Here is a 48,966-nt window from a genome sequence, read left to right as displayed (position 1 = left end):
GCCGGGTTTTGGTCGTCGTGGGGATCGAGGCCCCGGCATCGTGCAGCAATTCGTATCTGGGGTAATGGGTCCTGGCTTGCGCCAGGACGACGGTGGGGATGGTTCGCGATTCAACGTCCCAAACACGCGATGTCATCACCCGCGAAAGCGAAAGCGGGTGATCCATATTCCAGAGGCAGTCGTTATCGGGCGCTCGCGTTGCTGCGATCATTTGCGCCGTCGGGCAAATTGGTAATTGGCATTGGAGCAACCAGGAGCGCAGACTTGTCAGGCTGGCCAAGCGTGCCGTACGTTGCATGAGCAACCTGAAGTCGAAATACCAAAGGACCCGCCGCCGTGATCGCGACGCAGCCCGGGGCTGTTACCAGCGAGCTGTTTCAAATCGCCTCTGATGTCCCGGAGCATCGCCGCGATGCTGTGCTCGACGACATCAGTAGCATCATCGATACGAACTGGCTGACCGAAGGACGATTCTGGTCGCGCCAGCACTCACCGTTCAAGGCCGACCACGGCATCGTCTTGCTTCATCAAGGCGATGCATGCGTGGCCTACATGATCATCCAGCGTCTGGCGCTGGCCGGCACGCCGGTGATCTATCTGTCAGGCACCGCAGTCCGGGACACCTATCGTGGCGGCGGCTTCTTCAAGCGGATGTTCGAGACCGCGATGACGGCGGAGTTCGGCGGCCCGGCGGCGCCGGCAGAATTCTGCCTGTGCTGGCGGACGCGAAATCCCATCATCTACGTTCTGGGCCGCGCGCAATGCCGCAGCGTCGTGCCGGCCATTCCGGCTGAGACGCATGGGGGCGATCTCGATGAACTCTGTCTCAGCCTGGCTGCCATCCTGTATCCGCGCCAGGCCATCGAGAAGGCGACGATGGCGATGCGAGGCGCCTATGGCCAGCTTCGCTATCGCGATGAGCCGACGACCCAGACTTCGCCGGACGTCGACCGATGGTTCGCGCAGACCATTCCGGACAGTGCAGACGCGGTGTTCTGCGCCGGATGGGCTGGCAATCGCTGGTCGCGGCGTTGAGCGACGAGGGGCGCGTTGAGCGCAATTGCGCACCTGAGGGCAGTCCGAAGGACTGAGCCCGGAATCCATAGAGCCGCGTAACTCGTGGATGAATGGATTCCGGGTTCTCGCTTCGCGAGCCCCGGAATGACGGAGGAGGCTGCGGCTTGCGCCGTCGGGCAAATCAGTGGCAGGGGGCCGCCGAGCGCGCGCGACAGAGACTTCCGCTATTAAGAAATCCCTCAAACCGTTGGCCTGCAACTCATTGGGATTACCTCCAGCAGGAGCCGACCAGGTGCTTCCACAGCAACCCATTTCGGGACCGATTTGATGGTCAGCTTGGTCTCGGGGCGCACACTATCTCGGTCGCCAAGGCGCCGCAGAGAAGCGCGATCTTTCAATAGGGTACTTGTGGGACTTCCGATCCGTTGTAAGGTGGAGCATGCGGCACTCGCATGGCTGTTGCCCAAAAAGGGCAGGCATCACCATAACAGGAGCGAACCAACGCGCCGGTTTTTGGGATCGAGACCGACATGGCTGGCGGCGGATCGTTCGATACGTTCCCCAAATTGCTGCTGCGAAATGCCGCGCAGTTTGGCACGCGGCCAGCGTTTCGGCACAAGGATCTCGGTATCTGGCAGAACTGGACCTGGGCTCAAGTTGCCGAGATCGTGCGAGCTTACGCCGCCGGCCTGGATCGCCTTGGCCTGCGGCAAGGCGACACGATCGCTGTTGTTGGCTCAAATCGGCCGAAGCTTTACTGGACCATGATGGCAGCGCAGATGCTGCGCGCCATTCCCGTTCCGGTCTACTCGGATGCCGTGGCGGATGAGCTTGCCTTCGTCCTCGCTCACGCCGAGGCGAAGCTCGTCGCAGCGCAGGACCAGGAGCAGGTCGACAAGGTCTTGTCGGTGTCCGACCGACTGCCGCAACTCAACAAGATTGTCTACGACGAGCCGCGCGGCCTCGACGGCTACGACCGCAGTGGATTGATCGCAATCGGCGATATCATCGAGGACGGTCGCGCCGCGCTTGCGGCCGACGTGGCTCTTGGTGAACGGATTGATGAATACGTTCGAGCGGGGAACGGTTCGGACATTGCGGTCATCCTCTACACCTCGGGAACGACTGGAGCGCCGAAGGGTGTCATGCTGTCGGCGCGCGGCTGCATCGATGCTGCAACCGACACCACACGATTCGACAAGCTGACCGACAAGGACGTGGTGCTCGCCTATCTGCCGCTGGCCTGGGCGGGCGATCATTACGTCAGCTATGTGCAGGGCCTCGTGGCTGGATTCTGCATGGCGTGTCCCGAGAGCAGCGACACAATCGAGCAGGATCGGCATGAGATAGGACCAACCTTCTACCTGGCCCCGCCACGCGGTTTCGAAGCCATGCTGACGCGGTTGATGGTCCGCATGGAGGACGCCGCGCCGCTCAAGCGGCGATTGTTCAACTACTTTCTGGACGTCGCACGCCGGTATGGCGAGCAAGTCTTGACCGGACGTCCGGTACCGCTGTCGGGCCGGTTGCTCTATGCGCTCGGACGCTGGCTGGTCTACGAGCCTCTCAAGAACGTCCTCGGCTTGTCTCTGGTGCGGGTCGCCTACACTGGAGGCGAAGCCATCGGTCCGGATCTGTTCGCGTTATACCGCTCGATTGGATTGAATCTGAAACAACTCTACGGCCAGACCGAAGCGTTCCTTTATGTAACGTGCCAGCCTGATGGCGAGATCTACTCGGACACGGTTGGCCCGGCGGCGCCCAACGTTGACATCCGCATTGCGGAATCGGGCGAAGTGCAGTTCCGCTCGCCCGGCATGTTCCTCGGATATTTCAAGGATCAGGCAAAGACCGCGGAAGCCATGACGTCCGACGGATACGTCAGGACCGGCGATGCGGGCTTTTTTGACGAGAAGACCGGGCATCTGAAGATCATCGATCGTGCGAAGGACGTCGGTCGGCTGGTTGACGGCACGATGTTTGCCCCGAAGTACCTTGAGAACAAGCTGAAGTTCTATCCCAATATCAAGGAAGCGATCACGCTCGGTGATTCCCGGGAGTTCGTTTGCGCGATGCTCAACATCGACCCGGTCGCCGTCGCGAATTGGGCGGAACGCAACAACGTCGCCTACGGATCCTATCAGGAGCTTGCCGGGCATCCGCTGGTCTACGACATGGTCGCGAAGGACGTCGCCGCGGTGAACCGCTCGCTGGCCGGGGAAAAGGCGCTTGCAGGCGCCCAGATCCGCCGCTTTCTCATTCTGCACAAGGAGCTCGACGCGGATGATGGCGAACTGACCCGCACGCAGAAGGTACGCCGCCGCTTCATTGCCGAGCGCTATGCGCCGTTGGTTACGGCACTCTACAACGGGGCGCATGACGCCGACATTTCCACCGAAGTCACCTTCGAGGATGGCCGGAAGGGCACGACCGCGGCACGGGTCAGGATTTGCGACATGCAAGCCATTGGTTCGGGGGAATCTCTGGGGAGAGCCGCATGAGAGCGCCGGACACCAACGACATCTTGCTTGAGGTCGAGCGCGTGGTGCTCTCCTTCGGAGGTGTCAAGGCGCTGAGGGACGTTTCGTTCAACATCAGAAAAGGCGAAATCCGGGCCATCATCGGCCCCAACGGTGCCGGCAAGACTTCGATGCTGAACGTCATCAACGGTTTCTATCGCCCCAATCACGGCGCCATCACCTTCAAAGGGCGCACCCGGGCCAAGATGCAGCCCTTCGAGGCGGCACGGGGCGGCATCGCGCGCACCTTTCAGAATGTCGCCCTGTTCAAGGGCATGAGCGCGCTCGACAACATCATGGCAGGCCGTACCTTGAAGGTGCGCCGGGGCCTGTTGTGGCAGGTGCTGCGTTTGGGCCCAGCTCTGGCGGAGGAGGTCGAGCATCGGCGCAAGGTCGAGGAGATCATCGACTTCCTCGAGATAGAGACAATCCGCAAGGTGCCGGTCGGGCGTTTGCCGTATGGTTTGCAGAAGCGTGTCGAACTTGGTCGCGCTCTGGCGATGGAGCCCGACCTTCTTCTCCTCGACGAGCCGATGGCCGGCATGAACCTCGAGGAGAAGGAGGACATGTCGCGGTTCATCATAGATGTGAACAATCATTACGGCACGACCATCGCCCTGATCGAGCACGATATGGCCGTGGTCATGGATCTCTCGGATCGCGTGGCGGTACTTGATCACGGCGTAAAGATCGCCGACGGCACGCCTGACGAGGTGAAGCGAAGCCAGGTTGTCATCGACGCCTATCTCGGCGTTGCACACTGAGGAGGCTTCGTGATCGCATTCGGTCAGTTTCTCGAGGTCCTGATCGGCGGATTGATGTCCGGCGTGCTCTATTCGCTGGTCGCGCTCGGCTTCGTGCTGATCTTCAAGGCATCCGGCGTGTTCAATTATGCGCAGGGAGCGATGGTATTGCTCGCAGGGCTGGCGCTGGTTCGTGCCCTCGACCTCCTGGTCGCCAATGGTTTTCCGCTTTGGGTCGCGGTCGTGCTCGCCATCGGTTTTGCCGCCGTGATCATGGCGGCAACGGCCTGGCTCATCGAGCGGTTCGTGATCGGACCTCTCGTCAACCAGGACGCCCTCACGCTGTTCATGTCTACGATCGGCGTGACGTTCGTCATCGAGGGCGTGGCGGAGATGATCTTCGGATCGGATGTCTACCCGTTGCGGCTGTTCCCGACCGACGCCTGGTTTTTGTTTGAAGGGCTCTTTCCGGGCGGGATTCTGGTCAACAAGCTGGACGTCTGGGGCGCGTTGATTGCTGGCATCCTGGTCGGCGGCCTCGCGATCTTCTTTCAGCGCACCAAGACCGGTCGTGCGCTCAGGGCCGTGGCCGACGACCATCTTGCGGCGCACTCGGTCGGGATTCCAATCAGTTGGATTTGGTTCGTGGTCTGGCTCGTTGCCGGTCTCGTTGCGTTGGTCGCGGCGACGGTGTGGGGTACCAAGCTTGGCGTGCAGTTCTCCATCACCTTCCTTGCGCTGAAGGCCCTGCCGGTTTTGATCATCGGAGGCCTCACCTCCATTCCGGGAGCCATCGTCGGCGGGCTCATCGTGGGGGCGGGTGAGAAGATTGCCGAGGTGTATCTGGGGCCATCCATCGGCGGCGGTATCGAATACTGGTTTGCCTACGTGCTGGCGTTGGCGGTGCTGCTTGTGCGGCCACAGGGGCTGTTCGGCGAGCGGATCATCGAACGCATCTGAGGCAAGGAGGTCGGTGTGCTCTATCGCGAAGCTGGCCAGTTCAAGACGACCTACGCGGAAGACATGGCGATCTTCCCGATCCGTCAGGATCGTATTGCGCTCGCCATCTTGGTCGGGATTGCCTTCATTGGCGTGCCGCTGTTGGCCACCTTCCATGTCTGGCCGTTCGGCAGCGACTATCTGCTGTGGGCCATCTTGCTGCCCTTCCTCATCCTGGCGCTCGCCGCCATCGGCACCAACATTCTCGTCGGCTATTGCGGCCAGATCTCGCTCGGCAGCGGCGCATTCATGGCCATCGGCGCTTATTCGGCCTACAAGCTGGCGACCGGCGTCCACATCCCGCTGGCCTCGCTCGGCTTCGCGATCGCGATCCCACCATTGCCCGTACTGGCGTCCATTCTGCTCGGCGGGCTCATGTCGGCGGGTGTTGGAATCCTGTTCGGTATTCCCAGTCTGCGCATCAAGGGCCTCTATCTGGCAGTTGCGACGCTTGCCGCGCAGTTCTTCTTCGATTGGGCGTTCCTGCGGCTCCCGTGGTTCACCAACTATGCGCCGTCAGGATCGGTGAATGCGCCGGAACTGGATTTCTTCGGCGTGGTCGTTCGTACGCCGGTCGAGCGCTACCTGCTGTGCCTGCTCTTTGTGACCGTGCTTGCGGTGTTGGCGAAGAATCTCGTTCGCGGCAATCTCGGCAGGCAGTGGATGGCGATCCGCGACATGGATATCGCCGCCGAACTGATCGGCATCCGGCCGCTCTACGCGAAGCTGACGGCTTTCGCGGTCTCTTCGTTCATCATCGGAGTGGCGGGCGCACTCTGGGGGTTCGTCTACCTCGGTTCATGGGAGCCGCTTGCATTCTCGATCGAACGCTCGCTGGATCTTCTGTTCATGGTCATCATCGGCGGGCTCGGATCGATCATGGGTTCGTTCATCGGGGCGGCCTTCATCCTCATCGTGCCGATCCTGCTGAATGTGCTTCCAACCGAACTCGGCCTGCCGCTGTCCACGCAAACGATCACTCACCTCCAGTTCATCATCTTCGGATCGTTGATCTGTTATCTTCTCATCAAGGAACCCCATGGCTTCGCCAGGCTGATATCGATCGGTAAGGAGAAGCTCAGACTTTGGCCGTTTCCCTATTGAAGGAGCGATCGTGCCTCGATCGCAACGCGGAGGGCGGCCGTTGACAACCGAGAGGAAGGAAAAACCCCGCGGGATTTTAAGGAGGAGGTTATCAACATGGCAGGTATTGCACGCAATGTACTGATACTGGCGGCCGCCCTGTCGGGCGCGGCGTTCAGCGCACCGGCCGCAGCGCAAAACGAGCAGTTCGTTCCAATTCTGTCCTACCGGACCGGACCGTACGCTGTGAACGGCGCCCCCTACGCGAACGGCGTTGTGGACTACTATAACCTGATCAATGAGCGTGACGGCGGCATCAACGGCGTCAAGATTCTGTTCGAAGAGTGCGAGACGGCTTACGCGACCGACAAGGGCGTCGAGTGTTACGAGCGCCTCAAGAGCAAGGGGCCGACCGGGGCGGCGTTTATCAACCCGCTGTCGACCGGCATCACCTTCGCACTGACCGAAAAGACCGCGACCGACAAGATCCCGATCATCACGATGGGCTACGGCCGCGCCGATTCCAAGAACGGTGCGGTGTTCGCGTACAACTTCCCGTTGCTCGGCACTTACTGGTCCGCGGCCGATATCGCGATCCAGCACATCGCCAAGGAACTCGGCGGGTTCGACAAGTTGAAAGGCCGGAAGATTTCGCTGCTGTACCACGACAGCCCCTATGGCAAGGAGCCGATCCCGATGCTGCAGGTGTTGGCGCAGAAGTACGGCTTTGAGTTCACCCCGATCCCGGTCACGCACCCCGGTGTCGAGCAGAAGTCGCAATGGCTGGCGATCCGCCAGCAGCGGCCGGACTATGTCCTGGTCTGGGGCTGGGGCGTCATGAACAGCACTGCGATCAAGGAAGCAGCGGCTGTTGCCTATCCGCGCGACAAGTTGGTCGGTGTTTGGTGGTCGGGCGCAGAGCCGGATGTGACGCCGGCAGGTGATCAAGCCGCCGGCTACAAGTCACTGATGCTTCAGCATGGCGCCGGCAAGTTTCCCGTGCATGCCGACCTGGAGAAATACATCTACGCGAAGGGCAAAGGTTCAACCGAGCCTGGCAAGATCGGCGAAGTTCTCTACAACCGCGGCTTGGCGAATGCCATGCTCGGCGTGGAGGCGATCCGCAAGGCGCAGGAAAAATTCGGCAAGAAGCCGCTGACGGGCGAGCAGGTCCGTTGGGGGCTTGAGAACCTCATCCTCACCGATGCACGTATCAAGGAACTCGGCTTCGAGGGGATGTTGAAGCCGGTGAGCATTTCCTGCTCCGACCACGAGGGCGCCCGCTACGGGCGCGTCCAGCAGTGGGATGGCAAGGGTTGGAAAATCATCTCGGACTGGTACACGGCCGACGAATCTCTCATCGAGCCGCTCGTCGCGGATGTGTCCGCGAAGTATGCCGCGGAGAAGAAGATCAAGCCGCGCGACTGCGCGAAGGAAACCTGAGCATGCATGAGCGATCCGGGATGCAGGTTTGCCTGCTCCCGGATCCCGCAAGGTGCAACCATTTGGAGGTCCGCGCGTGTCAACTGCCAAGGTCGCCATGACGACGGAAGCGGCGCTGGTTCTGTCGGTCAACAATATCGAGGTTGTCTATGATCACGTCATCCTCGTGTTGAAGGGCGTATCGCTGGAGGTGCCGCGGGGCGGCATTGTTGCGCTTCTCGGCGCCAATGGCGCCGGCAAGACCACGACGCTGAAGGCGGTCTCCAATCTGCTGCACGCGGAGCGCGGCGAGGTCACCAAGGGCTCGATCCTGTTCGATGGCGTCGAGGTGAAGTCCTTGTCGCCAAATGATCTGGTGCGGCGCGGCTGCATTCAGGTGATGGAGGGGCGTCGTGCCTTCGCTCATCTTACGGTCGAGGAGAATATCCTGACCGGAGCCTTCACGCGCAGGGACGGCAAGTCAGCCATCGCGCAGGATCTCGAACGGGTCTACGCCTATTTCCCGCGCCTCCGCGAACGGCGCGGTTCCACCGCCGGTTATACGTCGGGCGGCGAACAGCAAATGTGCGTGATCGGCCGCGCGCTGATGTCGCGCCCGAAGATGATCCTGCTCGATGAACCTTCGATGGGCCTCGCGCCGCAGATCGTGGAGGAGATCTTCGAAATCGTGAGGGGCCTCAACATCAAGGAAGGCGTCTCATTCCTTCTCGCCGAACAGAACACCAACATGGCGCTCAGATATGCCAGCCACGGCTACATCCTCGAAAATGGCCGCGTCGTGATGGACGGCGAAGCGCCTGCGCTCGCCGCAAACGCCGACGTCAAGGAATTCTATCTTGGCGTCGCCGGCGATAAGCGAAAATCATATCGCGATGTGAAGCACTACAAGCGGCGCAAGCGTTGGCTGGCTTAGCGGATGAGGGCGTTTGCCTGCTTTCTCGGCAACCTGTGCCGTCGGGCAACTCAATGATTGGCGATCCGTCCGGCCTCGATCGCCGGGGCGCTATGGCCCGGATCAATCTGCGGTTCGTCCGCGCGAATGCGCGAGGGCCATCCGTACCGTGAGGCCAGCAGCGTGAGCTTTTCTCTGACGAGGTAATGCGCGGGAGCTTCGAGGAAACGCCAGACGAACCACGCCAGTGCGACCATGCATGCCACGACAAACGCAGTCGAGAACGCGTCCGGCGTTGGCGTGATCAGGAGCAGGATCACGTAGCCGAGCTGCAGATGCAGCAGGTAGAGCGGGTAGGTGATGCCACCCACGGCCCTGACCAGGCTGTCCGGCAGCGGCACCGACTTGATGCGGGTGGCGGCGAACACGATGCCGAGCGAGACGATGCAGATCGCGGTGACGACGCGCGGATCGAAGCTGCCATGGGTGTGGACGCCGAGCCGCTCCAGCTTGTGGACGGCCTGGAACGTCGCCGTTCCCATCGCCAGCGTCAGCAGGCTGTAGAGCCTCATGTCGCGCCGTCCGCGATAGTGCTCATAGATCAGGAGCCCGACGGCAAAGAAGCCGCTGTCGTCGGCCATGAACAGCTTCTCGAACAGGGGAACATCGAGCGTCAGTTCGTTGGCGAAGGTGATCGCGATCCACGCCACGATGATGGTGTCGATCCGCCGCGGGAAGATGCCCCAGGCCAGCAGCAGCGCGACCCAGGCGTAGAACACGACCTCGATCACCAGCGACCAGTAGGCGTCATCCATGTAGGGCTGGCCGAGCATCGGCGCTGCGATGAAAAGGTTGGCGAGCCACTGTCCGCACGTCACCTGAAACCAAGCATGGCCGAGCAGCAGCGTCGCAAGGAAGGTCAACGTCATGCAGATGACGAAGGTCGGATAGATCCGGCTGAAGCGGGCGATCGCGAAACCGACCGGCGTGCGGCCTTCCGTCGAATAGGCGATGACGAAGCCGGAGATCGCGAAGAACACGGGGACGCCGAGGAAGCCATACTGGGCGACCGGGGCGAGATACGGCAACGCCACCATTTGTGCGCCATGCGATGCGGTGCCCCAGAAGCCGTAATGATACAGGATCACGGCCCCGACCGCGGCGAGCCGCAGCAGGTCCAGCACGGGAACACGGCTCGGATCCGCATGTTTAGGAACATTTGGCATATGCCGGTATTTTGGCCGCCAGCCGTGAAGGCGTCCTTAATCCGGCCGGCGAAACGGCGGTTGGCCGTTCACGTTTGCAGGAGACCGGTGGCGACGCCGGCGGCCGCGCTGAGCACGACCACCACGAGCGGCGGTGCCCGCCAGGCCGTGAGCAGGACGAAGCCCGCCAGCGCGATGCCAAAATCGAGCGGACGCTGCACGCTGCTGGTCCACACCGGATTGTAGAGCGCGGCACCGAGGATGCCGACCACCGACGCATTGACGCCGCGCATCATCGCCTGCGTCGCCGGCCGCTTGCGGAATTGATCCCAGAACGGCAGCGCTGCGAGCAGGACGAGAATTCCCGGCACGAAGATGCCGACGAGGCCAACGACCGCGCCCGGCGCGCCGCCGATCATGGCGCCGAGATAGGCGGCGAAGGTGAACAGCGGGCCCGGCACGGCCTGCGCGGCGCCATAGCCGGTGAGGAACGCATCGTCGCCGATCCAGCCCGGCGTCACCACCGCTTCGCGCAGCAGCGGCAGCACGACATGGCCGCCACCGAACACCAGCGCACCGGAGCGGTAGAACGCCTCGAACAGGCCGAGGCCGGGCCATGCGCGGGCGAGGAGCGGCAGCCCGACCAGCAGGGCGAGGAAGAGGATCAGCGCGGCGACGCCAGCGCGGCGCGACACCGGCATGGCGATCTGCGTGACGCCGTTGGCCATTTGCGCCCGGCAGAACCAGAGCCCGGCGAGGGCGCCGAGCACGATGGCGCCGATCTGCGCGATCGACGACGGACTGGCGAGGATGATGAGCGCCGCCACCGTCGCGATCGACGCGCGCTCGCGGTCGGGGCAGAGCGAGCGCGCCATGCCCCAGACCGCCTGCGCCACGATCGCCACCGCGACCAGCTTGAGGCCGTGCACCAGCCCTGCGCCGGCCGGGCCGCTCAATCCGCTGGCGCCAAAGGCGAACAGCACGAGCGCGATCGCCGACGGCAGCGTGAACCCGGTCCAGGCCGCCAGCGCGCCCAGATAGCCAGCGCGCATCAGGCCGAGCGAAAAGCCGACCTGGCTGCTGGCGGGGCCGGGCAGGAATTGGCAGAGCGCGACCAGATCCGCATAGGCCTGCTCGTCCAGCCAGCGCCGGCGGATGACGAACTCGTCGCGGAAATAGCCGATATGGGCAATCGGGCCGCCGAAACAGCTGACGCCGAGCTTGAGGAAGATGAGCAGTACCTCCAGCGGCGAATGCGACGCGCTCGCGATGGAGGGCGGTGTGTTGGGCTGCCGGACCTCGGTGTCGTTCACGCGTCGTCAATTCCCTGATTGGCGTCGGACGAAGATATCGCGATTTGGTGACGCTTGCGCGTGCCGCTCAGCCGATCCAACCGAGCAGCCGGAACCAGACCAAACGGCGCTAGCATGACAAACGAGATCGCGCCACGACGAGCCGCCGGGCTGGTCGGCACCGCCATGCCGGCGGCGACCACGATCGGCGCGGCCTGATACGACAGCAGCGAAGTCGCGGCTCTAGTCGAAGCGCCGATGGCAGACGGCTTCGATACGGTTGCCGTCCGGGTCGCGCAGGAAAGCTCCGTAGTAGTGTCGATGGTACTCGGGCCGAAGGCCCGGCGCGCCTTCGTCCGATCCTCCTGCCGCCAGCCCGGCTTGCCAAAATGCGTCGACCTGCTCCCGGAGTTGCGCCTTGAAGCACCAATGCCGGCCGTGTGCTGCTTCCGGCACCGGTCCAGGGCGTATCAGCAGATAGGTCAGGTCGGGATGATATGCGTCGCAGCGCTCGCCGTAGCTGATCCACGTATCACCGCTGCTCATCTTGGTGACGCCGAGAGCTGCCATCACCGCGTCGTAGAAGGGCTCGGCGGCGCGTATGTTGGAGACGGTGATGGAGACGTGATCCAACATGAACGATCTCCCCTGACGGCGCCGAAACGGCGCGCCTGTCTATCACATGCGGGTCCGCGCCGTATCGGGCGCATCACTCGTAGCGCATGTTCTTCGACGGCCGGCGCGCCGCAGGCATCGCCAGTACGACGAGACACAGCGCGATCATCGCCAATCCCATAAATTCGAATGCAAATGCGTCCACGGGCCGTTCTCCCCCATCAGAAGCAGTTAGACTTGTTGGGGGAGCGTTGACGCGCTGTTAAGCCTTATGGTTACCGCCGCGAGCCTCCCGGCATGGTGGAGGGTGAGTTAACGCTCACGACGGGCATCGCGGGAACCGCGCACGCTAGGCCACGAGCTTCGGCAGCGCGGCGGCGAGCGCATCGACCGCAAGCCGAACTTTCAGCGGCAGGCGCGGCGTCGGCAGCCACAGCGCATGGCAGTCATAGGGCAGTTCGCCCTCGGTGCCGAGAACGCGGACCAGCGCGCCGCGCTCGAGGCGCTCGCGTACCAGCCAGGAGGGCAGCCACGCCAGCCCCATGCCGCGCGCGGCGGCGTCGGCGATCGCTTCGAGATCATCGAGCTTGAGCCGCCCCGCCGGCCAGACCTCGCGCGGCGGCGCACCGTCGCGCGGGAACAGCCATGGGCGCGCGCGGCCCAAGCGGCGATAGACGATCGCCTGGTGCTGGTCGAGCTCGTCGAGCGTGCGCGGCTTGCCGTGCGCCTTCAGATATGCGCGCGAACCGCACACCACCATGCGCTGGCGCGCGATGCGCCGCGTGATCACGCTCGCCTGCTCGGCGAGCTCGCCGGTCCTGATCGCAAGGTCGTAGCCGCCTTCCATCAGGTCGCGACCGGATCGCCGAACGAGAGATCGAGCTCCAGCGCCGGATATTTCTGCGCCAGCTTGAGCAGCAGCGGCGCCACGCAGTGCCGGCCCAGCAGCGCCGGCATGGTCACCTTGAGCCGGCCGCGCGGTTCGGACAACGCGTCGGCCGCGATGGCGTCGGCGGCGTCCGCCTCGGCCAACACTGCGCGGCAGCGTTCGTAATAGGCCTGTCCGAACTCGGTCAGGCTCTGACGCCGAGTGGTGCGGTGGATCAGGCGGACGCCGAGCCGCTGTTCGAGGAAGCTGACATGCTTGCCGACCATCGGGCCCGACATCTCGAGCGCGTCGGCGGCGGCCGCGAACGAGCCGAGATCGACTGCCCTGAGAAACACGGCCATGCTGGTCAGGCGGTCCATCATTCGAAACTCCCAGTTTTGACTGTTCAGTCTGCGGGCTGATTTATCCGCTGAATTGGCCTTGGCATAGCTCCATTCAATTCAACTGTTTTGGAGTGTTGCCGATGACTCGTGTCGTTCGCTTTCATCAAATTGGTGGTCCCGAGGTGCTGCGGATCGAGGAGGTTGCGATTGCGCCACCTGCGCGCGGCGAGGTCCGGATCCGGATCAAGGCGCTCGGACTGAACCGTGCCGAGGCCCTGATGCGCAGCGGGACCTATATCGAGACGCCGGCGCTGCCGTCCGGCCTCGGCCTCGAAGCCGCCGGCCTTGTCGAGGCGATCGGCGATGGCGTCGTCGATTTCGCGCCAGGGGATGCGGTCAGCATCGTGCCGCCGATCTCGATGGCGCGATGGCCGGCGTACGCCGAGCTCGCGGCATTCCCGGCCGAGCTGGTCGTCAGGCATCCGCCGGCGCTTGCGTTCGAGACGGCGGCCGCGCTGTGGATGCAATATCTCACGGCGTATGGCGCCCTGATCGACATTGCGAAGCTTGGCCGGGGGGAGTTCGCCGTCATCACGGCAGCATCGAGCAGCGTCGGGCTCACCGCGATCCAGATCGCCAATCGCATCGGCGCGATCCCGATCGCGGTCACGCGCAGCTCAGCCAAGGTGCAGGCGCTGCGCGACGCCGGTGCCGCGCATGTGATCGCGTCCGCGGAGGAGGACCTGCAATCAAGGCTGGAGCAGATCGCGGGGCCGGACGGCGTCCGCGTGGTGCTCGATCCCGTGGGCGGCCCCGTCTTCGCGCCGCTGACAGCAGCGATGGCGCATGGCGGCATCCTGATCGAGTATGGCGGGCTCAGCCCCGAGCCGACGCCGTTTCCGCTGTTCACGGTGCTGAGCAAGAGCCTGATCCTGCGCGGCTACCGCGTGCACGAGATTGTCCAGGATCCTGCGCGGCTCGCCGCGGCGAAGGCGTTCATCCTCGACGGGCTGGCGGACGGCGCGCTGAAGCCGATCATCGCGCGGACGTTTCCGTTCGAAGAGATCGTCGAAGCGCACCGGTATCTGGAATCGAACGTGCAGTTCGGGAAGATCGTCGTGACGGTGTGAGGGATCGTAGGATGGGTAGAGCGAAGCGAAACCCATCGTCCCGCCACGTGGATACAATTGATGGGTTTCGCTGCGCTCTACCCATCCTACGAAACTCCTCGCAATGACGCCGGTGCCTCACGTCCCGCAGAACGTCTGCGTCACCATCTGCTCGGGCAGCGGCGGGTCGGCGTAGGCGGCGAACTGCGGCTGATCCTCGAACGGCTTTGCCAACACCGTCAGCAACTCCTCGAATGGCGCGTAATCGTCGTTGTTGACGGCCGCCTGGATCACCGCCTCGATGCGGTGGTTGCGCGGGATGAACGCCGGATTGACGGCACCCATCGCCGCCTTGCGCTCGGCAGGCGTCTGCGGTTCCAGCGCGAGGCGGGTGCGCCAGCGGGCCGCCCATTCGTCGAACGCGGCGGCGTCGGTGAACTGCGCGCGGACGTCGGCGGCGTTATCGGCCGCGGCGTCGCCGAGATGACGGAAGGTCAGGGTGAAGTCGGCCGTGTTCTTGGCCATCGTGTCGAGCAGGTCCTGGATCAGCGCCTCGTCGCCGTCGCGCGCGGTGAACAGGCCGACCTTGGCGCGCAGCCCGGCCTGATAGGCCGCGGTGAACTTTTCCGGGAATTCGCCGAGGATCGTCTGCGCCTGCTCGATCGCCTTCTCCTGCTCGCTGTCGAACAGCGGCAGCAGGCACTCGGCGAGCCGGGTCAGATTCCACAGCGCGATGCGCGGCTGGTTGGCGTAGGCGTAGCGGCCCATCTCGTCGATCGAGGAGAACACCTGCGCCGGGTTGTAGGCGTCGAGGAAGGCGCAGGGACCGTAGTCGATCGTCTCGCCCGAGATCGAGGTGTTGTCGGTGTTCATCACGCCGTGGATGAAGCCGACCAGGAGCCAGCGCGCGACCAGCGACGCCTGCCGCGCGACGACACCGGCGAGCAGGGCGTGATAGGGCTGCGCCGCATCCCTCAGCTCGGGATAGTGCCTGGCAATGACGTGGTCGGCGAGGGCGCGCACGCCGTCGGTGTCGCCGCGGGCGGCGAAGAACTGGAAGGTGCCGACGCGGATGTGGCTCGCGGCAACGCGGGTCAGCACCGCGCCCGGCAGCGCGGTCTCGCGCATCACCGGCTCGCCGGTGACGACCGCGGCCAGCGACCGGGTGGTCGGGATGCCCAGCGCGAACATCGCCTCGCTGACGATGTATTCGCGCAGCACCGGGCCGAGCGCAGCGCGGCCGTCGCCACGGCGGGAGAACGGGGTGGGGCCAGATCCCTTGAGCTGGATGTCGCGGCGGACGCCGTCCTTGTCGATGACCTCACCGAGCAGGATGGCGCGGCCGTCGCCGAGCTGGGGAACAAAGTGCCCGAACTGGTGGCCGGCATAGGCCATGGCGATCGGGTCGGCGCCGTCAGGCAGCCGCTTGCCGGCGAGGATTTCGGCGCCTTCCGGCGTCGACAACAGGTCCGGATCCAGCCCGAGCTGGACCGCGAGCGGCCGGTTCAGCTTGATCAGCCGGGGGGCGGCCACCGGGGTCGGCGCGACGCGGGCGAAAAAGTTCGCCGGCAGCGCCGAATAGGTGTTCTGGAACGGGAAATGGATGGTCATATCGGGAAGATAGGCCCGCGGGCCGAATAGGCAAACGATTGGCGGCCTCGGTGCGGAAAATCTGCGGTTTGGCCCGAAAAGGCGGCGTTCCATTGGTTGCCGCACCCGGCCTCGTCGGGTAAACCCTCCGCAACTTCGGACAGGGCATTTTGGCCCTGTCGCGATTCGACCCTCCGACATCAGTTTTTGGAACGAAAATGCATCGCTACCGGTCACACACATGCGGCGCGCTCCGTGAGAGCGATATCGACCAGACGGTCCGGCTCTCAGGCTGGGTCCACCGGGTCCGCGACCATGGCGGCGTGCTGTTCGTCGATCTGCGCGACCATTACGGCATCACCCAGTGCGTGGCCGATCCGGATTCGCCGGCCTTCGCCGAGGTCGAGAAGTTCCGTTCGGAATGGGTGGTGCGGATCGACGGCAAGGTCCGCCGCCGCCCCGCCGGCACCGACAATCCCGAACTGCCGACCGGCATGGTCGAGATCTACATCAAGGAGATCGAGGTGCTTGGCCCGGCGGCCGAGTTGCCGCTGCCTGTGTTCGGCGAGCAGGAATATCCCGAGGACATCAGGCTGAAGTACCGCTTCCTCGACCTGCGTCGCGAGAAGCTGCACCAGAACATCATGACCCGCGGCGCGGTGGTCGATTCCATGCGCAAGCGGATGAAGGAGCAGGGCTTCTTCGAATTCCAGACCCCGATCCTGACGGCGTCCTCGCCGGAAGGCGCGCGCGACTTCCTCGTGCCGTCGCGCATCCACCCCGGCAAGTTCTACGCGCTGCCGCAGGCGCCGCAGCAGTACAAGCAGCTGTTGATGATGTCGGGCTTCGACCGCTACTTCCAGATCGCGCCGTGCTTCCGCGACGAGGACCCACGCGCCGACCGCCTGCCTGGCGAGTTCTATCAGCTCGACGTCGAGATGAGTTTTGTGACCCAGGACGACGTGTTCGCGGCGATGGAGCCGGTGATCACGGGCGTGTTCGAGGACTTTGCCAAGGGCAAGCCGGTGACCAAGAACTGGCCGCGGATTCCGTTTGCCGAAGCCGTGCGCAAATACGGCTCCGACAAGCCCGACCTGCGCAACAAGATCGTGATGCAGGAAGTCTCCGAGCACTTCCGCGGCTCCGGTTTCAAGGTGTTCGCGCGGATGCTAGAAGACCCGAAGAACCAGGTCTGGGCGATCCCCGGCACCGGCGGCGGCAGCCGCGCGTTCTGCGATCGCATGAACTCCTGGGCGCAGGGGGAGGGCCAGCCCGGCCTCGGCTACATCATGTGGCGCGAGGGCGGCGAGGGCGCAGGTCCGCTTGCGAACAACATCGGTCCGGAGCGGACGGCTGCGATCCGCGACCAGCTCGGCCTCAAGGAAGGCGATGCCGCGTTCTTCGTCGCCGGCGATCCGGAAAAATTCTGGAAGTTCGCGGGCCTTGCGCGCACCAAGCTCGGCGAGGAGCTGAACCAGATCGACAAGGATCGGTTCGAGCTCGCCTGGATCGTCGACTTCCCGATGTACGAGTATGACGAGGAGAACAAGAAGGTCGACTTCTCGCACAACCCGTTCTCGATGCCGCAGGGCGGGCTTGACGCGCTGAAGTCGCAGGACCCGTTGACGATCAAGGCGTTCCAGTACGACATCGCCTGCAACGGCTACGAGATCGCCTCCGGCGGCATCCGCAACCACAAGCCGGAAGCGATGGTGAAGGCGTTCGAGATCGCCGGCTATGGCGAGCAGGAGGTCATCGACCGCTTCGGTGGCATGTACCGCGCGTTCCAGTATGGCGCTCCGCCGCATGGCGGCATGGCGGCCGGCCTCGACCGCATCGTGATGCTGCTCTGCGGCACCAACAATCTGCGCGAGATCTCGCTGTTCCCGATGAACCAACAGGCCATGGATTTGCTGATGGGCGCGCCGTCGGAAGCGACCCCGAAGCAGCTCAAGGAACTGCACATCCGCACCAACCTGCCGGCGAAGAGCTAGGCGGGTCGTCACCTCGCCCCGCAAGCGGTTACTTGGGGGCGAGGCGCGGTACTTGCGCAATTTCGGAATATTAGAAATATATCCCTGATTTGCCCGACCTGTCAAGCTGCCTGGCCGAACGCCGGCAGCCGCCAGCTCCTTTGCATGGGGTTGTTTTTCGATATTTGGCAGCGCGGCCGCAAGCGGGCGACTTCTGTCGCTTAGCCCGGATGGAGCGAAGCGAAATCCGGGGCGGTCTCTCCAACGGCGACACTGTTTCCGGATTGCGCTTCGCTCCATCCGGGCTACGGGATTGAATGGAAGCTTACAGCCCCGTCGAGGCCTCGATCTTGAATTGCGCCAGAGCCGATTGCGGGTCGGTCTTGAGCAGTTGCATCAGCTGAAGCGCCGGCGCTTTGGCGCGCGGGGTCAGCTTGATGACCAGCGTCTGCCCGGGCGTCTCGATGAACTGGCTGATCGCGGTGACGAGGGCTGTCGCATTCGGATTGCCTCCGCCGGCCGCGTCGCCCTGTGCCCTGATGCTGTCGAGGATGGCTCTGCGCGCCTCGTCGCGGCCGACGTTCTGGGTGCGGGCGAACTGGGCGACCGCAAGGTCGATGACGCCGAGGTCGTGGACCACAAGCTCGATCGTGCCGGCCTCGATCTGCGCGGCTGCGCCCATCGCTTCCGCGGCGCTGACCGAAAATGCCTCGCGCGGCACGTTGCCGAGCGTGAGCTTCGCCGATGCATTGAGCAGGCCCGCCATGTCGAGCTTGGCCGGCTCGAGGGCGAACGACCGTGACGTCTCGGTCCAGGCAGCGCCGAGATCGGCATCGACGGCCATCCGGTCGATGCCGGCTGCGACCAGTGCCTGCTGCTGCGGATCCGCTGCATCCAACGGTGCAGCCATCTTGGCGACCAGCCGCAGTTTGCTCGGGATCGTTCCGACGAACTGACCCCAATCGAGGCTGAGGACGTCGATGTTGACCGGCTTGCCGGTGGCCTTGTAGGGCGCCGTGACACCCTTGATCTCGACGCCCTCGATCAGGGGAAACAGCGCCAGCGTCTGTTCGGCCGACGGCTTCTGGCCTGCGAACTGCGACGACAGCCGCAGGAAGCTCGCGACATCGAGCGCCTTCAGCGCGAAGCGTCCGACCTTGAAGGGGCCGTTCGGCGCATGGGCGTCAATTCCCTCGACCGCGAGCTCACCGATCTTGCCGCGTTCGAAGTTGAATCGCATTGAAGAGAGCTTTAGCTGCGTCTGCGGTGCCTGTGGCGCCTCCATCGAGAGCCCGTGCATCTCAGCATTTCCTATGCTGAAGCCCGAGTAGAGGCCGGCGATGTTATCCAGCAGTTCGCGCGCCTGAGCCGGAGATGGCGGCGGACTCCCCGGCGGCGGGATCATTGCCATCAACGACGGCAGCCGCATCCGTGACGGGTTGATCCTGACGTCATCGATCGTCACGCCGTCGATCCGCATATTCAGGCCGGGCGTGGCGTTGATGACGTAGGGACCGGCCGAAACATGTCCCTGAACTCGGTACTCGTGGTCGTCATTGGCCTTGGCGGGATCGAATATCGCCGCCATCGCGTCGACGTCGATATCGGTCGCGACAATATTCGAGAGCTCGCCGGTTGTCTTGAGTGGCTTGCCCCTGGGTTGGGAGTTGAATGTGAAGACGGCGCCGTCGGTCTTGCTGGAAGCGATCTTCCCGTCCTTGATGTTGTCGAGCACAACGTTCGAATAAGTGTATTCGCCGCTCATGCTGTCGGCACCGGACGCGACGGTCTTGACCGTTCCGGTCAGGCTGGGGGCCGTGATCGACGAGGCGCTGACGCCGGCCAGATAGGTGAGGCCGAACCCGTAGAGATCGAACAGCGATGCCGACTTCCGAAGTTGACGAACACCGGTCGGGCCGGTGAAATCCTTCACCGTGACCTGCGGCACCTTGTAGTTGAGCGTGACGGCCTGTTTGTCGCCCATCGTGGCATCGACCTCGACGTCGCGGGCCTCAAGGCTCGCGGCGGAAAAGCGCGAGGTGTCGGATCGGTCGACGCCGTAGGCCATCACGGTCGCCGCCTTCAGCCTGAACGGCGGCTGCGTGCCGGTTTCGACGGCGATATCCCCCATGGTCAGGGTGCGCTGCATCAGGTCGAATGAAATCCGGCCATGGCTCGCCGTGCCGCCTTCGGCGCGGACCTGGTCGAATACGGCCTCCACGGCGCTCGTGATCCGCCGCTGGGTATAGAGGTCGAAGCCGAAGAAGCCGCCGATCGCAATCACGACGACCGCGATCAGGCCGAGCAGAATTTTCTTCATTCGGTCAACTCCGGATCATCAAGGGAAAAAAATTGCCAAGCTGCGGCCGAACGGTGCAGCATCGGTGAACTGGGCCGTCCAGGCCTGTTGACGGGGGTATTATCGGATGTTGCATCCAAGCGGCCGGACATGCTTCACATCCAGCTCGATTTGCCGGACAACTGACTTTTGCCTGGATTAGCACAGAAACAAGAAATTTGGGCTGGAAACGCGGGGAGCACGTATGTCGTCATCGTCTGAAGAACTCCATAACGCCGCGCTCGCCTATCACCGGCTGCCGCGCCCGGGCAAGCTCGAGATCCAGGCCATCAAGCCGCTCGCAAACCAGCGCGACCTGGCGCTGGCCTATTCGCCGGGTGTCGCCGCGGCCTGCACCGAGATCGCCAAGAACCCGGCCGAGGCGGCGACGCTGACGGCCCGCGCCAATCTCGTCGCGGTGGTCTCGAACGGCACTGCGGTGCTCGGCCTCGGCAATATCGGCCCGCTGGCCTCCAAGCCCGTCATGGAAGGCAAGGCGGTGCTGTTCAAGAAGTTCGCCGGCATCGACGTGTTCGACATCGAGATCAAGGCCGACACGATCGAGCGCGTGGTCGAGACCGTCGCGGCGCTGGAGCCGACCTTCGGCGGCATCAATCTGGAAGACATCCGCGGACCGGAGTGCTTCGAGATCGAGGGCCAGCTCAAGGAGCGCATGAAGATCCCGGTGTTCCACGACGACCAGCATGGCACCGCCATCATCGTCGCCGCCGCGATCGTCAACGGGCTGCTGCTCAACGGCAAGCAACTGAGCGATGTGAAGATCGTCTGCTCCGGCGCCGGCGCCGCCGCAATCGCGACCCTCAATCTGCTGGTGTCGATGGGCGCGCAGCGCAAGAACATCTGGGTCTGCGACATCGACGGTGTGGTTTATGACGGCCGCAACACCACGATGGATCGCTGGAAGGCGGTCTATACCCAGAAGACCGACGCACGCGTGCTGGCCGACGTCATTCCGGGCGCGGACATCTTCATCGGACTGTCGGCGCCGGGCGTGCTCAAGCCCGAGATGGTCAAGCAGATGGGGGACAAGCCGCTGGTGATGGCGCTTGCCAACCCGGTGCCCGAGATCATGCCGGACGAGGCGCGGCTGGCGCGTCCCGATGCGATGATCTGCACCGGACGGTCGGACTTCCCGAACCAGGTCAACAACGTGCTGTGCTTCCCGTTCATCTTCCGCGGCGCGCTCGATGTCGGCGCCACCGCGATCAACGAGGCGATGAAGCACGCCGCAGTGGACGCGATCGCGCAGCTCGCGCGCGATCCGCCGTCGGATGCGGTGGCCCATGGGTTCGAGACCGGCGAGACTCAGGGCTTCGGCCCGGGCTCGCTGATCCCGAGCCCGTTCGATCCGCGCCTGATCCTGCGCATCGCGCCGGCCGTGGCCAGGGCCGCGATCGAGTCCGGCGTCGCGACCCGGCCGATCACCAATTTCGACGAATACGCGGCGAGCCTTGAACGTTTCGCGTTCCGCTCCGGCCTCACCATGAAGCCGGTGTTCGCCAAGGCGAAGACCCAGCCGGTGCGCGTGATCTACGCCGAAGGCGAGGATGAGCGGGTGCTGCGTGCCACCCAGGTGGTGCTGGAGGAGAAGCTGGCGCGGCCGATCCTGGTCGGCCGTCCGTCGGTGGTCGAGACCCGCATCAAGCGCTTCGGCCTGTCGATCAAGGCCGGCCGCGATTTCGACCTGGTCAATCCCGAGGACGATCCGCGCTACCGCTCCTATGTGCAGTCCTATATCGACGTCGCCGGCCGCCGCGGGGTGACGCCGGAGGCGGCGCGGACCGTGGTCCGCACCAACAACACCGTGATCGCGGCGCTGGCGGTGTCGCGCGGCGAGGCCGACGCGATGCTGTGCGGGGTCGAGGGCCGCTACATGAGCCATCTGCGCCATGTCCGCGAGATCATCGGCTTCCTGCCGGGGGTCAGCGACTACGCCGCGCTGGCGCTGATGATCACCTCGACCGGCGCCCATTTCATCGCCGACACCCAGGTGCGGCCGAATCCGAGCGCGGAGGAATTGGCGGAAGTGGCCTCGCTCGCGGCGATCCACGTCCAGCGCTTCGCCTTCAAGCCGAAGGTCGCGTTCGTGTCACATTCCGACTTCGGCAGCTATGATACGGACTCCTCGCGCAAGATGCGGCGGGCCACCCAGCTCCTGAAGGACAAGCATCCGGAGATCGAGGCCGACGGCGAAATGCAGGGCGACACCGCGCTGTCGGCCGCGGCGCGGCGCATGGTGCTGCCGCAATCGCGGCTGGAAGGCGAGGCCAACATCCTGATCATGCCGACCCTCGATGCCGCCAACATCGCCTATCAGATGATCAAATCGCTGGCCAACGCGTTGCCGGTCGGGCCGATCCTGATCGGTCCGGCGCGCCCGGCGCACATCCTCACCCCCGGCGTGACGGCGCGCGGTATCCTCAACATGACCGCCGTCGCCGCAGTCGAGGCCCAGGAGCGCGCCGGCCGCGCGCAGCCGACGCTGTTCGGCTGACGGGCGTTGTTTGAGCACGTTATGTTCGGAGAACCGCAGCGCGGTTTTCCGCATCGTACGCGAGCCCAGATGGATTCGATTTGATCGAAGCAGGCGGAGCGACCATAATCGCTGCGCCTGCTTCGTCCGATTTCTACCATCCAGTGAGGCCGACCCATGCCAGCGTTCATCACCTTCGGACGGATTCTGTTTGCCGTGCTGTTCCTCTATTCGGGAGCGAGCAAGTTGTTCGGCATCCAGGCCACCGCGGATGTGATCGCAGCGAAGCTGACGATCCCGGCCATCGCCGCACCGTATACCCAGCAGATCGAAACCGTCGTCGGCATGCCGTTCATGCAGCTGCTGGCGATTGTGGTCGGTGGCTTCGAGATACTCGCCGGGCTGATGATCGCGGTGAATGTGCTGGCGCGGTTCTTCGCGCTCCTTTTGATCATCTATGTGTGCGTCGTCACCTTCTACTTCCATGATTTCTGGAACCAGCCGGCGCCCGACAATCTCAGGACCCTGATCGACGCGCTGAAGAACCTGTCGCTGATCGGCGCGCTGTTCATCATCGCCGGCTACGGCCGCGGCCCGCGCCGCGACGACCCAGCGTATGGGGATGTGTAGAGCACAGCGGCGTAGGATGGGTAGAGCGTAGCGAAACCCATCATCGGCGCCGCGGGTATAGTCGATGGGTTTCGCTTCGCTCTACCCATCCTACTGACTTCGATCAATCGTCAACCCGTCCGCCGCCACGGCGTGACGCTAACGTCGTGCTCCGCGTCGATCAGTTGCGGCTGGCCGGCGTGAAGGCCGTGCGCTGACAGCACCTGCTGCGGGGTGCGGGCAGGGACGCCGGGAAAGCACGGCTCGCCGTCGGGGATGCGCACCTTCGGCGCGACCGAGAGCCAGAACGTGTCGTAGCGCTCCATGAACATCCCGAACACACCGGGACCGCCGATGATCGCGACCATGCCCGAGGTCACGCCGGCCTCGCGGCGCGCTGTCTCGAACGGGCAGCCGGCCGGATTCCACAGCAGCGCTTTCGGATTGGCTGGATCAGGCGCGATGGCCGCGACCTGGCTCGTGAGGATCAGGCGGCGCCGCTTCGGTGCGTTCGGCTGCTCTTCCTGGGAGTGGCGGCCGTGCACGACGAGATCGGCGCGGTCGAGGGCAGCGGTGAAGAACCGCTTGTCGCCCTCGATCTTGAGATCGTCAGGCATGACGTTCCGCGCGTTCGCCAACCGGCCATCGGCGGAGACGATGACGAAACCCTCGATACGCAATCCAGACACCGGGACTTGGCCGGCGCGCTTACTGATCGACCGTGGTGACGACGCTGTTGACCGGCCGCGAGCTCACGGTCGGCAGCTTGACGTCCTTGGCGAGCTCCTGCTCGTATTGCGGCAGCACGGTCGCCGGGAATTTGGCGCGCATCGCCACGACCTTGTAGCCGCCGGCCTTGAGCTGCGTCAGCAGCGTCGGCAGGGCTTCCGCGGTGTGCTTCTGGAAGTCGTGCATCAGGATGATGCCCTTGCCGAGCTTGGCGAGCTTCTTCATCACGGTGTCGATCACCTGCTGCGAGTTCTTCGACTTGAAGTCGAAGGAGTCGAGGTCGCAGGAGAAGATCGCGATGTTGCGGTTGCCGAGATAGGTGACCATCTCGGGCGGATGCTGCAGCGCCGGGAAGCGGAAGAACGGCGAGGGGGAGGTCTCGAGCGCCCACTTGACCGCGGCCAGGCCGCGCTCGATCTCGTCCTTCTTCTGGTCCTCGGTCAGCTTCTTGTTGTTCAGGTTCTCGTGCGACCAGGTGTGCGAGCCGACGGTGTGGCCGGCCGCATAGACCTGACGCAGGATCTCAGGGTGATAGGTGGCGTGCTTGCCGATCGGGAAGAAGATGCCCGTGGTGCATTCGTCCGCGAGCGCCTTCAGCACCGCCGGCGTGTTGCCCGGCCATGGACCGTCGTCGAAGGTCAGCACCACCTCGTGGTCGCGTAGGAAGTCGAGCTGCTTGAAATGCTCGAAGCCGAAGCCCGGACCGCCTGTGGTGTCGATCTCGACGGTGCGGGCAACGCCGAGCGCGTTCGGATTGGTGCAGGCGGCGCGCGCCGGCTGCGGCGGTTGCTTCGGCGGGACGGGAGCAGCGGCTGCGGCGGGCGCCGGTGCCGCGGCGGGAGGCGCCGGAGCTGCGGCCGCGGGAGCTGCCGCCGGCGCAGCGGTGGCGCCCTTGGCGGGCGACGTTTGCGACCAAGCTGCGCTCGACGCGAGCAACGATACGGTCCCTGCGAAAATCAGACCTGCCGCAATGCGCATGGTGTGTTCCCTGCTGATCGCGCTCCAGGTAGCGGCATCGCCGCGACCGGACCGCTTTCGCCCCCATCCGATCGTACCCTAGTCGCAGTCGCGACGCCAAGGCAATGAACGTGGCGCCCGCGTGTCCAAAATCCTCGTGGGATCAGTTAATTCCGGGGATTATTGTGGCTTCTCAGGCCGCCGCCAATGCCCGTGCGATCCCGGTCTTGATGCGGGTGTCGTCGGGCGTGACCGACTCAGGGAAGACATCCGCGATGTAGCCGTCGCGGCCGATCAGGTATTTGTGGAAATTCCAGCGCGGCAGGTCCTTCGGCCGCGCCTCCGCGGCCCAGCGGTAAAACGGATGCGCGTTCGCGCCGCGGACCACCGTTTTCGCCGCGATCGGGAAGGTGACGCCGTATTGATGCTGCGCGGTCTCGGCGATCTCGGTCGGGCCGCCGGGCTCCTGGCCGCCGAAATCATTGGAGGGCACGCCGATGATGACGAAGCCGCGGTCGTGGAACTCGGTCCACAATTGTTGCAGACCGGCATATTGCGGCGTGAAGCCACAGAGCGAAGCCGTGTTCACGATCATCAGGGGATGGCCGGCATAATCGGCAAGGCGGATGTCGCCGCCGTCGAGTGCAGGGAATGAGAAGGCGTAGGCGGTGATCCGGCTCATCGGCGGCTGCTCAGCATGCAGCGCACGGGAGCCTGCGGCCGCGGCGAAGGCCGCCACGATCAGTGTCCTGCGGTCCATCATGGTCTCGTCCCCGGAACAGATGCGGCTCGCATCATAATCCAGCGGGCAGAGCCAAGCTTTCAAGAAGGCGTTATGGTGGTAGCCCGGATGGAGCGCAGCGCAATCCGGGTCCTCATTCTCCGCGGACAGACTGTCCCGGATTTCGCGGAGCCTGCCATCGGGCGCGCGTTCGCGCGACCCGTTGGCTCCATCCGGGCTACGATCGCATCAGCGCAGCGGCAGGATGAAGTCGGTGCCTTCTCCGGTCTCGCCCTGGTTGACGCCGAGGTCGGAGACGATGATCGATCCGCCGGTGCCGAACGCTTCGTTGATCCGCGCCATCACGTCAGAGGGAATCGAGATGCGGTCGAGCGCTTCGGCCGGGCTGTTGGTCGCCGGCTGCGGCTTGACCTCGACCGGCGCTGCGGCCGCCACCTTGCGGCGATGCGAGGCGCGCTCCTCGACGTCGATACGGGCGGCGTTGCGGGTCGGCAGCGTTACCACCGACCAGCGCAGCAGGTTGGCATCTGATTTGTCGGCTTCCGCGGTGAACACATGGGTGCCGAGCGGCCGGTCGCCGGCCGCGATCGTCACCGGCACCTCGAACAGCGGCGCAAAGTTCTGCCGCACATAGAGCTTGGAATCCTTGCGGCTGATGAACACCGCGATCTGGCCGGCGCGCTTCGACACGTCGATCTTGGCGATGCCCGGCAACCGTGCCGGATCCTTGGCTACATCCTTGTTGGCGTCGGGCGCGTCGGCTGCGGTTGCTGCTTCGGCGGGCCTGTCGACGGCCTTCACGCCATCCGCCGCTTTGGCGGCGTCCTTGGCCGCATCGGCCATCGGCGCATCGGTCTTAGGCGCATCGGTCTTCGACACGTCGACCTTGGGCGCCTCGGCGACATCAGGCTTGGCGGCATCCGCCTTCGGTTCGTCGGCCTTGGCTTCGGCCTTCACCGGGTCGTTCGCGGAGACCTCCGGCTTCGGCGTGTCGGTGCTGCCGGTGGTGTCGCCGGCCGACTTGTCGTCGGAGGCGACGCTGCCGTTGCCGGCGGAATTGGTCTCGGCCGGCTTGTCGGCCGCGGCGATCCCGGGCTTTGTCGGCTGCGCCGGGTCCGTTGCAAGCTTCTCCGCGATGGGATCGCTCGCCGCGGAGGACGCGTCGGACATCGTCACCGATGCACGCGCGCCGCTGGCATCGGCGGTGTGGGTGTTGTCGCGCAGCGACGCGGCGGCGGCATGGCCGACGCTGGTGCGCAGATCGAGTCCGGTCTGCGGCTTGTCCGCGCCCTTGTCGCTCTTCACGCCGAGCGGCGCATCCATCTTCAGAATCTCGTCGGCCACCGGCTGCTGCGGAGCGATCTTCTGCGTCACCAGCAACGGATGCGAGAAATTCTCAGGAGAGATCGCGCCCGGGGTGACGAACACGCGGGCGCCCATCCGCGTCCAGTTGTACATCTTGACCGCAAACGACATCGGCATCCGGATGCAACCGTGGGAGGCCGGATAGCCGGGCAGCACACCGGCGTGCATGGCGATGCCCGACCAGGTGATGCGCTGCATGTACGGCATCGGCGCGCCGCTGTAGATGTTGGACTGATGGTACTTCTGCTTCTGGATGACGCTGAAGACGCCCATCGGGGTCGAGTGCCCCTTCATGCCGGTAGACACCGGGCTCTCGGCATAGAGGCCGTTGGCGTCGTAGATCCTGACACGCTGCTGGTCGATCGAGACCGAGATGATCAGGGGACCCTGCGGCTTGCTGCCGACCTCCTTCTCGATCGCCGGAGTCTTCTTGACGAGATTGCGCTTCGGCTTCGGCCGAACCGGCTGCGGCATCGGCTCGACATCGCCGTAATAAGCGGAGTCGCGGTTCCAGTAGAACAGCGCCGCGTCGGCCTGCGAGGAGGCGGCCACGGTGCCGGCTGCCGTCAGAATTGCAAACTGCCAGAACCGCCCATTCGCAGAATCAAAAATCGAAATCCGACGACCGCTCGCGCGCATATTCCGAATCCCAGTCCAAACTATCTGTTGGTTGTCGCAGACGCGGTACGCGTTCACCAGCGCAAGCGATCTAACCCTTCCGTGAGGGGCGAATTTTCGACGAAAGAGTAACAAAAAAGCCTCACAAGAGGTTAAAGCGCCGGGCGCGATCACCGAACTGTCAGCGCCTTCCTGCGCGGCGTTTGCGCACTACATAGGCGGGACCCACCCCGCGGAGACCTCAATGACATCGAGAACTGTGAGCTTCTGTGACGTGCGACGGCTGTCTCGATGGGGGTGCGCGGCGCTGCTGATGTTGCTCACCTCATTGGCGACCTTGGGGCAGGCAACGCCTGCGGCGGCAGCCGACGAGCCGGACCTGATCTTCCGCCGCTCGACGGTGTTCAAATGGGTGAGCCCCAACGACAAGCTCGCGACCTATGGCGTCGACGACCCCGAGGTCGAGGGCGTCGCCTGTCACTTCACGGTGCCAGAGAAGGGCGGCTTCAAGGGCTGGCTCGGCCTTGCCGAGGAAGTCTCTGATATCTCGCTGGCTTGCCGGCAGATCGGGCCGATCCGCTTCAAGAACAAGCTCGGCCAGGGCGACGACATGTTCCGGCAGCGCCGGTCGCTGTTCTTCAAGAAGATGCAGATCGTGCGCGGCTGCGACGCCAAGCGCAACGTGCTGGTCTACATGGTCTATTCGGACAAGCTGATCGAAGGCTCGCCGAAGAACTCGACGTCGTCGGTGCCGATCATGCCATGGGGCGCGGCCGATGCCACCGCGGTGCAGAAGTGCGGCGAGTTCATTCAGTAGCGGGAGCAGGGGCTTGGCCCCGGTGGTTGAAGCAGCGGGAGAGCTAGCGCTTGGTTTGCCCGAACTGCTTCGCGCCAACGTTGAAGCCCGGCTTGAGCTTCGAGTCGCGGCAGCCGACGAGGCGGACCAGCTTCTGCGGCGCGCACTCATTGTCGCCCATCACATAAGCGCCCTGCTGCGGCATCGCGGCCGTCATCTGTTGCTGCTGGCCGGATTTGCGGGCCGCGGATTCATTGCCAACACCGATGTTGCCATTGCCCACGACTGACATCCTTCGTTGGATTGGATCACAACAATCCGTTGGATCGGGAATCCCGACAACGTGCCACCGCGGAGTTGGTTGCACGGCGCACAGATGAGTCGCCGGAACCGTCGCCCGGTTCATGCCGCCCTTGCTGGACTGCTTCCTGTCTCAGCAGAGGAAAGTTAAGAAAGCGCGGTAGAGCGCTCAGTCTGCTTGCATATTCCAACCATCCACAGGTGCGCAGGTTGAGCGCGCGAAATCTTGAGCAGGATGGTTCCTGCACCGCAGCCGCTGAAAACATTGAGGTTTTCCGCTGAATGTTTCGTGGACCGCCCGCTGACGAAACAATTCTCGTCCCGACGAAACCATTTTCGGCTTGTTCCGCAGAACTCCCGAAACGGCAGATCGTTATCAAACCGTCAACACAACGGCGCCGGGCGCCGACCCGAAATGACGGAGACTGTCAGATGCGGACCATGAGCCTGATCCTCGCCTTCGCCTTCGTGATGGCTGGTTCGTCTATGGCTGGCACCCCGGACACCGGTTTGCCCGGCATCGGCACCTTCTCCTATAACGGCTCGCCGGTCGTCACCCCGGTCCCGATGGTGGTGGCGCAGGCCAACTGATCGCGACGCGAAAAACAGAAACGCCGGCAAAGGCTCCCCATGTTGCTCCGAATCTGTTCCGCCGCGATGCTCGCATCGCTCGCCTTGATCGGCCCTTTGGCGGGTTCCGCGCAGGCTCAATCCCAGCTTCCCCTCGAGTCGATGCAGATCCGGTCGCTGTACCGGGTGCCTGAGCCGCGCGACGAATTCGTGCGCCAGTGCGCGCCGCATATGCTCGGCCGCTGGGCCCATCCTGAGGCCGTGTGCGGTTGCCTGCACGATCATGCCGCTGCGACGGTGGACGATCCCGATCTCCGCCAGGCGCTGCTGCGCGGGATCAGCGAGACCGGCGTTCCGACCATCGAGACCGATTGGGTGCCGCCGTCCAAGCAGGGCGAGATCGGCCCGACCTTCACCAAGATCGCCAAGCCGACGCTGCAATGCATGTTCGAGCCGATCTCGAACTGAGCGGCGCGTCAAAGCGGTGATGAAGGATGCGCCTCGCGACAGCGGGGCGTTTATTTTTTGGCGAGGCGCGGCACGCAGCTGCGGGTGCGCACCACGCCGTTCTCGCTCAGCCTGGAACCAGTGACCTGCTTGATCTGCCCGGCGGGGCACGAGCCATCATCGACAAAGACGCGCTGACCGACCCTGAGGTCGACGATGTCACCCTCGCGCATGAAGGACTGCTCTGCGGCGGCGGAGTGAACCATCGCGCCAAGTGCTGCGATGCTGACCAGCGCGACCTGTCCCATGCGCAACATGGCGGCCTCCTTCACTTGTTCTGGATCTTGAGCCCGTCGGGGCCGACATTGATCTGCAGGCCTTCGGGTTGCTTCTTCGCCTGGTAAAGATTGTAACCGAGCATGCCCGCGATCACGACCAGCGCGCCGATCACGAGATACAGGACGTTGCGATTGGGCATCCGGTATCTCCTTAAGCGGACACTGACTCAACGACTCAACGCGCGCGACCTTAGTCAGGCGGATGCGATTCTCCTAGAGCGTGGTGACTTGGCGGATGCCTTGACGGATATCTTGCGCGTTGCGCGCAGCGCAGCCAGCGTTGTCTTCGCCAGTTGTTCCGCTGCCGTGACAAGTTGCGGAACCGGATGACCGGAAAATCCCAGCACGAAGCCGGGCAATGGCTGCGCGCGATGATAGGTTTCGGCGAGCAGCCAGCCACCGACGCCGGCCTTCGCCTTGGCCTGCGCGGCAATCAAAGGATCAGTCGCGGGATCGAGCCGCGCCACCAGATGCAGGCCCTGCGACGGCACGGGAACCGTGAGCTCGCCCTCGGATGCGCTCGTGAGTGTCGACGCCAGGACGTCGCGCGCTTCGCGATAGAGCTTTCGCGACTTGCGCAGATTGGCGGCGAAGGCACCGGAGTTCAGCATGTCGGCGACCGCACCTTCCATCAATGTGCCGGGAAAACGGTCGAGCGCGGCGCGTGCTTCAGTCACCGGACCGATCAAGGCCTCGGGCAGGGCGCAGTAACCGATCCGCAGGCCTGGAAACAGCGTCTTCGCAAATGTGCCCATGTAGATCACGCGGCGCAGATGATCGATGCCGGCGAGCGACAACAGCGGCGCGCCGTCGTAGCGGAACTCGCTGTCGTAATCGTCCTCGAACACGAACGCGCCGGCGTCCCTGGCCCAGTCGAGCAGCTCGAGCCGGCGCGGCATCGACATCTGCACGCCGAGCGGGAACTGATGCGACGGCGTGACGTAAGCAGCGCGCGCCTGCGATCCGGAAGCGCGCCCCTTGTCGATGCGCATGCCGGAAGCGTCGACCGGCACCGACACCGGCCGATAGCCGCAGTGCTCGATCGCACGCCGCGCCGCCGGATAGCCGGGGTCCTCGCACCAGACCTGGTCGCCTGGCTTGAGGATGGCCCCGAGCACGATGCGAAGCGCATGCAGCGTGCCCGAGGCCAGCATGATCTGGTCGGGGTCGCAGCGCAGCCCGCGCGCCGAGAGCAGATGGTCCGATATCGCGGCGCGGAGTTCGCTGCTGCCGCGGGGATCGCCGTAATGCAGATGCTCGGAGCCGAAGGCGCGCAGCCTGCGGCCGGCAAAGGCGCGGAAGCGCTGCAGCGCGCGGTCATCGATATGGGTACAGCCGAGCGACAGCGCATTGTGCTGCGGCGGCTCAATCTCGATCTTCGCGCGTCGCGGCGTGCCGGCCTGCGCCGGAATGCGCGCCGCGACGAACGTGCCGGAGCCGGTGGTTGCCACCGCAAAGCCGTCGGCGATCAGCCGCTCATAGGCCGTGGTGACGGCGTTGCGGCGGAAGCCGGTCTGCCTGGCGAGCGCGCGTGACGGCGGCAGCGGCTCGCCCGGCTTGACCAGGCCGCCGACGATGGTGTGGCACAGCGCCTGATAGAGCCGCTGCTGCGAGGCCGCGCCCGCCGTGACATGCGGGCCGGTGAGGTCGAGCGGCAGCTCCGGCTTGCGCGCCGCGGGCCTGCGGGAATTGGTCGGAATTTTTCGCATGGAATTGGCACTATCGCAGACCAAATGGGCCGCTACAACTCTGGACAGACTCCAGATTTGATGAGGCTCACCGTGACCGAAGGCGCATCCACTCCGTCCTACCCGCTATCGTCCCGCAACCGCGTCAAACGCCGCCATGACCGCGGCTTCTACGATCACGCCACCGTGCACAAGATCCTCGACGCCTCGATGATGTGCCACGTCTCCTACGTGATCGACGGCCAACCCTATTGCACGCCGACCTTCTTCTGGCGCGAGGGCACCAGGCTCTACTGGCACGGCTCGAGCGCGAGCCGGATGCTGGAGAACCAGTCGGAAGGGCAGCGGGTGTGCCTGACGGTCGCCCATCTCGACAGCCTGGTGCTGGCGCGCTGCGGCTTCAACCATTCGGCAGACTACCGCGCGGTGATGGCGTTCGGGGCGGCCTATCTCGTCACCGATCCCGCAGAGAAGGAGCGGGCGATCGTTGCGATGGTCGACCGCTTCTTTCCCGAGCGCACCGCGAGCCTGCGCGCCAGTAACAAGCAGGAGATCAAGGCGACCTCGTTCATCGCAATGGAGATCGAGGAGGCCTCGGCAAAGGTGCGCGCCAAGGGCGTCGCCGACGACGACGAGGATTACGAGTTGCCGATCTATGCCGAGCGTATTCCAGTGCGCACCGTGCTCGGCGCGCCCGAGCCGTGCCCACGGCTGCTCGACGGCGTAACGCGGCCTGCGACGCTCGATGGCTATTCGGAGGGCCGTCTGCTCGAAGATGCATTGCGGGATGCCTATTTTGCGCAATACCCCGCGGAGTGAAATCAGGTTACGCTGCGGCTCCCACCTTGTCTGATGTCCCCCATGGAGCTGCCGCATGACTGCCGAGACGCAACAACGAATCCTTGCCGCCGTTGACGAGGGATTCGATGCGCAGCTTGCGACGACGCAGGCCTTTGTCGCGATCCCCTCGACCCGCAGCGCCGAGGGGCCGTGCCAGGACATGATCGGCGATCTGCTGCGCGAGCGCGGCTACGAGGTCGACGACTGGCGCATCAATCTCGACGAGCTCAGGGATCTGCGCGGCTTCGGCCCGATCGAGCATGATTTCTCCAAGGCGCGCACCGTGGTCGGTACCTACCGCCCGGCCACCAATGCCGGCAAATCGCTGATCCTGCAGGGCCACTGCGACGTGGTGCCGACCGGCCCATTGGAGATGTGGGAGACGCCGCCGTTCTCGCCTGTGATCAAGGACGGCAGGATGTACGGCCGCGGCGCCTGCGACATGAAGTCCGGCACCATCGCCGCGCTCTATGCGCTGGATGCGATCAGGAAGGCCGGCCTGAAGCCGACGGCGCGGATCCACTTCCAGTCCGTGATCGAGGAGGAGAGCACCGGCGTCGGCGCACTCTCGACCTTGCAGCGCGGCTATCGCGCCGACGCCTGCTTCATCCCGGAGCCGACCAACGGCAAGATGATCCGCTCTCAGGTCGGCGTGATCTGGTTCCGACTGAAGGTACGCGGCTTCCCGGTGCACGTGTTCGAGGCCGGCGCCGGCTCGAACGCGATCATGGCGGCGTATCATCTGGTGCATGCGCTGGAGAAGCTCGAGATCACCTGGAACGAGCGCGCCAAGGCCGACCGTCATTTCAAGGATGTCAATCATCCGATCAACTTCAATCCCGGCATCATCAAGGGCGGCGACTGGGCCTCCAGCGTGCCGGCCTGGTGCGACGTCGACTGTCGCATCGCGGTGCTGCCGGGCTGGTCGATCGCCGAGTGCCAGAAGGAGATTCTGGCTTGCGTTGCGGCCGCGGCGCGCGACCATCGTTTCCTTTCCAACAATCCGCCGCAGGTGGAATGGTCGGGCTTCCTGTCGGAAGGCTACGAGCTGGTGAACTCCGAGGCGCCGGAGGCCGCGTTCGCCAAGGCACATCAGGCCGTTTATGGCGGCGCGGTGGAAGACCGCGCCTTCACCGCGCTGACCGACACGCGCTTCTACGGTTTGAACTACGACATCCCAAGCCTCTGCTTCGGCGCCAGCGGCGCGGCGATGCACGGCTTCAACGAATATGTCGATCTGGACTCGCTGCGGCAATCGACCAAGGCCATTGCGCTGTTCATCGCGGAATGGTGCGGGGTGGAGAAGGCGTAGCCTTTTTGCGTACGGGCTCGGCGCGCTGTCGCTCCGCTTGCCGGGGAGGGCTCTCGGGCGAGGGCAACCAGATGCTTTAAGTCTAAAACAAAGGCTGGGCGAACAGCCCCGCCGGTGGCAAAATGGCGTCCGATCGACGGCGAATCTTCGAGGAGCACGATGCGCGATTGGGATGATGCCTACGCCAATTCGGCCCACGTGCCGGGATCGGATGCGCTGCCGGCGCGGTGGGTGGAGCGGGCGGCGGCCTATCGCGCCAGACTCAAATCGTTCAAGCCGGACATCGCCTATGGATCGGGAGAGCGGCAGCGTCTCGACCTGATCCTGCCGGACGGCGACAGCAAGGGTCTCGTCGTCTTCGTACATGGCGGTTACTGGATGCGCTTCGACAAATCGTCATGGACCGACCTCGCGGAGGGCGCGCGAAGCCATGGCTGGACGGTGGCGCTGCCAAGTTACACGCTGGCGCCGGCCGCGCGCATCTCAGACATCACGGCCGAGATCGCGGTCGCGATTGCTTCGGCTGCAGCCGAGGTCTCCGGGCCTATTCGATTGGCCGGCCATTCCGCAGGCGGCCATCTCGTTACGCGCATGCTGTGCGACGACGGCCGTCTCGAACCTGAGGTCTACGACAGAATAGTGGCGACGCTGTCGATCAGCGGTCTGCATGACCTGCGACCGCTGCTGCAGACCGTACTGAACGAGACGCTCCGGATGAACATCGGCGAGGCAGCGCTCGAAAGCGCCGCCTTGCATCTGCCACGGGGCAAATCGCCGCTGACCACCTGGGTCGGCGGCAGCGAGCGACCCGAGTTCATCCGTCAGGCAGAGCTGATGGCCAACATCTGGACCGGATTCGACGTGCCCACGCACCTCGTCGTCGACCCCGGGCATAACCATTTTACAGTTATCGATGGGCTGAAGGATCCATCCTCGGCCATCACGAGGCGCCTTCTGGGCCTTGTTTGAGGCGGGGATCGATCGAGAGGATGTGTCATGAGCAGCAACGACTACGATCCCGCGGTCGAGGGCGCCGAGACCGATTTCGCTCGGAAAATGTCGTATAGCGACTATCTGCAACTCGATGCGCTGCTCGGCGCCCAGCATCCGATTTCGGACGCGCATGACGAGATGCTCTTCATCATCCAGCATCAGACCTCCGAACTGTGGATGCGGCTCGCCATCCACGAGCTCCGGGCCGCCCGTCACGCGATCGCCCGCGAAGACGTGTCGCCGGCGATGAAGATGCTCGCGCGCGTCTCCCGCATCTTCGAGCAGTTGAACAATGCCTGGGACGTGCTGCGTACCATGACGCCCAGCGAATATACCCATTTCCGCTCGCGGCTCGGACAATCCTCGGGCCTCCAGTCGTATCAATACCGGCTGATCGAGTATCTGCTCGGCAATCGCAATGGCGCGATGTTGAAACCGCACGCGCATGACCCCGAGGTGACGGCCTTGCTCAAGACCGAGCTTGCGACGCCGAGCCTTTATGACGAGGTGCTCCGGCTTGCCGACCGCAAGGGGCTGACCATGCCCGCGGCCGTGCTGTCACGCGACGTCCACGAGACCCATCACTTCGACGAGGGCGTGATGCAAGCCTGGCGCCGCGTCTACCAAGCTCCTGAAGCCAATTGGACGCTCTACGAGCTTGCCGAGAAGCTGGTCGACTTCGAGGACTATTTTCGCCGCTGGCGCTTCAATCACGTGACGACGGTGGAGCGCGTCATCGGCTTCAAGCGCGGCACCGGCGGTACCGGTGGGGTCAGCTATCTCAAGCGGATGCTCGAGGTCGAGCTGTTTCCCGAACTGTGGCGTGTCCGCACCGTCCTCTAGGCGAGGTGTCATGATCGAAGCGAAATCGCAACTGCGTGTCTACGACGACACCAAGGCGATGTTCCATCTGCCCGCGGATGTCATCTATCTTGACGGCAACTCGCTTGGTGCGCTGCCACTGGGCGTTGCCGAACGCGTTGCGCATGTCGTCACGGCCGAGTGGGGCGATGAGCTCATTCGCGCCTGGAACAGCGCCGGCTGGTACGTGCAGCCGCGCCGCGTGGGCGACCGCATCGCTCGCCTGATCGGCGCCGCGCCCGGCACGGTGATGGTTGGCGACACGCTGTCGCTCAAAGCCTATCAGGCGCTTGCGGCCGCGCTCGAGATGAACCTAGAGCGCAAGGTCGTTCTGTCCGATACGGGTAATTTCCCGACCGATCTCTATATGGCGGAAGGGCTGATCGCCACGCTCGGGCGTGGCCATCAATTGCGGCTGGCGGCCCCGGAGGAGGTCGAGGCATCGCTGTCGGACGACATTGCGGTGCTCTATTTGACGGAGGTCGACTATCGCACCGGCCGTCGCCACGACATGCGGAACCTGACCGCGAAGGCGCATGTGCTCGGCATCGTTACGGTCTGGGATCTCGCCCATTCGGCCGGCGCGCTGCCGGTCGATCTCGCCGGCGTCGGCGCCGATTTCGCCGCCGGCTGCACCTACAAATATCTCAACGCGGGGCCGGGCGCGCCGGCCTTCCTTTACGTCGCGCCGCGGCATGCTGATCAGGCGCGCGCCGCGTTGTCGGGCTGGATGGGGCACGCGAAGCCGTTCGCCTTCGATCTCGGTTATCAACCTGCTGGCGGCGTCGAGCGCATGCGCGTCGGCACACCGCCGGTGCTGGCGATGGCCGCGCTGGAGGCATCGCTCGACATCTGGGATCGTGTCGATATGGGCGAAGTCCGCGCGCGCTCACTCGCGCTCGGCGACTTGTTGATAGCTGAGATCGCGCGACGCTGTCCGTCGCTGAGGCTGGTAACGCCACGGGCGCATGCGCAGCGCGGGTCGCAAGTGTCCTTCGCCTTCGCCGGCGGATATGCCGCCATGCAGGCGCTGATTGCCCGCGGCGTGATCGGCGACTTCCGGGCGCTGATATCATGCGGTTCGGGATCACGCCGCTCTATATCGGCGAAGCCGAGGTGCTGAAGGCCGCCGAGATGATTGAGGAGGTGATCAATGGCGAGGTGTGGCGCCGGCCAGAATATCAGGTCGTGAATGCGGTGACGTGAGCGGCGGGCGTTATCGCGAAGCCTCATGGTGACTGCGGCGAGCAATCATGGGTGCCGCGACCACAACGCATTGACGATCGCATCGAGCCCATCGGTCAGTGCGGCGGGGCCGGGCTGCAAAATGATCGGCGACTTGATCTCGACGATGCGATCGTTGCGGACAGCCGGAATGTCGCTCCAGCCGTCACGGGCCCTGATGCGGTCGGTCACGACCTTCTTGCCGCACCAGGATGCCAGGATCACGTCGGGCATCGCCGCGCGCACGGCATCAGGCGTGACGATGCGATCCCTGGCGGCCTTGTGTGCGCGCAGAAGCGGCAGCGCGTCCGCGCCGCCGGCAATCTCGATCAGTTCGGATACCCAGCCGATGCCGCTGATCAGCGGATCGTCCCATTCCTCGAAATAGACCTTTGGCCGCGGCGCCGGACGCGGCGTTGCGGCGGTCGCGGCCAGCCGTTGTTCGAGGCCTTGCGCGAGCCGTTCAGCGCGATCGGCGGCGCCGACCATCGCACCGAGGCTGCGGATCATCGCAAGGATGCCGGCGACATCGCGCTGATTGAAGACATGGACGGCGACACCGGCGCGGACGAGATCGGCGACGATGTCGGCCTGCAGGTCGGAGAAGGCGAGCACCAGGTCGGGATCGAGCGCCAGGATCTTCGGGATGTCGGCGGAGATGAATGCCGACACCCGCGGCTTCTCGCGGCGGACCTGCGGCGGCCGCACGGCATAGCCGGAGACGCCGACGATGCGGTCCTGCTCGCCGAGCAGATACAGCGTCTCGACCGTCTCCTCGGTCAGGCAGACGATCCGGCGGGGAGGGAAGTCGCGCATCGCGGACGGTATGCAGACTCGCCAAGGGTTGTCACGGCGCCATGACGTCATCCGCTTGATTACCTCGGAGGTCATTGCCGGGCCCGGTCAGGCAATCCATCATGCCGGCACCAACCTCAAAGAAGCCCGCACAAGCCAGGGAGTGCCCATGACGCCGCTCGAAAAGATCCAGTCGATGAAGATGCCGTTTGCGGAACTGAAGGGGGTCATCTTCACCGAGGCCGGCCAGGATCGCGTGGTCGCGAAGATGGTGGTGCGGCCGGACCTTTGTACCCTGCGGAACACGATCCACGGCGGCGCGGTGATGGCCTTTGCGGACTCGGTCGGCGCCGCCGCTACCGTGATCAACCTGCCTGAGGACGCCAAGGGCACCACGACGCTGGAGAGCAAGACCAACTTCATCGGCGGCGCCAAGGAGGGGAGCACTGTGATCGCCACGGCGACGCCGGTTCACCGGGGTCGGCGCACCCAGGTCTGGCAGACCCGGCTGGAAACCGAGGACGGAAAACTGGTTGCCGTCGTCACCCAAACCCAGCTGGTATTATAATGGGGTAATGATGTGATTTTCCGATCACATCATTGTTTACTTAAATGAATCTGAGTACTTGAATTATATGGTGCGGCGCACAATATAGGGACGGTTAGGGAGTCGACGCCTCCTCGAGGGCTACCAAGAGGAGTTATGAAATGAACCACGATTCCATCAGTTCGACCTCTGCTCGGGGCACCGTGCGGACGTTGAGCCAGCAGGAGGAGCTTCCTCTGCTGCGCGATCATCTGCTGAGACTGGATCGAACCAGCCGTCATGATCGTTTTCATGGCTTCATCGACGACAGCTTCATCCGCCGCTATGCCGAGCGCTGCGCCAATGACGGTACGGTCATCATCGCCTATTTCGAGGATGGCGTGGTCCGCGGCGCCGCCGAGCTGCATCCGCCGGAGCGGTCGCCGGATGCGCAGCCCGAGATCGCCTTCAGTGTCGAGCGGTCGGCGCGGCGCAAGGGCGTTGGCAGCACGCTGTTCCGCAAGCTGATCGCCGAGGCGCATGCCAAGGGCTACGGCAGCCTGCGCATCACCACCGGCGCGCAGAACGACGCGATGCGTGCGCTTGCCACCAAGTTCGGTGCGCAGCTGACCTTCCGTCATGGTGAGTCGACCGGCAGCATCGACCTGACCGAGCAGCACCAGGCCGAACAGGCGCCGGCCACGGCTTCGCCGCCGATCGCTCCGGTAACGCCGGTTGCGGCCGCGCGTGCGATCGTCGACATGAACCGCGCCTATTGGCGAATGGTGATGCAGATGTCCGGCTGGGGCCGGGCCGCCTGAGCTGAGACTTAACCTGAAAGACAAAAAGGGCAATCCGCTCAGCGGATTGCCCTTTTCTTTAAGTAGCTGGATGTCGTTGTTCAGGTGCCGGTGCGCTTGTCGGTGGCGAAGCGGCGGACCACGCGGCGCTCGACCACGACGGAACGCTGCGCACCCTGTTCGCCGGCGATCACGCGGGTTGCCGTACCGGTGCGGGCGCTGACGCGCGCAGTCTTCTTCACCTCGGCCAGCACCTCGTCATAGGGCAGCCCCATCAGCGACGATGCGATCCCGGCCTGGGCTTCCACGTCATCGGTGATGCCGATGGCTGCGAAGATTGCCTCCTCCAGCGTCGGCGGATCATGCCGCACGCGCCGAGTGCCATACTTGGTATTCCAGTCTCCGCTCATCGCCGCCTCATCTTTGAATCGCGGGAGATACGTAAGGTCCCCAATGTTGCATTGCAATATGAATATGAGATGGCAATCCAGCCATGCAGCTAGAGTCTCTCAATCTTGTGAGCGTCATAAAGTTCGATGGTGGTCGCTGCGGCCGCCAGAGATTGCAGGGAGCGGACGAAATCGCGCGACGCGGGGACCGCAAAATGCGCCGCCAGCGCGGCGCGGTCGGCCCATTGTTCGAAAAACACCAGCCTGAGCGGATTCTCGCAGTCGACATGGACCGCGTGCGAGATGCAGCCGGGCTCGGTGCGCGAGCGATGGACATGCTCGAGGCTCAATCGCCGCACCTCGTCGAAACTGTCGGGACGGGCGGTGACGCTACCGGTGACGACGATCATGATCTCCCCCAGTTGGTTGGTTACGGGGCAGCTTCTGCCCCTGACGCACCATTCGGCTGCTGCGGCCAGCGCTTCAGCGCGGCGCGGCCGGCATCGGTCAAGACATAAATGCCGCGCTCGGCGCGATCGAACCAGCCGTAGACATTATGCTGCAGGATCTTGCCGGCATCGGGGCAGTCGGCCCGCAGGTCCTTGACGCGCCGGGGGCCATCCGAGAGCGCACAGGCGCAGGCCAGCGCCTGTTGCCGGTAGGCCGTCATGATCGGCGCGCGCGTCGATCCGCCCATCGCGGGATCGCCCTTGCGCTTGCGATGCTCGGCGATCAGGCGCGAGCGCTTCTTCGGATTGCGGCGAGGTGCCGCGGTCGGCGGCGGCACCAGCACCTCGACGTCGCCGCGGTCGCTGACGCCGAGCATGCCGAAGCCGAGCCGCCGGCACAGATTGCGATAGCGCGCGTCGCTCTCGCGGCCCTTGCCGCGGGCCGAGACCTTGGCCGCGATCCACACCTCGTCGGCGGCGCCGGCGCGATCGACCGCCTGCAGGATCAGTTCGAGATTGAAGGCGAGCTTGAGTTCACCGATCACGACCACCGGTGGATCATCGCCGCTCAGCGCCACCAGGTCGCAGCCGCCGATCTCGCCCTTCACCGTGAAGCCGAGCTTTTCGAGGAAGCGTTTGACGGGCAGATAAAGCGCGGTTTCCAACGGGCAGGCTCCTGCGGCATCCGGCCGCGACTCGGTGCGCCAGCATAGCGCGGAATTGCCCCCATCGAGGCGGATCGAATTTGCCCAATGCGCGGCCGAGCGGTTATGTTGGGCCGGGGACAACGGCGCGACCATTTGCATGATCCGGAACGGGCTCTATCACATCACCGTCGAATTTCTCGACGGCGTCTCTGGCGGCAACCAGGGCGTCATGGTGTTGCGCGACGGCCAGATGCGCGGCGGCGACTCGTTCTTCTACGCCTATGGCAGCTACACCGCGGCTGATGGCAAGTGGAAGGGCGAGGTCACCAACGAGGAGCATTCGCCGACCTATGGCGAACGCCCGGTCTGGGAACGCAAGGTGGTCACCATCGGCTTCACCGGCACCTACACCGATCAGACCGCCGAGGGCGACGGCATGGCGCTCGTCGGCAAGCAGAGCATCCGCTTCCGGTCGAAGCTGCGGCTCCTGGTTGCGGACTAAACTGACCGATGCCGGCCGGCTTACAGCGTCAGCCGATTAGGCGATCGTCCGCCAACGCGTCGAGTTTCCCGGCCTTTGCGTCCCGCTCGATCGCTGCATCGAAACGCTCGGCATCGAACGTCTCGAACCAGGCGCGAAAACGGGCCAGCTCACGAGGAGGCAGCTGTTCGACGGCCTTTTCGATGTCTTCTGCAGTCGTCATGCCAAAGATATAGCATCTGCCAGATCGAGCGGAAAGACGTCGGCAGGACCAAGCGGGGCGCTCAGACCCGCCCGTTGACCGGCAGCAGCGCGCCGGTGACGGCGCTTGCGGCGTCGCTGGCGAGGAACAGGATTACGTCGGCGAGTTCCTTCGGCGTCACCCATTTGGAGATATCGGCCTTCGGCATCGCGGCGCGATTGGCGGCGGTGTCGATGATCGAGGGTAGCACCGCGTTGACCGTGACCTTGCCCTTCAGCTCGGCGGCCAGCGACTCGGTGAGGCGGTGCACGCCGGCCTCGAGGCAGCATAGGGGCCCATGCCGGAGGCGGCCTGCAAGGCGCCGAGCGCGCCGATATTGATGATGCGTCCGGCGCCGGATTTCGTGAGATGCGGGATCGCCGCGCGCGACGTGTTGAACGCGGTCATCACGTTCATCGCGTACATGCGCTGCCAGGTCGCGGGATCGCCGTCGCTGACCGCCTCGAAGGTGAAGCCGCCGGCAATGTTGATCAGTGCGTCGAGCCGGCCGAAATGCGCCGCCGCCTTGTCGATCGCAGCGCTCGCATGCGTGGTGTCGGTGAGGTCGACTCCGCCGAGCTCGATACGGTCGGCCGTCGCCGCGAACTGCGAGGCCGCATGATCGATGCCGGCGACGCGCGCACCGCGCGCCAGGGCTTCTTCGGCGACCACCTTGCCAAGCGCGCCAAGGGCGCCGGTGATGACGATGACTTTTCCGTTCATGGCGGTCTCCGTATCAGCAACAGGCTGCCACCCACTATGATCAGGCGGATTTCATTTGCAATGCCGCCGATTTCATCTCCTACTGCGCGCATTCATCAGTTCATTCGCCTCAAGGATGTTTGCGATGCCGACACCAAGGCCGTGCGAAACCCATCCCGAGCTCGTCAAGTTCAGTTACGGATTGCCGCATCTTGCGCAGGCGCTCGCGCGCGAGCGCAAGGTCAAGATCGTTGCCCTCGGATCATCATCGACCGCGGGAGCCGATAGAGTTCTCCCATTTCCGCCGCGGCTGGAGATCCTGTGGCGAAGCCAGAAGCAGACCTTCGGCCGGATGATCGACATCATCAACCGGGGGATCGGCGGGCAAGAGGCGCCGGAAGAGTTCTCGCGCATCGAGTCCGATGTCATCGCCGAAGCACCGGTGATGGTGATTTGGCAGGTCGGCACCAACGCCGTGTACAGGAACTACAACTTCGATCAGGTGCAAGCGACATTCGAGGCAGGACTCGATGTGCTTGCCGCGCTGCCGCTGGACGTCGTGGTGATGGATTCGCAGTACACCCAGGCCATCATCGGCACACCAGACGTGCTCAAGCTCGCCAACCAGTTCATGCCGATGATCGCCGACGTCGCTGCAAGCAGGAAAGTCAACCTGTTCCGCCGCTTTGCGCTGATGAAGCAATGGGTCGATGCCGGAATTCCGCTCTCCGAACTCGACGATGGCGCGCAGGAGCATCTCCATACGAGCGAGTGGGCGACCGATTGCGTCACTCAAGCGTTGCTCGGTGCGATCAACGATGCGGTGGCACGCAGCGCAAACTCGTCGTCTTGACTACGTAAGACTACGGGGGAAGGCCAGTTGGATAAAATTTGCGGCAGTTCTGTAAGTCGTTTGCAGAACCCTTTCCGTAGAAGCGGAACTCCAGCCAAGGTAGGGGTTTTTGCAATGGGAAATCTTCCGGATCACGGTTTACCGCTCGTTCAGCTTAAGGAACAGCGGCGCGATCTCGTCGTAGCACTACAGAATCGCAAGGGCCCGGTGGGCAGCTGGGAATTGATGCAGATCGCGGCGATCCAGCAGGCCATCTCGGCCTTCGAGGATGTGATCGCCGATCTCGACGCGGAGCTCGAACTCGAGGCCGCGGCCTGAGCGAACGGATCAGGCCTGCAGATAGCGGACTTCAAGTGCCTTGCGCTCGGCCGGGCCGAGCCCGAGGCCCTCGCGGAAATATCCGTCGAGGCCGCCATAGTCGGCATCGATCGCCGCGAACGACGCATCCAGAAACGCCGCGCGCACGGTGCCGAGCACCTGCTTGACGTCGTCGGGCAGCTCGGTGCTGTGCGCCGGATCGCGCTTGTAGTACTGGTTGGTCAGGAGATAGTCGTCCGCGATCACCTGATCGGATACGCCGAGGGCGTGCAGGATCAGCGCGCAGGCAAAGCCGGTGCGATCCTTGCCCGCGGTGCAGTGGATCACCAGCGGCGCGCGGTCTTCGAGCAGATGGGCAAACAGCGTGCGATAGCGCGGCGTGTTGTCCTGCACGTAGCCGCGATAGGAATCCCGCATCACGTCGATCGCGTCGGCTTCCGAGAGCTGGCGGTTGCTGGCGATCTCGCGCAGCGCGGCCACCACCGTCGGCTCGACCGGGAGCGAATGCACGGTCACGTCGCTCATGCCGCACAGCGCTTCGGCGCGCTCGGCGACGCCGCGAAAATCGTACGCGCTTTTGACCCCGAGGCCGCGCACCACGGCGACGTCCTGCTCGGTGAGATACGCAAGATGGTTGGAGCGGAAGATCTGCCGCCAGCGCACCGTCCGGCCGTCACGCGTCTGGTAGCCGCCGAGGTCGCGAAAATTGCTGGCGCCGGCGAGGTTGAGGTGACGGGCAGGGGCTTCTGACATAGGGCGGGCCTGTTGCAGCTGTTAAGGTCTTCTTGCAGGAAGTCTTGGCGCAGGAGTATCGGCGCAGACAGGTCTATAACCGGCCTCTCGGGGGGAGAATATGACTTATCGCGGGGGCGCCATTCTGATCGGCGCAATTCTTTTCGAGATTTTTGGTTCCTCGGCGGCACGGGCGCAATCCGCCTTCCGGAATTATCGCTGTGCCGACGGCACACAATTCATTGCGGCATTCTTCAATGGCGACACGCGCGCGCATCTGCAACTCGACGGCAAGGCGGTGACGCTGACGAAACGGTTGTCGCTGACCGGCACGCGCTACAAGGGCGGTGGTGTCACGCTCGAGATCACGCGGGCCGGGCTGACCAGGCTGCGGCATGCGAAGCGGCCGGTGACGGCCTGCGAGCTGGCATGAAAAAAGGGCCGAAACGCTTCGTTCCGACCCTCTCTTACTGTGCTGTTGATGTCCGACGTTTGTGCGTCACGCCTCTCCGCCCGATCGACATCAGTGATCGCGGCTCGGCTTGGCGTCGTCGATGGCGGCCTGATGGTACCAGCTCTCGCTGCATGCCGAGGTCTCGACTTCAGCGGCAAGATCGCGCGCCGTCCGCGCCTCGCCATAGCGGCGACCGCCGAGAGCCGCGCGGCCCCCTGCCGGGAATTGATAGATCGTTGCCGATCCCTGATTTTGGCCTGTGGTGATCATGTCAAAGTCTCCTTGGGCCGGTGCGAGCCTCCATGGTGCGCCCGACTCATTCGTGTGCGGTTACCGTGCTTTCAACATCGGTCCGGGCCCGGCAGGGTGCAAGTGACTAAGAAATAGTCAGGTTTTGTCTAATTGGTAGGCAAGTCCGGGTTTGCTTCCTGTGAGGCAGAGGGCGGCTGACCAACGCTTGGGCCGAGGCAATGGTTGCCGGGCACCCGATGGTTGGACACGAACTGTCACATGGCGCTGCCGCCGCATTAATCGGCGGACGGTGCCGTAGCCGAATTTGCTGCAGAAACGGGCGGTGGAGGGGACGGAGAGAAGATTTTGGCTGACGGCGGCGCATGCCAGCCGCGCTGCTTTGTCGCAGTTAAAAATGCGATGTCCGCTGTGGACATCCGCAAGCTTGGCGGTGCCGCAGTGCAGCGACTGGCATTTTAATTGCTTAGTAAGGGCCGGCCGATGGTGGCCGGGTACGCGTGCGGCGGCCGACTGGCTTTCGGTTCCTCACGGTTTTGCATCATCAACAGAGAGGTTCAATGACCAAGTACAAGCTCGAGTATATCTGGCTCGACGGATATACGCCGACGCCGAGCCTGCGCGGCAAGACGCAGATCAAGGAATTCGCGTCGTTCCCGACCCTCGAACAGCTTCCGCTGTGGGGCTTTGACGGTTCGTCCACCCAGCAGGCTGAAGGCCACAGCTCTGACTGCGTGCTGAAGCCGGTCGCCTGCTATCCCGACGCCGCGCGCGAGAACGGCGTGCTGGTGATGTGCGAAGTCATGATGCCCGACGGCAAGACGCCGCACGTGTCCAACAAGCGCGCCACCATCCTGGATGACGACGGCGCCTGGTTCGGCTTCGAGCAGGAATACTTCTTCTACAAGGACGGCCGTCCGCTCGGCTTCCCGGGCGAGGGCTATCCGGCTCCGCAGGGCCCGTACTACACTGGCGTCGGCTACAAGAACGTCGGCAGTGTCGCCCGCAAGATCGTGGAAGAGCATCTCAATCTCTGCCTCGCCGCCGGCATCAACCACGAAGGCATCAACGCCGAAGTGGCGAAGGGCCAGTGGGAATTCCAGATCTTCGGCAAGGGCTCCAAGACTGCCGCCGACCAGATGTGGATGGCTCGCTACCTGATGCTGCGCCTCACCGAGAGCTACGGCATCGATATCGAATTCCACTGCAAGCCGCTCGGCGACACCGACTGGAACGGCTCGGGCATGCACGCCAACTTCTCGACCAAGTACATGCGCGAAGTCGGCGGCAAGGAGTACTTCGAGAAGCTGATGGGCGCCTTCGAGAAGAACCTGATGGACCACATCGCCGTCTACGGCCCGGACAACGACAAGCGTCTGACCGGCAAGCACGAGACCGCGCCGTGGAACAAGTTCAGCTACGGCGTGGCTGACCGTGGCGCGTCGATCCGCGTCCCGCACTCCTTCGTCAACAATGGCTACAAGGGCTATCTGGAAGACCGCCGCCCGAACTCCCAGGGCGACCCCTACCAGATCGCTTCGCAGATCCTGAAGACGATCTCCGAGGTCCCGACCGGCGCCAAGGCTGCGGCTTAAGTGGCTGCAGCTTAAGTGCTGCAGCTTAAGTAGCTGCGGCTTAAGCAGCTTCCGGAGCCGGATGGAGCCATCCGGTACCGCAATCGGGTCCGCCAGGGCGAATGCCTTGGCGGACCCTTGCTTTTTAACCAAAGTGTTTGCGGGCAGCTTGCCGCCGAAAGCGGTTTCGCTGCGTTATGAACCGCGCTAGATAACGATTGTATCTTGGCTGCCGGGGACACGGCGCTTGTTTGAAGGGTTTTACAAGGTCCGGTTCGAACTGGGCGGTGCCGTCGGCCGCAGCGTGATGTATGTCGGCGACGGCAAGATGCTCGGCGGCAACTCGGCCTTCGCCCATATCGGCACCTACGAAAAACACGGCGACGAGGTCGCGGTCGAGATCCAGACCGTCCGCCACAATCCCGATCCGAACTACCGCGCGATGGCCGGCACCGATGACGCGACGCTCATCGCAAAGGGTGCGCCCGATGGCGAGCTCTATCGTTTCAAGGGCGAGCTGAAGGAATTGCCCGGCGTGCCGTTCCAGTCGGTGATGACGCCGATCACCGAGGGCGAAGTCCCGATCGCCGGTGGGGTCGGCGAGGGCGGTATCATCGACGGGCTCTATTCGATCCACATCCGCGTGCTCGACGGGGTCGACGGTGGCCTCACCGGCGTGATGCTGCTGAACAACGGCCGCATCCTCGGCGGCGATGCGCACTTCTACTATCTCGGCACCTACACCTCCGAGAAGGGCCGCTGGAAGGGCCAGATCCTCAACCAGGAGCACACCTCGGCGATGGGCGAGAACCCGATCTTCGGCGGCCATGAGGTCGGCATCGGCTTCGCCGGCACCTGCGATGCGGAGGGCGCCGTGCTCGAAGCGACTGCGCTGGCCGGCAAGCGCAGCCTCCGGCTTACCGCCGCGCTCAAGCTGATGCGACGGGCGTAAGCGGGATGGAGCATTCGGTTCGCGTGCTCTCGACGCTGGCGCTGAAGGGTGCGGTCGCGCGCCTTGCCGCGGCCTACCAGGCGGCAAGCGATATCCGGATCGATGCCGATTTCGCGCCGACGCTGGCGCTGCTCGAACGCTTGCGCGAGGGCGAGGTCGCCGATGTCGTGATCCTGACCCGAGCAGGCCTCGACGAGATGACCGGCGAGGGCCGCGTTGCGCGGGAAAGTGCAGTCGATCTGGCGCGCTCCTATGTCGGCGTCGCGGTGAAGGCGGGCGCTGCGCATCCCGACATCGCGAGCGAAGCTGCATTGCGTGCGGCTTTGCTCGACGCGCGGGCGGTGGCCTATTCGCGGCTCGGCGCCAGCGGCATCCTGTTCGCCCAACTGATCGCGCGTCTCGGCATCGCGGAGGCGATCAACGCGCGCGCGGTGATCATTCCCATGGGCTTCACCGCGGAAAAGCTCGTCACCGGCGAGGCCGATCTCGCGATCCAGCAGATCAGCGAGTTGAAGCAGGTCGACGGCATCGAGGTGGTCGGGCCAATTCCCCTCGATTTGCAGACGCCGGCGGTGTTCTCGGCAGGCCGCATGACGGCCTCGCAGCGCGCAGCGGCCGCCGATCATCTGCTGCGCTATCTCTCGTCACCCGAGGTCGCGCCGGTGCTGCGCGAGACCGGGCTCGAGCCTTGAATTTGCCTCCACCGCGACGCAACCTGCCGCTCATGTTCAAACCGCTCCAAGCCATTGTCGTCGTCGCAGCGTTGGCTGCGCCGGCGCTTGTCCACGCGCAATCGGCCGACCTCGTGCTGTGCGACCGGCTCGCCGCCGATCCCTCTGATCCCGACAAGCCGGCCGACGTGAAGGGCGTGCCCGAAATTGCGTCGGCGGATATCGCGACCGCGGTCAAGTATTGCGCGGTGGCGGCAAAGTCGTCGCGTCGCGCGATGTATGCGCTCGGCCGCGCCTATGCTGCCAATCGGCAGACCGCCGAAGCGGCGTCGGCCTGGCGCAAGGCGGCCGACAAGGGCTCGACATCGGCGATGGTCGAGCTCGGCGTGCTTTATGGCAACGGCACCGGCGTCGCCAGGGACGAGGCGCAGGCGCGCAAATTGTTCGAGCGCGCGGCGCAGGCCGGCAACGCGCGCGGCGTCAGCAATCTTGCGGCACTCGGCGGCAGCACGGCATCCGATCCCGCACGTGCGCGCGAACTGCTCGCCAAATCTGCCGAGACCAATGCGGAGGCGCAGTACCAGCTCGGCCTGATGCTGGCGGAAGGCAAGGGCGGCGCGCAGGACGATGCCGGCGCGCGGGCGCTGTTCGAGAAGGCGGCAGCGCAGAACCATCCCGGTGCGCTGGAGCGGATGGGCGCCTTCGCGCAGGCCGGCCGCGGCGGACCGAAGGACAGCGATGCGGCCAAGGCCTATTACGAGCGGGCCGCTGCACTCGGCGATGAGGACGCCAAGAAGGCGCTGGAGCGGGCGCGCTGTCCGTACGTGATCAAGGACAAGCGCGGCAACGCCGTGACCAATCTCTGCTTCTAGGAACGCTCGCGCGCGCGTGTCGTTGACGTGCGAAAGGCACTGGCGAGGCGATGTCATGATCCGCAAGCTGCGTTCCGGCGAGTACCGCCTGTATTCCCGCAAGGTCAATCCGAAGACCGGCAAGCGCCGCAATCTCGGTACCTTCAAGTCGCGCGCGGCGGCAGAGAAGCACGAGCGCGACGTGCAGTATTTCAAGCGCCACTAGGTAACGGACCCACTACACCTCGCCCCGCTTGCGGGGAGAGGTCGGAACGCATCGCTAGATGCGTTCCGGGTGAGGGGGAGTCTCCGCAAACTCGCTATCGCCGGACGTGCGGAGACAGCCCCTCACCCCAACCCTCTCCCCAT

The 48,966-nt window shown here is 64.4% G+C and carries 50 protein-coding genes and 3 pseudogenes; 30 read left to right on the top strand and 23 right to left on the bottom strand.

The window, feature by feature from the left end:
* A partial coding sequence (locus AKN84_RS48655) for a hypothetical protein (RefSeq protein WP_210168524.1) occupies positions 1-211 on the bottom strand: 211 nt, incomplete at its 3' end.
* A 125-nt stretch (positions 212-336) separates the two neighbouring features.
* On the opposite strand from AKN84_RS48655, the gene AKN84_RS47855 reads away from it, so the two are divergent.
* The 7 genes from AKN84_RS47855 to AKN84_RS35295 all read left to right on the top strand — a co-directional run bounded on the left by AKN84_RS47855 (position 337) and on the right by AKN84_RS35295 (position 8,717).
* Positions 337-1,035, top strand: coding sequence for a GNAT family protein (locus tag AKN84_RS47855; protein WP_050425062.1), 699 nt, complete (start codon positions 337-339; stop codon positions 1,033-1,035).
* A gap of 512 nt (positions 1,036-1,547) precedes the next feature.
* On the top strand, positions 1,548-3,518 hold the full coding sequence (locus AKN84_RS35320) for an AMP-binding protein (protein ID WP_050425061.1): 1,971 nt from the start codon (positions 1,548-1,550) through the stop codon (positions 3,516-3,518).
* The gene (locus AKN84_RS35315) at positions 3,515-4,300 is read left to right on the top strand and encodes an ABC transporter ATP-binding protein (protein ID WP_050425060.1); all 786 of its coding nucleotides are present in this window, start codon (positions 3,515-3,517) and stop codon (positions 4,298-4,300) included. The genes AKN84_RS35320 and AKN84_RS35315 overlap by 4 nt, the downstream gene beginning before the upstream one ends.
* A 9-nt stretch (positions 4,301-4,309) precedes the next feature.
* Positions 4,310-5,239 (top strand): branched-chain amino acid ABC transporter permease, encoded by a 930-nt coding sequence (locus AKN84_RS35310; protein ID WP_128971443.1) that lies wholly within the window; start codon positions 4,310-4,312, stop codon positions 5,237-5,239.
* 15 nt (positions 5,240-5,254) lie between these two features.
* Entirely contained in the window at positions 5,255-6,382 is a 1,128-nt protein-coding gene (locus AKN84_RS35305) for a branched-chain amino acid ABC transporter permease (protein ID WP_050425059.1), read from the top strand.
* A gap of 96 nt (positions 6,383-6,478) precedes the next feature.
* Positions 6,479-7,804: an ABC transporter substrate-binding protein gene (locus AKN84_RS35300; protein WP_050425058.1), complete on the top strand. Its 1,326-nt coding sequence runs from the start codon at positions 6,479-6,481 to the stop codon at positions 7,802-7,804.
* A 97-nt stretch (positions 7,805-7,901) separates the two neighbouring features.
* The gene (locus tag AKN84_RS35295) at positions 7,902-8,717 is read left to right on the top strand and encodes an ABC transporter ATP-binding protein (RefSeq protein ID WP_050425057.1); all 816 of its coding nucleotides are present in this window, start codon (positions 7,902-7,904) and stop codon (positions 8,715-8,717) included.
* A gap of 50 nt (positions 8,718-8,767) precedes the next feature.
* On the opposite strand, the gene AKN84_RS35290 is transcribed toward AKN84_RS35295, so the two are convergent.
* The 4 genes and pseudogenes from AKN84_RS35290 to AKN84_RS35275 form a co-directional block, all read right to left on the bottom strand.
* Positions 8,768-9,880, bottom strand: coding sequence for an acyltransferase family protein (locus AKN84_RS35290; protein WP_128971442.1), 1,113 nt, complete (start codon positions 9,878-9,880; stop codon positions 8,768-8,770).
* A 110-nt stretch (positions 9,881-9,990) separates the two neighbouring features.
* Positions 9,991-11,214, bottom strand: coding sequence for a chromate efflux transporter (gene chrA / locus AKN84_RS35285; protein ID WP_202814719.1), 1,224 nt, complete (start codon positions 11,212-11,214; stop codon positions 9,991-9,993).
* Positions 11,215-11,436: 222 nt separating this feature from the next.
* Positions 11,437-11,829, bottom strand: a complete 393-nt coding sequence (locus AKN84_RS35280) for a VOC family protein (RefSeq protein WP_050425055.1) — start codon at positions 11,827-11,829, stop codon at positions 11,437-11,439.
* Positions 11,830-12,157: 328 nt separating this feature from the next.
* Positions 12,158-13,056: pseudogene (locus AKN84_RS35275) on the bottom strand (LysR family transcriptional regulator).
* Between the two features lie 104 nt (positions 13,057-13,160).
* Here AKN84_RS35275 and AKN84_RS35270 point away from each other — a divergent pair.
* Positions 13,161-14,150, top strand: a complete 990-nt coding sequence (locus AKN84_RS35270) for a zinc-dependent alcohol dehydrogenase family protein (protein ID WP_050425054.1) — start codon at positions 13,161-13,163, stop codon at positions 14,148-14,150.
* Between the two features lie 117 nt (positions 14,151-14,267).
* Here AKN84_RS35270 and AKN84_RS35265 read toward each other — a convergent pair whose 3' ends face one another.
* Positions 14,268-15,740, bottom strand: coding sequence for a protein adenylyltransferase SelO (locus AKN84_RS35265; protein ID WP_050425053.1), 1,473 nt, complete (start codon positions 15,738-15,740; stop codon positions 14,268-14,270).
* 197 nt (positions 15,741-15,937) lie between these two features.
* Here AKN84_RS35265 and aspS point away from each other — a divergent pair, with 197 nt between their 5' ends.
* The gene (aspS, locus tag AKN84_RS35260) at positions 15,938-17,713 is read left to right on the top strand and encodes an aspartate--tRNA ligase (protein ID WP_050425052.1); all 1,776 of its coding nucleotides are present in this window, start codon (positions 15,938-15,940) and stop codon (positions 17,711-17,713) included.
* Between the two features lie 304 nt (positions 17,714-18,017).
* Here the strand turns inward: aspS and AKN84_RS35255 are convergent, their stop codons facing one another.
* A complete protein-coding gene (locus AKN84_RS35255; protein ID WP_050425051.1) occupies positions 18,018-20,012 on the bottom strand; it encodes a hypothetical protein in 1,995 nt (664 codons plus the stop codon).
* A 223-nt stretch (positions 20,013-20,235) separates the two neighbouring features.
* On the opposite strand from AKN84_RS35255, the gene AKN84_RS35250 reads away from it, so the two are divergent.
* Complete coding sequence (locus AKN84_RS35250) at positions 20,236-22,545, top strand: NADP-dependent malic enzyme (protein WP_050425050.1); 2,310 nt, start codon at positions 20,236-20,238, stop codon at positions 22,543-22,545.
* A gap of 156 nt (positions 22,546-22,701) precedes the next feature.
* Entirely contained in the window at positions 22,702-23,154 is a 453-nt protein-coding gene (locus tag AKN84_RS35245; protein ID WP_050425049.1) for a DoxX family protein, read from the top strand.
* A gap of 110 nt (positions 23,155-23,264) precedes the next feature.
* Here AKN84_RS35245 and AKN84_RS35240 read toward each other — a convergent pair whose 3' ends face one another.
* From AKN84_RS35240 to AKN84_RS35225, 4 genes are all read right to left on the bottom strand, one after another.
* Positions 23,265-23,822, bottom strand: a complete 558-nt coding sequence (locus AKN84_RS35240; RefSeq protein ID WP_050425048.1) for a dihydrofolate reductase family protein — start codon at positions 23,820-23,822, stop codon at positions 23,265-23,267.
* Between the two features lie 19 nt (positions 23,823-23,841).
* Positions 23,842-24,840, bottom strand: a complete 999-nt coding sequence (locus tag AKN84_RS35235) for a polysaccharide deacetylase family protein (RefSeq protein WP_050425047.1) — start codon at positions 24,838-24,840, stop codon at positions 23,842-23,844.
* Between the two features lie 172 nt (positions 24,841-25,012).
* Positions 25,013-25,582 (bottom strand): glutathione peroxidase, encoded by a 570-nt coding sequence (locus AKN84_RS35230; RefSeq protein WP_050425046.1) that lies wholly within the window; start codon positions 25,580-25,582, stop codon positions 25,013-25,015.
* A 207-nt stretch (positions 25,583-25,789) separates the two neighbouring features.
* Positions 25,790-27,565 carry a L,D-transpeptidase family protein gene (locus tag AKN84_RS35225; RefSeq protein ID WP_050425045.1) on the bottom strand — a complete coding sequence of 592 codons (1,776 nt, stop codon included), beginning with the start codon at positions 27,563-27,565 and terminating at the stop codon, positions 25,790-25,792.
* 292 nt (positions 27,566-27,857) lie between these two features.
* On the opposite strand from AKN84_RS35225, the gene AKN84_RS35220 reads away from it, so the two are divergent.
* Positions 27,858-28,361: a CreA family protein gene (locus AKN84_RS35220; RefSeq protein WP_050425044.1), complete on the top strand. Its 504-nt coding sequence runs from the start codon at positions 27,858-27,860 to the stop codon at positions 28,359-28,361.
* Positions 28,362-28,404: 43 nt separating this feature from the next.
* Here the strand turns inward: AKN84_RS35220 and AKN84_RS35215 are convergent, their stop codons facing one another.
* A complete protein-coding gene (locus AKN84_RS35215; RefSeq protein WP_050425043.1) occupies positions 28,405-28,632 on the bottom strand; it encodes a hypothetical protein in 228 nt (75 codons plus the stop codon).
* 440 nt (positions 28,633-29,072) lie between these two features.
* On the opposite strand from AKN84_RS35215, the gene AKN84_RS48240 reads away from it, so the two are divergent.
* Together AKN84_RS48240 and AKN84_RS35210 are read left to right on the top strand one after the other, a co-directional pair.
* A complete protein-coding gene (locus AKN84_RS48240) occupies positions 29,073-29,231 on the top strand; it encodes a hypothetical protein (RefSeq protein WP_167351893.1) in 159 nt (52 codons plus the stop codon).
* 39 nt (positions 29,232-29,270) lie between these two features.
* Positions 29,271-29,678 carry a hypothetical protein gene (locus AKN84_RS35210; protein ID WP_128971441.1) on the top strand — a complete coding sequence of 136 codons (408 nt, stop codon included), beginning with the start codon at positions 29,271-29,273 and terminating at the stop codon, positions 29,676-29,678.
* Between the two features lie 50 nt (positions 29,679-29,728).
* Here the strand turns inward: AKN84_RS35210 and AKN84_RS35205 are convergent, their stop codons facing one another.
* The 3 genes from AKN84_RS35205 to pdxR are packed head-to-tail and all read right to left on the bottom strand — an operon-like array spanning position 29,729 to position 31,704.
* Positions 29,729-29,989 (bottom strand): DUF6719 family protein, encoded by a 261-nt coding sequence (locus AKN84_RS35205; RefSeq protein ID WP_128971440.1) that lies wholly within the window; start codon positions 29,987-29,989, stop codon positions 29,729-29,731.
* Entirely contained in the window at positions 29,986-30,135 is a 150-nt protein-coding gene (locus tag AKN84_RS48235) for a hypothetical protein (protein ID WP_021079695.1), read from the bottom strand. The genes AKN84_RS35205 and AKN84_RS48235 overlap by 4 nt, the downstream gene beginning before the upstream one ends.
* A gap of 54 nt (positions 30,136-30,189) precedes the next feature.
* A complete protein-coding gene (pdxR, locus tag AKN84_RS35200; protein ID WP_050425042.1) occupies positions 30,190-31,704 on the bottom strand; it encodes a MocR-like pyridoxine biosynthesis transcription factor PdxR in 1,515 nt (504 codons plus the stop codon).
* 60 nt (positions 31,705-31,764) lie between these two features.
* Here pdxR and AKN84_RS35195 point away from each other — a divergent pair, with 60 nt between their 5' ends.
* The 5 genes and pseudogenes from AKN84_RS35195 (at position 31,765) to kynU (ending at position 36,895) form a co-directional block, all read left to right on the top strand.
* Positions 31,765-32,502, top strand: coding sequence for a pyridoxamine 5'-phosphate oxidase family protein (locus AKN84_RS35195; RefSeq protein WP_430649955.1), 738 nt, complete (start codon positions 31,765-31,767; stop codon positions 32,500-32,502).
* Positions 32,503-32,557: 55 nt separating this feature from the next.
* Positions 32,558-33,835, top strand: coding sequence for an ArgE/DapE family deacylase (locus AKN84_RS35190; protein ID WP_050425041.1), 1,278 nt, complete (start codon positions 32,558-32,560; stop codon positions 33,833-33,835).
* Between the two features lie 159 nt (positions 33,836-33,994).
* Entirely contained in the window at positions 33,995-34,804 is an 810-nt protein-coding gene (locus AKN84_RS35185) for an alpha/beta hydrolase (RefSeq protein WP_050425040.1), read from the top strand.
* Between the two features lie 27 nt (positions 34,805-34,831).
* The gene (gene kynA / locus AKN84_RS35180) at positions 34,832-35,671 is read left to right on the top strand and encodes a tryptophan 2,3-dioxygenase (RefSeq protein WP_050425039.1); all 840 of its coding nucleotides are present in this window, start codon (positions 34,832-34,834) and stop codon (positions 35,669-35,671) included.
* A 10-nt stretch (positions 35,672-35,681) separates the two neighbouring features.
* Positions 35,682-36,895, top strand: a pseudogene (gene kynU / locus AKN84_RS35175) (kynureninase).
* A 45-nt stretch (positions 36,896-36,940) separates the two neighbouring features.
* Here kynU and AKN84_RS35170 read toward each other — a convergent pair.
* The gene (locus AKN84_RS35170) at positions 36,941-37,729 is read right to left on the bottom strand and encodes a cobalamin-binding protein (RefSeq protein ID WP_050425038.1); all 789 of its coding nucleotides are present in this window, start codon (positions 37,727-37,729) and stop codon (positions 36,941-36,943) included.
* A 148-nt stretch (positions 37,730-37,877) separates the two neighbouring features.
* Here AKN84_RS35170 and AKN84_RS35165 point away from each other — a divergent pair, with 148 nt between their 5' ends.
* Both AKN84_RS35165 and AKN84_RS35160 read left to right on the top strand, forming a co-directional pair.
* Entirely contained in the window at positions 37,878-38,276 is a 399-nt protein-coding gene (locus tag AKN84_RS35165) for a PaaI family thioesterase (protein WP_050425065.1), read from the top strand.
* A gap of 140 nt (positions 38,277-38,416) precedes the next feature.
* The gene (locus tag AKN84_RS35160) at positions 38,417-39,055 is read left to right on the top strand and encodes a GNAT family N-acetyltransferase (RefSeq protein WP_050425037.1); all 639 of its coding nucleotides are present in this window, start codon (positions 38,417-38,419) and stop codon (positions 39,053-39,055) included.
* Between the two features lie 80 nt (positions 39,056-39,135).
* Here AKN84_RS35160 and AKN84_RS35155 read toward each other — a convergent pair whose 3' ends face one another.
* The 3 genes from AKN84_RS35155 to AKN84_RS35145 all read right to left on the bottom strand — a co-directional run bounded on the left by AKN84_RS35155 (position 39,136) and on the right by AKN84_RS35145 (position 40,537).
* On the bottom strand, positions 39,136-39,444 hold the full coding sequence (locus AKN84_RS35155) for a hypothetical protein (RefSeq protein ID WP_050425036.1): 309 nt from the start codon (positions 39,442-39,444) through the stop codon (positions 39,136-39,138).
* 89 nt (positions 39,445-39,533) lie between these two features.
* Positions 39,534-39,833 (bottom strand): putative quinol monooxygenase, encoded by a 300-nt coding sequence (locus tag AKN84_RS35150; protein WP_024581535.1) that lies wholly within the window; start codon positions 39,831-39,833, stop codon positions 39,534-39,536.
* A 20-nt stretch (positions 39,834-39,853) separates the two neighbouring features.
* Positions 39,854-40,537 carry a DUF2161 domain-containing phosphodiesterase gene (locus tag AKN84_RS35145; protein WP_050425064.1) on the bottom strand — a complete coding sequence of 228 codons (684 nt, stop codon included), beginning with the start codon at positions 40,535-40,537 and terminating at the stop codon, positions 39,854-39,856.
* A gap of 139 nt (positions 40,538-40,676) precedes the next feature.
* Between AKN84_RS35145 and AKN84_RS35140 the strand changes: the two genes are divergently transcribed.
* The gene (locus tag AKN84_RS35140; RefSeq protein ID WP_050425035.1) at positions 40,677-41,021 is read left to right on the top strand and encodes a GrlR family regulatory protein; all 345 of its coding nucleotides are present in this window, start codon (positions 40,677-40,679) and stop codon (positions 41,019-41,021) included.
* A gap of 28 nt (positions 41,022-41,049) precedes the next feature.
* Here the strand turns inward: AKN84_RS35140 and AKN84_RS48230 are convergent, their stop codons facing one another.
* Positions 41,050-41,223: a hypothetical protein gene (locus AKN84_RS48230; RefSeq protein ID WP_167351892.1), complete on the bottom strand. Its 174-nt coding sequence runs from the start codon at positions 41,221-41,223 to the stop codon at positions 41,050-41,052.
* A 61-nt stretch (positions 41,224-41,284) separates the two neighbouring features.
* A pseudogene (gene fabG / locus AKN84_RS35135) lies at positions 41,285-41,964 on the bottom strand (3-oxoacyl-ACP reductase FabG).
* Positions 41,965-42,079: 115 nt separating this feature from the next.
* Between fabG and AKN84_RS35130 the strand changes: the two are divergent.
* Positions 42,080-42,796 carry an SGNH/GDSL hydrolase family protein gene (locus AKN84_RS35130; RefSeq protein ID WP_488226068.1) on the top strand — a complete coding sequence of 239 codons (717 nt, stop codon included), beginning with the start codon at positions 42,080-42,082 and terminating at the stop codon, positions 42,794-42,796.
* A 114-nt stretch (positions 42,797-42,910) separates the two neighbouring features.
* A complete protein-coding gene (locus tag AKN84_RS35125) occupies positions 42,911-43,114 on the top strand; it encodes a hypothetical protein (RefSeq protein ID WP_050425034.1) in 204 nt (67 codons plus the stop codon).
* 9 nt (positions 43,115-43,123) lie between these two features.
* Here AKN84_RS35125 and AKN84_RS35120 read toward each other — a convergent pair whose 3' ends face one another.
* Positions 43,124-43,867, bottom strand: a complete 744-nt coding sequence (locus AKN84_RS35120) for a tyrosine-protein phosphatase (protein WP_050425033.1) — start codon at positions 43,865-43,867, stop codon at positions 43,124-43,126.
* A 100-nt stretch (positions 43,868-43,967) separates the two neighbouring features.
* On the opposite strand from AKN84_RS35120, the gene AKN84_RS35115 reads away from it, so the two are divergent.
* Positions 43,968-44,279, top strand: coding sequence for an MliC family protein (locus AKN84_RS35115; protein ID WP_050425032.1), 312 nt, complete (start codon positions 43,968-43,970; stop codon positions 44,277-44,279).
* Positions 44,280-44,369: 90 nt separating this feature from the next.
* Here the strand turns inward: AKN84_RS35115 and AKN84_RS35110 are convergent, their stop codons facing one another.
* Positions 44,370-44,570 carry a DUF2735 domain-containing protein gene (locus AKN84_RS35110; RefSeq protein WP_050425031.1) on the bottom strand — a complete coding sequence of 67 codons (201 nt, stop codon included), beginning with the start codon at positions 44,568-44,570 and terminating at the stop codon, positions 44,370-44,372.
* A gap of 539 nt (positions 44,571-45,109) precedes the next feature.
* Here AKN84_RS35110 and AKN84_RS35105 point away from each other — a divergent pair.
* The 5 genes from AKN84_RS35105 (at position 45,110) to AKN84_RS48225 (ending at position 48,823) form a co-directional block, all read left to right on the top strand.
* Positions 45,110-46,144 carry a glutamine synthetase beta-grasp domain-containing protein gene (locus tag AKN84_RS35105; protein ID WP_050425030.1) on the top strand — a complete coding sequence of 345 codons (1,035 nt, stop codon included), beginning with the start codon at positions 45,110-45,112 and terminating at the stop codon, positions 46,142-46,144.
* Positions 46,145-46,370: 226 nt separating this feature from the next.
* A complete protein-coding gene (locus tag AKN84_RS35100) occupies positions 46,371-47,075 on the top strand; it encodes a hypothetical protein (protein WP_050425029.1) in 705 nt (234 codons plus the stop codon).
* A 5-nt stretch (positions 47,076-47,080) separates the two neighbouring features.
* Complete coding sequence (locus AKN84_RS35095; RefSeq protein ID WP_050425028.1) at positions 47,081-47,767, top strand: substrate-binding domain-containing protein; 687 nt, start codon at positions 47,081-47,083, stop codon at positions 47,765-47,767.
* A 32-nt stretch (positions 47,768-47,799) separates the two neighbouring features.
* Complete coding sequence (locus AKN84_RS35090) at positions 47,800-48,618, top strand: tetratricopeptide repeat protein (protein WP_050425027.1); 819 nt, start codon at positions 47,800-47,802, stop codon at positions 48,616-48,618.
* Positions 48,619-48,673: 55 nt separating this feature from the next.
* Positions 48,674-48,823, top strand: a complete 150-nt coding sequence (locus AKN84_RS48225; RefSeq protein ID WP_016843021.1) for a hypothetical protein — start codon at positions 48,674-48,676, stop codon at positions 48,821-48,823.
* Positions 48,824-48,966: the final 143 nt, after the last annotated feature.

It is taken from the genome of Bradyrhizobium tropiciagri, assembly GCF_001189845.1.
Lineage (GTDB): Bacteria > Pseudomonadota > Alphaproteobacteria > Rhizobiales > Xanthobacteraceae > Bradyrhizobium > Bradyrhizobium tropiciagri.
This window is presented reverse-complemented; position numbering and strand designations above follow the sequence as displayed.

What these genes read in the sequence shown, in the direction of transcription:
- AKN84_RS48225 (WP_016843021.1), top strand. Translation starts at nt 48,674, where the DNA reads ATGATCCGCAAGCTGCGTTCCGGCGAGTACCGCCTGTATTCCCGCAAG.
- AKN84_RS35165 (WP_050425065.1), top strand. Translation starts at nt 37,878, where the DNA reads ATGACGCCGCTCGAAAAGATCCAGTCGATGAAGATGCCGTTTGCGGAA.
- AKN84_RS35295 (WP_050425057.1), top strand. Translation starts at nt 7,902, where the DNA reads ATGACGACGGAAGCGGCGCTGGTTCTGTCGGTCAACAATATCGAGGTT.
- AKN84_RS35110 (WP_050425031.1), bottom strand. Translation starts at nt 44,570, where the DNA reads ATGATCACCACAGGCCAAAATCAGGGATCGGCAACGATCTATCAATTC.
- AKN84_RS35220 (WP_050425044.1), top strand. Translation starts at nt 27,858, where the DNA reads ATGTTGCTCACCTCATTGGCGACCTTGGGGCAGGCAACGCCTGCGGCG.
- pdxR (WP_050425042.1), bottom strand. Translation starts at nt 31,704, where the DNA reads ATGCGAAAAATTCCGACCAATTCCCGCAGGCCCGCGGCGCGCAAGCCG.
- AKN84_RS35160 (WP_050425037.1), top strand. Translation starts at nt 38,417, where the DNA reads ATGAACCACGATTCCATCAGTTCGACCTCTGCTCGGGGCACCGTGCGG.
- AKN84_RS35280 (WP_050425055.1), bottom strand. Translation starts at nt 11,829, where the DNA reads ATGTTGGATCACGTCTCCATCACCGTCTCCAACATACGCGCCGCCGAG.
- AKN84_RS35265 (WP_050425053.1), bottom strand. Translation starts at nt 15,740, where the DNA reads ATGACCATCCATTTCCCGTTCCAGAACACCTATTCGGCGCTGCCGGCG.
- AKN84_RS35155 (WP_050425036.1), bottom strand. Translation starts at nt 39,444, where the DNA reads ATGAGCGGAGACTGGAATACCAAGTATGGCACTCGGCGCGTGCGGCAT.
- AKN84_RS35320 (WP_050425061.1), top strand. Translation starts at nt 1,548, where the DNA reads ATGGCTGGCGGCGGATCGTTCGATACGTTCCCCAAATTGCTGCTGCGA.
- AKN84_RS35130 (WP_488226068.1), top strand. Translation starts at nt 42,080, where the DNA reads ATGTTTGCGATGCCGACACCAAGGCCGTGCGAAACCCATCCCGAGCTC.
- AKN84_RS35190 (WP_050425041.1), top strand. Translation starts at nt 32,558, where the DNA reads ATGACTGCCGAGACGCAACAACGAATCCTTGCCGCCGTTGACGAGGGA.
- AKN84_RS35315 (WP_050425060.1), top strand. Translation starts at nt 3,515, where the DNA reads ATGAGAGCGCCGGACACCAACGACATCTTGCTTGAGGTCGAGCGCGTG.
- AKN84_RS35115 (WP_050425032.1), top strand. Translation starts at nt 43,968, where the DNA reads ATGACTTATCGCGGGGGCGCCATTCTGATCGGCGCAATTCTTTTCGAG.
- AKN84_RS35270 (WP_050425054.1), top strand. Translation starts at nt 13,161, where the DNA reads ATGACTCGTGTCGTTCGCTTTCATCAAATTGGTGGTCCCGAGGTGCTG.
- AKN84_RS35245 (WP_050425049.1), top strand. Translation starts at nt 22,702, where the DNA reads ATGCCAGCGTTCATCACCTTCGGACGGATTCTGTTTGCCGTGCTGTTC.
- AKN84_RS35210 (WP_128971441.1), top strand. Translation starts at nt 29,271, where the DNA reads ATGTTGCTCCGAATCTGTTCCGCCGCGATGCTCGCATCGCTCGCCTTG.
- AKN84_RS35140 (WP_050425035.1), top strand. Translation starts at nt 40,677, where the DNA reads ATGATCCGGAACGGGCTCTATCACATCACCGTCGAATTTCTCGACGGC.
- AKN84_RS48235 (WP_021079695.1), bottom strand. Translation starts at nt 30,135, where the DNA reads ATGCCCAATCGCAACGTCCTGTATCTCGTGATCGGCGCGCTGGTCGTG.
- AKN84_RS35170 (WP_050425038.1), bottom strand. Translation starts at nt 37,729, where the DNA reads ATGCGCGACTTCCCTCCCCGCCGGATCGTCTGCCTGACCGAGGAGACG.
- AKN84_RS35125 (WP_050425034.1), top strand. Translation starts at nt 42,911, where the DNA reads ATGGGAAATCTTCCGGATCACGGTTTACCGCTCGTTCAGCTTAAGGAA.
- AKN84_RS48230 (WP_167351892.1), bottom strand. Translation starts at nt 41,223, where the DNA reads ATGACGACTGCAGAAGACATCGAAAAGGCCGTCGAACAGCTGCCTCCT.
- AKN84_RS35120 (WP_050425033.1), bottom strand. Translation starts at nt 43,867, where the DNA reads ATGTCAGAAGCCCCTGCCCGTCACCTCAACCTCGCCGGCGCCAGCAAT.
- kynA (WP_050425039.1), top strand. Translation starts at nt 34,832, where the DNA reads ATGAGCAGCAACGACTACGATCCCGCGGTCGAGGGCGCCGAGACCGAT.
- AKN84_RS48240 (WP_167351893.1), top strand. Translation starts at nt 29,073, where the DNA reads ATGCGGACCATGAGCCTGATCCTCGCCTTCGCCTTCGTGATGGCTGGT.
- AKN84_RS35105 (WP_050425030.1), top strand. Translation starts at nt 45,110, where the DNA reads ATGACCAAGTACAAGCTCGAGTATATCTGGCTCGACGGATATACGCCG.
- AKN84_RS35185 (WP_050425040.1), top strand. Translation starts at nt 33,995, where the DNA reads ATGCGCGATTGGGATGATGCCTACGCCAATTCGGCCCACGTGCCGGGA.
- aspS (WP_050425052.1), top strand. Translation starts at nt 15,938, where the DNA reads ATGCATCGCTACCGGTCACACACATGCGGCGCGCTCCGTGAGAGCGAT.
- AKN84_RS35090 (WP_050425027.1), top strand. Translation starts at nt 47,800, where the DNA reads ATGTTCAAACCGCTCCAAGCCATTGTCGTCGTCGCAGCGTTGGCTGCG.
- AKN84_RS35195 (WP_430649955.1), top strand. Translation starts at nt 31,765, where the DNA reads ATGAGGCTCACCGTGACCGAAGGCGCATCCACTCCGTCCTACCCGCTA.
- AKN84_RS35230 (WP_050425046.1), bottom strand. Translation starts at nt 25,582, where the DNA reads ATGATGGACCGCAGGACACTGATCGTGGCGGCCTTCGCCGCGGCCGCA.
- AKN84_RS35255 (WP_050425051.1), bottom strand. Translation starts at nt 20,012, where the DNA reads ATGAAGAAAATTCTGCTCGGCCTGATCGCGGTCGTCGTGATTGCGATC.
- AKN84_RS35225 (WP_050425045.1), bottom strand. Translation starts at nt 27,565, where the DNA reads ATGCGCGCGAGCGGTCGTCGGATTTCGATTTTTGATTCTGCGAATGGG.
- AKN84_RS35095 (WP_050425028.1), top strand. Translation starts at nt 47,081, where the DNA reads ATGGAGCATTCGGTTCGCGTGCTCTCGACGCTGGCGCTGAAGGGTGCG.
- AKN84_RS35235 (WP_050425047.1), bottom strand. Translation starts at nt 24,840, where the DNA reads ATGCGCATTGCGGCAGGTCTGATTTTCGCAGGGACCGTATCGTTGCTC.
- AKN84_RS35300 (WP_050425058.1), top strand. Translation starts at nt 6,479, where the DNA reads ATGGCAGGTATTGCACGCAATGTACTGATACTGGCGGCCGCCCTGTCG.
- AKN84_RS35250 (WP_050425050.1), top strand. Translation starts at nt 20,236, where the DNA reads ATGTCGTCATCGTCTGAAGAACTCCATAACGCCGCGCTCGCCTATCAC.
- AKN84_RS35150 (WP_024581535.1), bottom strand. Translation starts at nt 39,833, where the DNA reads ATGATCGTCGTCACCGGTAGCGTCACCGCCCGTCCCGACAGTTTCGAC.
- AKN84_RS35215 (WP_050425043.1), bottom strand. Translation starts at nt 28,632, where the DNA reads ATGTCAGTCGTGGGCAATGGCAACATCGGTGTTGGCAATGAATCCGCG.